Origin of the sequence: Staphylococcus auricularis (assembly GCF_001500315.1) — a bacterium.
Lineage (GTDB): Bacteria > Bacillota > Bacilli > Staphylococcales > Staphylococcaceae > Staphylococcus > Staphylococcus auricularis.
Window position 1 is genome coordinate 230687 of record NZ_LLER01000010.1, and the last position, 57671, is coordinate 288357.

A 57671-nucleotide genomic window follows, 5' to 3' on the forward strand; every position below is an offset into this window, starting at 1 on the left:
GGCTTTGCGGGCTGTGCGATCGCGCTTGTCCATAAAGACCACACAGAAAAATTAGAAAAAGAAGTAACTGAAGCGTATCAAAACAAAATCGGTTACAGTCCATCCTTTTATCATGTGACTATTTCAGATGGTGTGAAATCATTAGATATAGAGCAATAACACAGCAAGCGTACGGGTAAGTTTTAGCAAACATTAGAAAGGAAGTATAACATGTCAGTATTAGTTCTAGGCGGCGCAGGATATATAGGAAGTCATGCAGTAGATGGGTTAATTCATAAGGGCTACGATGTCATTGTAGTGGATAACTTAGGTACAGGTCATCGTGACGCGATTCATCCTGATGCAACTTTCTATCAAGGTGATATAAGAGATAAAGCCTTTTTAACCGATGTATTTGATAATGAGCACATCGAAGGGGTCTTTCACTTTTGTGCTTATTCTCTCGTAGGGGAATCAATGGAAAAACCGCTCTCATATTTTAATAACAACGTTTATGGGTTATTGATCGTGTTAGAGGTCATGTTAGCGCATCACGTTAAAGACATCGTATTTTCATCTACTGCGGCTGTTTATGGAGAGCCCGATCAAGTTCCCATTACAGAAGATGACAGCAAAGCACCTACGAGCCCATATGGAGAAAGTAAACTCATGATGGAAAAAATGATCCACTGGGCGAGTGAAGCACACGGCATCCATTATGCAGCACTTCGATACTTTAATGTTGCAGGTGCGAAAGCGGATGGTTCGATTGGTGAGGACCATAGACCTGAAACGCATCTGATCCCGATCGTGCTACAGGTTGCACTACAACAACGTGACCACTTAACCATATATGGGGATGATTACGATACACCAGACGGCTCTTGTATTCGTGATTACCTTCATGTAGAAGACTTAATCGAAGCGCACATATTAGCTTTCGATTATTTAAAACAAGGCGGCACATCTGGTGCTTTCAATTTAGGTAGCAGCCAAGGTTACTCTGTATATGAAATATTAGAAGCTGCGAGAACAGTCACAGGTAAATCAATCCCCGCTGAAGTAGGGGAGCGCCGATCAGGAGATCCAAGTAAACTCATAGCATCAAGTGATAAAGCGAGACAACAATTGAACTGGAACCCGCAACATGATGATATTAATGATATTATTCGTACAGCGTGGTCATGGCATCAACAACATGAACATGGCTATAACGAAGTGACGGAGGATTAAACATGTTATTAAATCAAAATGAGCTAGATCAATTTATCGAAGCGATTATCTATCACACACAATATGAATATGAAGATGCGATTTACTTACAAAATCAGATCATTCGTATTGTTGGTGCTTCAGGTGTGACGAATGAAGAAGCATTAGAAGCCGAAGCGCATACACCTATCGAACTCGTATTACATTGGATTGAACAAGGTGTAGAAGCTGGAACCATCACGGATACGACAGCAAGTAAAGAAATTGTTGAAGCCCAACTCATGGATTTAATGACGCCACCTCCTTCAGAAGTCAACAATCATTTTAGACAGTTGTATGCGAAGGATCCAGAAGCTGCGACTGATTATTTCTACGCGTTGTCTAAGCGCAGTCATTATGTGAAAGAAGATGCGATTGCACGCAATATTAACTATGAAGTGCCGACGACTTATGGCGATTTAGAAATTACAATTAATTTATCTAAACCTGAAAAAAGTGCGAAAGATATCGAAGCGGCACGAAATGCGACACAGATTGATTATCCTCAATCCGCACTCAGTAAGGAAAATGAAGGGTACGTCGGTTCTGAAACACAAGCTGCGAGAACCAACCACCGCATTATTCGTATTCAATTAGATGGTGAACGTTGGGGCTTCCAATATTCTCCATACGCTTATTTTGAAGAACATAGCATTGTACTTGCTACAGAACATGTACCGATGCAAATCAATCGTCAAACGTTTATCAATTTATTAGATTTTATTGATCAGTTCCCACATTACTTTATAGGGTCAAACTCTGATATTCCTCTTGTAGGGGGCTCTATCATGTCTCACAATCACTATCAAAGCGGACGTCATACATTTCCAATGGATAACGCAAAAGAGCTCGAAACAATTCAGTTAAAAGGATTCTCGGATATTGAAGCGACGCGTTTGTATTGGCCGATGAGTGTCATCCGTTTAAGAAGTAGTGATAAACATCGCCTCATTGATGCGGCGACCTATGTGATGGATTGTTGGAATCAGTATTCAGATCGTACGGTAGATATAAACGCGTACAGTGAGGATGGAGAGCGTCACCACACGATTACGCCGATTACGCGCTTTAGAAATCAACAGTACGAAATTGATATTGTCTTACGTGATAATCAGACATCTGAACAATATCCGGACGGCATTTTCCATCCGCATCAAGATGTACAACACATTAAAAAAGAAAATATAGGCCTCATTGAAGTGATGGGTAGAGCCATACTTCCTGGACGCCTCAAACAAGAATTACAAGACGTAGAACAATACTTGTTAGGACAATATGAGGGTGACTTAGGTAAGCACCAGTCATGGGCTGATGAGATGTTAGACGCATATGACATTACTGAAGAGAATGTAGAACACATTGTACATAAAGAAGTGGGTTATAAATTCACGCGTGTATTAGAGGATGCTGGTGTATTTAAAAATGATGAACAAGGGCAACAAGCCTTTCAACGTTTTATAGCAACACTATAAGAAAAATGAAGTGCTTAACCCTCCTCATCTGCGGAGGGTTTTGCTATGGTGGAATGGATTCATTTTCAGTAGAAAAAAGGTTTGAAGAGGCTAAATATGGCTATATTGTGAAGAAATTTAATGCATTTAGCTCAATACAATTAGAAAGTTATATAAAAGCTTCCTTTTTAGACCAGCACATTATATAATCACTTTAACTGAAAAAGGGGGATTTAACATGAAACCAAAACACATTTTAGCAACTGTACTTGCAGGCTCTTTACTCGTCGCAGGATGTTCAAATGATGAAAAAGCGAAAGATGACAGTGATAGCAAATCATCTTCTGGCGACGGTGACAAAAAACAAGAACTTAAATTATCTGCAGCAGCGAGCTTAACAGACGTATCTAAAGATTTAGAGAAAGCTTTTGAAAAAGAACACAAAGATGTAGACGTGACATTTAATTACGGGGGATCAGGTGCATTAAGACAACAAATTGAAAAAGGTGCACCTGCAGATGTCTTCATGTCTGCAAACACGAAAGATGTTGACATGTTAGAGGATAAAGACAAAGCAGACAATGGCTATGAGTATGCGAAAAACAAACTCGTACTTGTAGGAGATAAAGATAGCGACTATAAATCTGTTAAAGATTTAAAAGGTGATGAAAAGTTAGCTATCGGTGAAATTAAATCTGTACCTGCGGGTAAATATGCTGAACAATACCTTAAAGAAGAAAATCTTTATGACATGGCAAAAGAACACTTTGTATTTGCGAAAGACGTTAAACAAGTGTTGAACTATGTTGAAAAAGGAAATGCGAAATTAGGTTATATATACAAAACGGATTTATATCAAGCTCAGAAAAATGGTGATTCAAACGTGAAAGAAATCGATGACGCAGATTTGAAATCACCAATCATCTATAAAGCAGCAACAACTTCTGATAATAAAGCGGGTAAAGATTTCATCGAATTCTTGAAATCAGACGAAGCGAAAGACATCTTGAAGAAATATCAATTCGACGCGTAAGAATAGGAGGTCTTAGCGATGGCTGATTTTACGCCATTTTGGATATCGATTAAGGTTGCAGTAATCAGTACGTTAATTGTAACTATTCTCGGTATCTTTATATCAAAATGGTTGTATCAAAGAAACGGTGTGATAGGGAGAATTTTAGAGAGCATCATCGTGCTGCCTATCGTGCTACCACCGACCGTGATGGGTTTTATCTTACTCATCGTCTTCTCTCCACGCAGTTTTGTAGGGCAGTTTTTTGCTGAAGTATTACATTTACCGGTTGTTTTCACGCTGACAGGGGCAGTGATTGCTTCTGTCATCGTGAGCTTCCCGCTCATGTATCAGCATACTGTGCAAGGTTTCAGAGGAATCGATAATAAAATGCTGAACACTGCGCGGACGATGGGGGCGAGTGAAGGTAAGATTTTTACTAAGCTCGTATTACCTTTATCAAAAAGAGCCATTTTATCAGGTGTAATGATGAGCTTTGCGCGTGCGATTGGTGAGTTCGGTGCGACATTAATGGTGGCCGGTTATATTCCTAATAAAACCAATACATTACCGCTTGAGATCTATTTCTTAGTTGAACAAGGGAGAGAGCATCAAGCTTGGTTATGGGTGCTTGTCCTCGTCGCATTTGCGGTTACAGTCATCGGTACAATCAATATTCTGAACCATGATCGTTATAAGGAGGTTGATTAGACGATGAAACTTCAGCTGACCCACATGCTTAAAAAGACGCAATTAACGTTAAACATTGAAGATCAAGCTCCAAAGATTTATGCGATCAAAGGCCCTTCAGGCATAGGTAAAACGACGGTATTAAACATGATTGCCGGATTACGTGAACCGGATGATGCCTATATCGAGATCAACGGCCACGTATTAAAAGATTCTCGTAACCATATAGATGTGAAGATTCAACAACGCCATATCGGTTATCTCTTTCAAGATTACCAGTTGTTTCCTAATATGACGGTATATCAAAATATTACATTTATGGCGAAACCGAGTGATCATATTGAAAATTTGTTGAATGAATTAAACATTAAACATTTAACGGAGCAATATCCAGCGACGTTATCAGGTGGGGAATCGCAACGTGTCGCTTTAGCGCGGGCGTTAAGTACAAAGCCGGATATCATTTTATTAGATGAGCCATTTTCAAGTTTGGATGATGCGACGAAAGAAGAAGGCATGACATTGGTGAAACGCATTTTTCACGAGTGGCGCATCCCCATCATTTTTGTGACACATTCAAACTATGAAGCAGAACAACTTGCGGATGAAGTGATTACAATAGGACAGTAAATCGTCTTTAGGCGCAGCGGATATTGACTGTAAGCTGTTAAAAAAGAAAGTGAAGTCGTTACGACGGCTTCACTTTTTTGTGGACTCAGTACTTTCAGGTATAGGGAAGTATTTAAAAATCTCACCAGAATCGACAGCGTCACTTAATGTACCGAGCCATGTGTAATATGTTTTTGAGTGGTCAATTTGTTCCATGACTGACTGAGCTTGTTCTCTAACCGTATCTTCAGTCTCGTCATCGTTTAAAATATCTTGAAGGAGTACCTCTGCTTCTTCTATGGCATCCATGTTAATTTTGATTTCACGTTTCCATTTTTGGGAGAAGAATTTACCGAAAAACGTAAAGAAGTCTTTTTCAGCAGTGAAGTGTTGCTTTCGACTGCCTCTGATAAAGCGTTGTTTGACAGCATCGAATTCTTGGAGTTTCTTCACACTCGTACTCATACTTGGTTTACTCATTTGTAATTCTTCTCGCATTTCATCTAAGGTCATGCTTTTCTTTTCAAACACCATCGTGCCATATAAGTTGCCAACGCTACGATTGATGCCATATAGATCCATTGTTTCCCCTATAGAGTTGATGACGATGTCTTTAGCTTGTTCTAAGCGATTTTCATCATCTGTTGAATGTGGCATGTCTACACCTCCAGTTACTTCTTTAATTATGCGTGCGTAATGAGAGAAATGCAACCCTATGCGATCATTTATATAAAAAAGTGATTTAGATAAAAGTTAAATTTTTAATCATTATGTATAACATAGAAACTTTAATACGTTTGCTTAAATGATGCAAAGCATTCACAACGAGAAAGTGATTGAAGTACTTATTTTAAGTGAACAAATAAAGTTCGTATAGTAGTCAAAGTCATTAGACCAAGGTATCATATAGTGTTATATTTATAAGCAAGTAAAAAGCATGTAATTTGGCGATGTGTGAATGTGTGGCGTGCCTATCATGGACGAGTAGAAATCGGACTTCACTTCATCCAAATGAACAGATTAAGACGAAAGAAAGGAACCTAATTGTGACTCAAGAACGCTATTCTAGACAAATACTATTTAAAGAAATCGGTTCAGACGGCCAAGACAAAATCAATGACAGTCACGTTTGTATTATAGGTATGGGAGCCTTGGGTACACATTTAGCAGAAGGTCTCACACGTGCAGGTGTCAGCGAGCTCACTATAGTCGACCGAGATTATATCGAATATAGTAATCTTCAAAGACAGACTTTATTTACAGAGCAAGATGCAGAGATGGCAACACCTAAAGTCATTGCTGCAAAACGTGCATTGACTGAGATTCGCCATGATTTAACAGTTCGCGCACATATCGCACATGTGGATGCCTATTTTTTAGAACAACATGTTCAAGATGTGGATTTAATTTTAGATGCGACAGATAATTTTGAAACGAGACAGTTGGTCAATGATTTCGCATACCAACAACGTATACCTTGGATCTATGGTGCAGTGGTTGAAAGTACATACGTAGAAGCGGCATTCATTCCAGGACAAACACCGTGCTTTAATTGTTTGATGCCGCAGTTACCAGTGATCAATCGAACGTGTGATACTGTGGGCGTGATTCAACCCGCTGTGACGATGACGACAAGTCTACAATTACGTGATGCCCTTAAAATTTTAACTGGACAACCCGTACAAACTAAAATGACGTACGGCAATTTATGGGAAGGAAGCCATCACACGATTGGGTTTACTAAATTGCAACGTGAGACATGTCAGACGTGCGGGACTCATCCGACTTTCCCTCACTTAGACGAAACGCAACGTCAGTTTGCATCCCTTTGTGGTCGAGATACCGTACAGTACCAAAATGATCATATTTCCCAGGAAATGTTAAAGGAATTTCTCGAGTCGCATCAAATGAACTATCAAAGCAATCCGTATATGATACGTTTCCAATATAAAGGGTATCGTATTGTAAGTTTTAACAGTGGTCGTTTATTGATTCATGGAACCACACGTCCAGCAGAAGCAGTTACATTGATTAACCAATTGTTTGGTTAGAAGGGGGACTTATAAATGTCTATGCATACCAATGTACAGTTAGATCGAGATATTAAATGTGCCGTATTAACGGTTTCAGATACTAGAAATTATGATACGGATAAAGGAGGTCAATTGGTGCAGTCGTTATTATCAGACCTTAATGTATCGATTGATTCATCACATTATCGTATTGTGAAAGATGATAAAGCAGCGATTACGACACAGCTCAAAGCATGGCTCGACACAGATATTGATGTGATCATTACTACAGGTGGTACAGGTATCGCCGCAAGAGACGTCACAATCGAAGCAGTGCAGCCATTATTGACGAAGGAAATTGAAGGTTTTGGTGAACTGTTCAGATATTTAAGCTATACCGAAGATGTCGGCACGAGAGCACTTCTTTCTAGAGCGGTAGGAGGCACAGTGCATGATAAACTGATTTTCAGCTTACCAGGCTCTACGGGTGCTGTAAAATTAGCGCTAGAAAAATTAATTAAACCCGAATTAAATCACCTCGTATTAGAAGTAACAAAATAGAAAGTTGTCGTAGTGGCTAAATACAAAAAGAACATGAATGACAGGGAAATGAGTTCCACGTATCATTCATGTACATCACACATTTAAAGGTTTTTAAGTTATTGATCTTCGTGTGCTGATCGTTGATAGTCTCCTGATTTACCACCCGATTTAGATTCGAGATACGTTTCGCCTATCACCATGCCTTTATCGACGGCTTTAGTCATATCATAAACCGTTAAAGCAACGACAGAAGCTGCAGTGAGCGCCTCCATTTCAACGCCTGTCTTACCTGTCGTAGAGACGGTTGCGGCTATGTTTAATTGATAGGCATCATCGTCTTGTTGTTCCCAGTCAAAGTTTACATCGATACCTGTTAAAGGGAGTGGATGACACATCGGGATGATGGTTGCAGTGTTTTTAGCAGCCATGATTCCGGCAATTTGAGCAGTGTTAAGTACATTCCCTTTTTTAGCAGTATGTTCGATGATTTGATGATAAATTGTATGATTAACGGTAATGCTAGAATGTGCTGTCGCTGTACGTTTAGTAACGTCTTTCATTGAAACATCGACCATTTTAGCGTTACCTTGATCATTGATATGTGTAAAGTCAGACATGTTATACCTCCTGTTTATAGTAGTATAGCATGAATATAAATATGTTAGGAATGATAATCATGCCAGTAGAAAAGAGACATCCTATCCTAGTTACTGAAGCGATTCAAAGAGTAGTTAAACAAGATATTTTCATGGAAAAAACACAAGTCAAACTGAATGACAGTTTAGGCTATGTACTCGCAGAAGATATTGTCGCAACATATGAAATTCCACGTTTTGATAAATCTCCATATGATGGCTTTGCGATTAGAGCGAAAGATTCTGAAGGCGCAAGTGGTGAGCATCGCATCGAATTCAAGGTCATCGATCACATTGGTGCAGGTAGTGTATCAGAGCATGTCGTTGGTGATCACGAAGCGGTTCGTATCATGACGGGAGCAGCGATGCCTGAAGGTGCAGACGCTGTCGTCATGCTAGAACAAACGACAGAAGGGGAAGGGACTTTCACCTTACGAAAAGCATTCGAACCTGGAGATAATGTGTCTAAAAAAGGTGAGGAAACAACGGTAGGCGATGTTGTTTTACAAAAAGGTCAACACATTAATGCAGGTGCGATTGCAGTGTTAGCGGCATATGGTTATACAGATGTCCCTGTATATCAAAAACCGAGCGTGGCAGTCATTGCAACAGGTAGCGAGCTTTTAGATGTAGCAGATGAACTAGAGCCAGGAAAAATACGCAATTCTAATGGTCCCATGGTTCAAGCACTTGCCCAAAAAATCGGTTTAAATGTAGACACGTATAAAATCCAACAAGATGATTTGGAAAGTAGCTTAGCTGTCGTGAAAGAAGCTGCGGAAAGTCATGATATCGTCATTACAACCGGTGGCGTCTCTGTCGGTGATTATGATTACTTACCAGAAATTTATCAACAACTCAATGCGGAAGTACTGTTCAATAAAGTAGCAATGCGACCAGGGAGCGTAACTACTGTAGCCGTTGCGAATGACACGTACTTATTTGGTTTGTCAGGTAATCCTTCAGCTTGTTATACAGGATTTGAACTATTCGTTAAACCCGCGGTGTTCCATATGATGGGAGCAACGCGTATTTATCCTCAAGTCGTACAAGCGACATTGATGGAAGACTTTAAAAAAGCGAATCCATTTACACGTTTCATTCGTGCTACTGTAACCTTTAATGGTAAAGCGATGACAGTCGTGCCTTCTGGCTTTAATAAATCAGGTGCTGTGGTCGCGATTGCCCATAGTAATGCGATGATCATGTTACCTGGGGGTAGCAGAGGTTACCAAGCAGGTTATACCGTCAACGTAATCTTGACAGACTCTTCAGCGTTAGAAGCGGAATTACTCATATGATTTTGCAAATTATAGGTTATAAAAATGCTGGCAAAACAACATTAATGTCACATACGATTGCATTATTGAAGAAACAGCAATTGACTGTAGCGACGTTAAAACATCACGGTCATGAAACAGAAGACATTACGTTACAGGACGACCAAGTCGATCATATGAAACATTTTCAAGCTGGGGCAGATCAAAGCATTGTACAGGGTCAGGCGTATCAACAAACAGTGACGCGTACACGCAAGCAAACGCTTACGGAAATAATTGACAAATCTGTTACAATAGACTTTGACGTACTTCTCATAGAAGGGTTCAAACATGCAGACTATGCCAAGGTGATTGTCTATCAGAACGAAGCAGAATTAGCTCAGTTAAAACAATGCACACACGTCGTGTATGCGATCAATTTAGAAGATGAAGATGCTTTGGCACAATACGACGCATGGATGATGCAACAAGTTAAGGGAATGAAATAGATGAAGCAATTTGCAGTTGTTACTGAACCGATTGATCCAGAGCCATATAGAGATTTTGTGCTCGACGCACATCAAGGTGCAGTCGTCGTGTTTACTGGACATGTGCGAGAGTGGACGAAAGGCGTGAAAACAGAGTATTTGGAATATGAAGCTTATGTTCCGATGGCTGAAAAGAAACTCGCGCAAATTGGTGATGAGATCGCAACGTATTGGCCTGGCACGCGAACAGCGATTGTCCATCGCATCGGTCCATTACAAATTTCTGATATTGCGGTCTGTATCAGCGTTTCTTCACCCCACCGTAAAGATGCATATCGCGCGAATGAATATGCGATTGAACGGATTAAAGAAGTAGTGCCGATATGGAAAAAAGAAATTTGGGAAGATGGTGCAGAATGGCAAGGCGGTCAACGCGGTTCACATGATGATGCAAGTAAAGGAGGACATGAAGCATGAAAGTACTTTACTTTGCAGAACTTAAAGAACTATTACAAATGGAATCTGAGACGATTAATCTCAGTTACGATATAACCGTTGATCAATTTAAAACGGATTTATTTGAGAGACACCCAGAAATTTCACAAAAACACTTTCAAGTGGCAGTGAATGAAGAATTTGTACAAGATAATGATGTGGTTCAATCAGATGATATCATCGCTTTGATACCACCAGTTAGTGGAGGTTGAGAGAAAAATGAAAGTAATTATACTTGCTGGGGGACAATCACAACGCTTTGGCTCACCGAAAGCCTTTGCAGAAATAGAAGGGGAAACGTTTTATAAAAGAATCATAGATGTGTTAAAAGCGACTAATATTTTTAATGAGATTATCATTAGCACGAATGATACACTCGCTTCAAAATTTGACCATGATCATGTCATTGTAGATCAGGCACGTCATAAAAATAAAGGACCTTTAGCAGGTATATATTCCGTTATGGCAGAGTATCCCGAAGAAACGTCATTTTTTGTCGTTTCTGTCGATACCCCAATGATCACTCAAAAAGCGATTAGTCACTTGTACCAATTTATGATTGAACATTTAATCGACGATCAATTGAATATTGCTGGTTTTAAAGAAGGGGATAGAACGTATCCGACGATCGCATTTTACAACCGCAATGTTTTAGAACAAATTGAAACAGTGTTACAGTCAGATGATTTGAGTATCAAACACCTATATCAACTCGTGAATACGGAATGGTTAGATGTGAATACGATAGAAGCACCTAAATATTGGTACAAAAACATCAATTCTCAAGAAGATTTAGATACGTTAAAAGCACAAATAGTCAATAATTAGGGGGCTATATTATGGTAGCACAAATAACTGATAAACTCGGTCGACCTATTAGGGATTTAAGATTGTCAGTTACTGATCGTTGTAATTTCCGTTGTGACTATTGTATGCCGAAAGAAATATTCGGTGATGATTATGTTTTTCTACCTAAAGATGAATTATTAACATTTGATGAAATGGTACGTATCGCTAAAATATATACGGAACTCGGCATGAAGAAAATTCGTATCACAGGCGGGGAACCGTTATTACGTAGAGATTTGCACAAATTAATTTATAAATTGAATCAACTTGACGGCGTAGAAGACATCGGTATGACGACGAATGGTCTTCTGCTGAAAAAGCATGGCCAAAAATTATATGATGCCGGTTTACGTCGCATTAATGTGAGTTTAGATGCTATTGATGACAGTGTGTTCCAAGCGATTAATAATCGAAATATTAAAGCATCCACGATACTGCAACAAATTGATTATGCTGTATCGATTGGCTTCTATGTCAAAATCAATGTGGTGATTCAGAAAGGTGTCAATGATGACCAAATCTTACCGATGATTCAATATTTTAAAGATAGAGATATAGAAGTTCGGTTTATCGAATTTATGGATGTCGGTAATGATAATGGATGGGATTTTTCTAAAGTGGTGACAAAAGATGAAATGTTGACGATGATAGAGTCCCGTTTTGATATTGAACCTGAACCACCGAAATATTATGGAGAGGTTGCGAAATACTATCGACATAAAGATAACGGTGCGCGTTTTGGACTTATCACAAGTGTTTCTCAGTCCTTTTGTTCTTCTTGTACACGGGCGAGATTGTCTTCTGATGGTAAATTCTATGGCTGTTTATTCAGTTCTGTCGAAGGATTTAACGTCAAAGCATTCTTACGTGCAGGGGCAACCGATGATGATTTAAGAGAACAATTTAAAGCATTGTGGCAAATACGTGATGATCGTTATTCAGATGAACGTACAGAAGCCACTGTTGCTAATCGCAAACGACACAAAATCAATATGAATTACATTGGTGGTTAAATAGATACGCGTTATAACAGGTTAATGTTTTATTTCATTCTTTGAGAGAGTGGGATAGAACGTTAACCTGTTTTTTATTCGTTTCATTTTTGAAAATGAGTGGCAAATTAGTTCACGTTAGTGGAACGGTCCCGCGTGGCATTAGGCTAGCACATGTTATATAATACGTTAATAACACACTGGTAAAGTTATCACGAAAAAACAACAAGATGCTGTAGGAGGATACCGACATGAATGACAAATTAAGACAGATTATTACTATTGAACGTACCTTGAGCCAGTTGAGACAAACTTTGAAATTTAATTTTAAAATGACGCTAGAAGAATTTATTTTACTGTACCATGTGTATGAAAATGAAAAATTAAGTGGGAAAGCATTAAGGGATACACTTCATTTTGAGCTCATGTGGGATATGAGTAAAATTGATGTACTGATTCGTAAAGTATACAAAAAAGAATTGGTCGCAAAGATGCGATCTGAAACCGATGAACGTCAAGTTTATTATTATTTTGAACCAGCACAAAAATCATTTTTTGTTGAAGTGGTTGAAAAAATTGAGCAAAACGATGACCACATTTTAGCAGAAATCGTGTGAGAATCGCTTAAACACCCATCAACAGTCCACATTTTAAAAGAATAGTAGCATGAAATCATTCTGCTTAATTAAACATGGATTGAGTCATAAAGGAAAACAACAGCAAAGTTTGATACCATGAAAGTAAGTAGATGAAAAAAGGGAGGCTCGGCGTCATGTTGCCACTGAAATTAGACCACATCATTCACTATGTTCAAAAATTACCTGATTTCAAGTTCCCAGGGAATTTGCTCAAGATTCATCCAGGTGGGAAACACGAACAACTCGGGACGTTTAATCGCTTAGTTTACGTCGAAAATGCATATTTAGAATTGTTAGATGTATATAAAACTGAGCAACTGCAAAAGATTGTCAAAACAGAAGAAGGGCGGGTTACATTCCCATCGCAAATTGTGCAAGATCACTTCCACCAAGGCTTTAAATCAATCGCCTTTCAAACGGATGACATTGATCAAGTGAAAGCAGACTTAGAATCGAGAAATGTCGAAGTCATTGGCCCTGTGAATATGGAACGGGTAAATAAAAAAGGCGAGAAAATTAAATGGAGATTATTATATTTAGCTGATCCAGATTACCGAGTTAAACCGCCCTTTTTTATCCAATGGAACGAACCTAATGACGTGAGAGAGCAACAACTCAGTCAATTAAGACAACCTTTAAAATTCGTATGATTGGTATTAATAGTTCTGAAAGAGCACATACAGTTGCTAAATGGCAAACGTGGTTTGATATGCAAGTGGTTGAAGAAAACGAGCAATATACCGATTTGAAACTGAATAATGACGACATCATTTTCCGCATCTTTGTCGCGGATCATTCAGGTTATCAAACTGTCGTGCTACAAGATACAAGTGCGACTGATCCATATACGATTAATATCCGTGGTGCGCAGTATCGTTTCGAAGTTTGATTTTATATCAATGAAAAAAGATGTTTCAACAGTGGGCGATTGCCGGGTGAATTCCGTTCAGTAAGAAGCGATGTTTCGATTGGAAAGTGAGCCATTTTTCATAGACGTTTCAACGTGAAAGATTGATAATGAGCTTGTATAATATAGATAATGTAATGAAAAAGGAGATACAAATTTTATGGAGAAAATGAATATCACGAACCAAGAGCATGATGCTTTTGTTAAATCTCATCCACAGGGAGATTTATTACAATTAACGAAATGGGCTGAAACAAAGCAACTGACTGGTTGGTATTCAAGACGTGTTGCTGTAGGTGAACATGGAAAAATTAAAGGTGTAGGACAACTACTCTTTAAAAAAGTACCTAAGCTTCCATATACGCTTTGTTACGTATCCAGAGGGTTTGTGACGGATTACTCAGACAAAGAAGCCCTCAAAACGCTATTAGAAGAAACAAAAAAAGTTGCGAAAGCAGAAAAAGCTTATGCGATTAAAATAGATCCATATGTTGAAGTCGAAGAGGGCGGAGAAGCATTAGAACACTTAAATGAATTAGGTTTTAAACACAAAGGGTTTAAAGAAGGACTCTCTAAAGACTACATTCAACCACGTATGGCAATGATTACTCCAATTGATAAACCAGATGATGAAATTATTCAAAGCTTTGAACGTCGTAACCGTTCTAAAGTACGTTCATCATTGAAACGCGGTACAACCGTAGAACGTTCTGATCGCGAAGGACTTAAAACATTCGCCCACTTGATGCAGATTACAGGTGAACGTGACGGTTTCTTAACACGAGACCTAAGCTATTTTGAAACAATCTATGATGCGCTACATCCTGATGGCGATGCTGAATTATTCCTCGTAAAATTAGATCCGAATGAAACACTCGAAACGATTGAAAATGAGATTGCGACGTTAACAGATGAAAGAGCTAGATTAAAAGAGAAAAAAGAAGATAAACGTACAGTCAATAAATTAAACGATAATAAAACTAAATTAGATAAAGCACAACAACGTTACGATGAAATGAAAGAGTTACAACAAAAACAACCCAATGGCATCTATCTTTCAGGTGCATTATTAATGTTCTGTGGTGAAAAAGCCTATTATCTATATGGTGCATCTTCTAATGAATACAGAGATTACTTACCAAACCATCACATGCAATTTCACATGATGCAATATGCGAGAGATAATGGTGCAACGACTTATGATTTCGGTGGTACGGACAACACACCAGACAAAGATTCTGAGCACTATGGTTTATGGGCGTTCAAAAAATCTTGGGGCACATATTTAAGTGAAAAAATTGGTGAATTTGACTATGTGTTAAATCGCCCACTATACATGGCAATTGAGAACGTGAAACCGAAATTGACAAAAGCGAAAATTGCATTATCTAGAAAATTGAAACAACGTCGGAATTAAGGTGTTATATCTTAAAAGAGGCTGAGGCACAACATTGTCTCAGCCTCTTCATTTATGTTTTACACTTTTTAAAATCTTTCACAAATAAAATGGTTATGACTTTCAAAATATATATGCCATTCTTCCGTAAACTATGATAAGTTAAATGAGAACCAAACCTATGAAAGGAGGCGCAAACATTGATAAAGAAACTATTGCAATTTTCACTAGCGAATAAATTCGCCATATTCCTCATGACAGTGTTAATTATCCTCGGTGGTGTGTACGCCAGCGTGAAGATGAAATTGGAACTTTTACCGGACGTAGAACCACCAATGATTACGGTACAAACCACAATGCCGAGTGCAACACCTGAAACCGTGAAAGATGAAATCAGCGACAAAATCGATGATCAAGTAAGGTCGATGGCTAATGTAAGTAGTGTGAATGCGCAATCTGTTCAAAATGCGTCGTTAGTCACAATTGAATATGAAGATAAAACCAACATGGACAAAGCTGAAAACGATCTAAAGAAAGAGTTAGATAAGATTGATTTTAGCGACGATGTACAAGAACCGGAATTAATGCGCAGTTCAATGGATGAATTTCCAATCGTAGCTTATTCTCTCACACATAATGATGGGGATTTAAAAGATACTACGCAAAAAATTAACGATGAACTCATCCCTAAATTGCAGACGATTAAAGGTGTACAAAATGCACAACTCAACGGTCAAACGAACCGAGAAGTCAGTCTGAAATTCGATAAAGCGGCTTTGAGAGAACATGGATTAACTGAAGATGGTGTTCAACAATACATAAAAAATGCTTCTGGCAAAACACCATTAGGCTTATTCCAATTCGATAATACCGAAAAATCTATTATCATCGATGGAGAATTCGAGTCAGTTAACGCCTTGAAAAACATGCAAATCCCACCACAAGCTGCGCAGAGCAGTGCGAGTGCTTCACAACAAGGAGAGAGTGGAGGGTCTGATAGTTCAGATAGTGAGGAAAGCGCATCATCGGGAGGTAGTGATAGTCAATCCGCTGCTTCATCGGCGGCATTGAGTAGTAGTGCAAGTTCAAAACTCGTTAAACTATCTGAAATCGCAGACGTGTCCGTAGGCGATGAACGTGAATCGATTTCTAAAACAAACGGTAAAGACGCTGTCATCGTTCAAATTACCAAAGCCCAAGATGCGAATACTGTACAAGTGGCGAATGATGTAAAAGAGAAAATGAAAGATTTTACAGATGGCCATCCAGAACTTACTCATACGAAAGTCATGGATACAGCGAAACCGATTGAAGACTCACTCTATACTATGGTTGAAAAAGCTATACTCGGAACGATTGTTGCAGTCATTGTCATTCTCTTCTTCTTAAGAAATATTAAAACGACAGCGATTTCTATCGTTTCTATTCCGTTATCACTACTCATAGCAATGGTTGCATTGAAACTGTCAGATGTGTCATTAAACATTCTGACATTAGGTGCACTGACAGTAGCGATTGGTCGTGTGATTGATGACTCAATTGTTGTAGTAGAAAATATTTACCGACGTCTCACAGATAAAAATGAACAGTTGAGCGGAGATAAATTAGTAGTGAGCGCGACAAGTGAAGTATTTAAACCGATTATGTCTTCAACGATTGTAACGATCGTCGTATTCTTACCACTGGCTTTTGTCTCTGGTGCAGTCGGTGAGATGTTCAGACCTTTCGCGTTAGCTATCGCATTTAGTTTACTTGCATCATTACTTGTGTCTATTACTGTCGTACCTAGCTTAGGTGCAACCTTGTTTAAACATGGCGTCAAAGATAACAAAAAAGAAGAAAAACTGGGCGTCGTTGGCAGATCTTACAAATCTATCTTAAATTGGAGTTTAAACCATAAATGGATTGTCATGATTGTTTCAACATTGATTTTAATCGTGAGTATCGGGGTAGGTAGCGATAAAATTGGTACAAGCTTTATCTCTACCGGAGAAGATAAATTCATGGTCTTAACCTACACACCAGAACCAGGAGAAACAGAGCAATCAGTGTTAGACCACGCAGAACAAGTCCAAAACTATTTAAACGACAAGGATAAAGTGAAAACTGTGCAATACTCAGTAGGTGGTGCCTCACCGAATGATCCGACGGGTAGTAGTAATAGTATGGCCATCATGGTTGAATATGATAAGGACACCCCTAATTTTGACGAAGAACCAGATAAAGTCTTAGCTGATCTAGAAGGTTACGATCATCCAGGGGATTGGAATAATCAAGACCTCGGTACAGGATCGTCAAATGACAACGTTGAAGTAAGAGTCACAGGTCCTTCAACGAAAGCCATTAGCGGTACTGTGAAAAAAGTTGAAGATATGATGAAAGAGAAAGACGGCATCGCTAGGGTGAAATCAGATCTATCTCAAACTTATGAGCAATATGATGTAAAAGTAGATCAAGATAAAGCGACTGAAAAAGGAATTTCTGCCGCACAATTAGCACTGGTTTTAAATGAAAATATGCCGGAACAGACGATAACAAAAGTTAAAGACAAGGGAAATTCAATCGATGTTAAAGTGAAACAAGACAAACAAAACGACTGGTCTAAACAAAAATTAGAAAATACATCGTTCCCATCACCAACAGGCGATACAGTTAAATTAGGCGATATCGCGACATTAGAACACACATCAACACCAAATAAAATCGAAACAAAAGCAGGAGATTACACAGCTACTGTCACAGGAAAAGTAACGAATGAAGACGTTGGCGGCACATCACGTGATGTGATTGAAAAAGCGAATGCGATTGAAACTCCGAAAAATGTAAGTGTCAACGTCGGTGGAGCAACAGATGATATAGATGATGCGATTGAGCAACTATCTATTGCGATGCTTGCGGCTGTTATTATCGTCTATCTTGTACTCGTGCTTACATTTAAAGGTGCACTTGCGCCATTTACCATTCTGTTCTCACTACCTTATACGGTAATTGGTGTTATCGCAGCATTACTCATTACTGGAGAAACGGTTTCTGTGCCAACGATGATCGGTATGTTAATGTTAATCGGCATTGTTGTAACGAATGCGATTGTCCTGATTGACCGTGTAGTGAATAAACAACAAGAAGGTTTAGCGATGAAAGAAGCATTATTAGAAGCGGGTGCCACACGTATTAGACCGATCCTTATGACCGCGCTTGCGACAATTGGTGCGTTGCTACCAATGCTCTTTGGACAAGATAATTCTGTATTAATCTCTAAAGGACTCGCTGCGACAGTCATTGGTGGACTCGTATCTAGTACACTGTTAACACTCATCGTAGTGCCTGTGATTTACGAAGTAATCTTTACATTGAAAGATAAAGTCACACGACTATTTTCACGTCAAAAAAACTAAAAGACTAACTAGACTGTCAACAAAGCATTCGACTTTGTTGGCAGTTTTTATACTTTAAGAAGGGGGAATATTTTAGAAGGAAATAAATCGCATGGGGTAACGCCGTTATAAATAAGCATAAAAAAGGGCCTCAGTACGCAAGGAAATTTAAAAATTTAGCGCACTCAAGCCCAATAATTATTTTTAAAACATAGGATTAGTATAATACCAATGTTAAAATAAGATAGATTACAAATATGATTACACTAATCATATTTAAGATATTGACACCTTTTTTGTCTTGTTTGATATATTTGAAATTGGTGATTTCAACATTACCGACTAATAATACTAGAACGACAAATACCCACCAGTTTACAAGAGGGAATGGTAATGTAGAAAGGGCAACTACAAATAATAATAAGACTGACATTATAATACGTAAGATGATCGTAAAGATGGTATTCATCTTAAATATACTAATGTAGCTTACTATGAGATACAAAATAGGCAATAATATAAGATATAATTGCATGAATGACATCCTTTCTCGTACGATTCTAATCTTAGCATTTCACAGATCAACTGACTAGATTATTAGCGCTGCTCTTTTTGTCGAATTTCTGAACGGAGCGCTGCAATCTGCTGCTCAATCGCATCTAGTTGTCGAATGAGTGGGTCCACATCTTGACCCGTAGATTCTCGCTTATCTAAGTCATCTTGTAATCTGACATAATCTTGTTTAAGTTCAATTAACTGTTGTTTTAAATCCATGAACGTCCTCCTTGTCGTCGCGTGGATGAAGCATATTAAATTAGTTGAATTATAACATGATGTGACATTTTCTAAAATAAAAGGTCAAAATCACCTATTGAATAAGATAAATACATAAATAGGAAGAGGGAATCGTTGTGACACAACAGTTTATATTTATTATTTTATTAATCGCTTTAGGTTATTTCTTAAAGAGAATTAATTACTTAAAGGCGTCCGACAGCAAAGTGCTTTCGACGATTGTCTTTAATGTGACACTACCATCACTTATCATAGTAAATTTAAACAGTGCTGAGTTAGATTTATCACTTTCCATCTTACCTATTATGATGATTGTCTATGCCTTAATTACGAAATTCATTGCGATACTTTGCTTTTTAAAATATGACAATCAAATTCGTGGTACGGTAGGGATGATGACAGCATCACTGAACATCGGTTTATTCGCTTATCCACTCGTGGAAGCCATTTGGCCAGAACAAGGGCTCATCTATTTTGGTATGGCTGACGTCGGTGCTTCCATCATGATGTTTGGTGTGACTTACATTATCGGTAGTTACTTTAGTGATGGACCGAAACAGTTAAATTTCAGCGCCATCCTCATGTCTTTAGCGAAATCTGTGCCATTAGTGACTTATATCGTCATGTTTACATTGAATATTAGTCACATTCATTTCCCTGAACCTGTTGAAAATTTCTTTAACATTCTATCTCAAGCGAACATGCCACTCTCTATGATTTTATTAGGTTTAACGCTTAATTTTACACTAGAACGAAAATGGTTACCACTCGTATTAAAATATTTAGGCTTACATTATGGCTTTGCGATCGTCGCTGGTTTGCTCGTCGCATTCTTATTACCAGTAGATGATCCAATGATTAAAACGACGCTCCAAGTGGCTTGGTTATTACCTGTTGGTGTGGCAATTATCCAATATACGATTCAATTTAGATACAAGACATTGCCATTTGTTGCTATGACGACAAACATCTCGATCATGATTAGTATTGTGGCTATTTACTTATATCAAATGTTTTTTGTATAGAAAAAGGACAGCTTCACGATTGACGTGTTGCTGTCCTATTGTATTTGGTTGTTATTATTTAACGCTGTTGTAAATGCGATGCCACATATTTGTATTTATCGTATTTGTGATTCACATGAAAACCTAGTTCGTTGAAACGTTCGACAAGACGATAGTTTTTACTGCGAATTTTAAAGTAGATGGCGTTCAAATCTTCTCGCTCAAAAGCAAAATGAAGTGCATATTTTAAAAGATCAAACGCTATACCTTTGAATCGGTAATCGGTATGCGAAGTGAAGTATTTGATCTCAGCTGTGTGATTCGACGGATGAAACGTTAAATAAACGTAGCCTTTTAATATCCCCTCAGACATAAACATGAATAAATGATGATCCTCATCTAGTGAATCTACAATCTGTTGTGCAGTCAACGCATCATGCTTAAAGGTCTCTTGATGTAACTTGCTAAACATATGAAAATAAGCAGGTCGATACGCAGTTATATTTTGTTTGCGTTCGACAGTGCCGACATCTTGATGAGCCGACAAATGGTAATCTGTAAAATAATACCCGGCTTGAATGGTTTTCATTAAATCCTCGTAACGTTGCTCGTGCTCTTCGAATGAAAAGTTGAAATTTGCGTGGGTCGGCTGGTTTTCAGTCATCGCATGGAAAAGTTGTTTAAAATGATGTGCGTCAAGTTCAAAGTCAGGATGTAGAAACGGACCAATGACTTTATAACGATTGGTGTCGTATTTAAGTGCGAGTATTAAAGCATGAATGTCATTGGATTCATCAACTAATGCAAATACACCTGGATCTTCAGCAGCTCGAGCTATAAACGATTCGATTTGTTGATGCGCTTGTGGCAGTTTGTATAGGTAGGAAGCGGTGTGATACTGTGCCGTGTCTATAAATGATAAGATGTGTTGTGGTTCAGATAATTTTATAATCTCCATAATATCCCCCATCGCCAGTGCTTTATGGTTTAATTATATGGATTTTCCTTCAGAAATGGAAGTTATGTATAAAATATACGTGTTACAATATACTATGAACAAGGAAAGAAAGGACGTAACTATGAAATCATTAATTTTAGCAGAGAAACCTTCTGTGGCTCGTGATATTGCGAATGCATTGAACGTGTCTCAGCAACGACAAGGTTACTTTGAAAATCAACGCTACATCGTAACGTGGGCGTTAGGGCACCTCGTTACCAATGCTACACCAGAACAATATGATAAATCATATCAAACATGGCAGTTATCAGATTTACCCATCATTCCTTCTAAAATGAAAACCGTTGTAATTCCAAAAACAAAAAAGCAATTTAACACAGTAAAATTGTTGATGACGAAATCTGTCGTCAAAGACATTATCATTGCGACGGATGCTGGAAGAGAAGGGGAGCTCGTAGCAAGACTGATTTTAGATAAAGTACATAATCAAAAACCAATCAAGCGTTTATGGATTAGTTCCGTGACACCAAAGGCGATTAAAGAAGGCTTTAAACACTTAAAAGATGGACGTCAGTATCAACACTTGTATCAAGCCGCGCTTGCACGTAGTGAAGCGGATTGGATTGTAGGGATTAATGCGACACGTGCATTGACGACAAAATATGATGCACAACTCTCACTCGGTCGTGTGCAGACCCCGACCATTCAATTGGTTCAAATGAGACAAGATGAAATCAATCAATTTAAACCAGAGACATATTATACCTTTGAAGTTCAAATTCAAGGAGAAACATTCAAATGTGTGACGCCACAATCACATCGTAAACGTGAAACGTTTGAAGAAATGGAACAGCATATAAAAGGGCAAACAGCAACGATTACATCCATCGATAAAAAGCACAAAAAGTCATATCCACAACGCCTGTTTAACTTAACCGATTTACAACAAGAGGCACACCGCCGTTATCACATGGGCACAAAAGAAACACTGAATACGCTTCAAAATTTATACGAACGGCATAAACTCGTCACATATCCACGTACGGATTCCAATTACTTAACTGAAGATATGAAAGATACATTAAAGGATCGTTTACAAGCGATGATGGGAACTTCATTCAAACCACATATTAAGCCATTACTTCAGCAGCCATTGAAAAAACATTACAAATTCATCGACAATCATAAGGTTTCTGACCACCATGCGTTGTTACCTACAGAAGTGAGAGCCGATTTATCATCACTCAGTCAACGTGAAAGTAAAATCTATACCTTGATTGCTGAACGATTTTTAGAAAATATGCTTCCACCACATGAATATGATGCGACGACAGTACATATAAAAGTAGGAGATGATACATTTGTATTTAAAGATCAAATTACAACATCTCCTGGTTATCAAGCGTTACATGAAGATCAGTTGAAGACCACAACTTCTGCACATCAATGGAAACAAGGTGATCAATTTAAGATTCAACAATCTCAGATTAAAGCACACGAAACGACGCCACCACCTTACTTTAATGAAGGTTCACTATTAAAAGCGATGGAGAGTCCACAAAAATTCTTTGACATCGATAATAAAAAACATGCCGAAACATTAAAACAAGCAGGGGGTATAGGAACGGTTGCGACGCGTGCTGATATCATTGATAAACTGTTTAACATCAACGCCATTGAAGCTAGAGACAATAAGATCAAAGTAACCGGTAAAGGTAAGCAAATCTTAGATTTAGCACCTCAAAAACTGACTTCACCATTATTAACAGCTGAATGGGAAGATAAACTCAATCGTATTGAACGTGGAAAATATAATCCAAAACAGTTTATGTCAGAGATGAAACAATTTACGCATGAAATCGTGGATGAAATCAAAGCGAGTGAACAGAAATATAAACATGATAATCTCACGACGACAGAATGTCCGACATGCGGTAAATTCATGATCAAAGTCAAAACCAAAAATGGACAAATGCTCGTCTGTCCTGATCCAACATGTAAGACGAAGAAAAACGAACAGCGTAAGACGAATGCACGTTGTCCAAACTGTCATAAGAAAATGACATTGTTTGGTAGAGGGAAAGAAGCGGTATACTGTTGTGTCTGTGGTCATACAGAAACCCAAGCACAGATGGATGAACGCCATAAAAATAAAAAATCAGGCAAAGTATCCAAGAAAGAAATGAAGAAATACATGAAAGATGATGGATTGGAAAACAATCCATTCAAAGACGCTCTGAAAGATTTGAAATTGTAAATAACCGAACCTATAGCAGATATTTTCGGTTTATGTTCGGATAATCTTGTGTTTTTAAGGAAATAGTATTAAAATGGGAAAGTATTTTTAGAAAAGGAGAACTTGCTGTGAAAAAATATTTCAAATTTGATGAGCATGGGACAAGTTATAAGAGTGAAATCCTAGGTGGGATAACTACATTCTTGTCTATGGCTTACATCTTAGCCGTCAATCCGCAAATCTTGAGTTTAGCAGGCGTGGATGGTGCGACAGATGATATGAAAATGGACCAAGGGGCTGTTTTCGTAGCGACTGCACTCGCAGCATTCGTAGGTTGTTTGTTTATGGGGATCATCGCACGTTATCCAATTGGGTTAGCGCCAGGAATGGGCTTGAATGCGTTCTTCGCCTTTACCGTTGTTCTTACAATGGGTATTCCTTGGCAAGTTGGTTTAACTGGTGTCCTCTTTTCAGGTATCATCTTTACTTTACTTACTGTCACTGGTCTGAGGGAAATTATTATTAACGCAATTCCGCATCAAATGAAGATGGCCGTGTCCGCCGGGATTGGGTTGTTTATTACATTTGTCGGTTTACAAAGTTCAGGCATCATCGTTGAACATAGTGAAACATTAGTCACATTAGGAAAACTGACTGATGGTCCAGTATTATTAGCGATTTTTGGTATTATCATTACTGTGATTTTGTATGCGATTAAAGTGCCAGGTGCCATCTTTATAGGTATGGTGCTCACGGCCATTTCAGGTATGGTCACTGGTTTGATTAACGTACCAAATGGTGTTGTAAGTAAGGCACCAAGTATTGCGCCTACATTTGGGGCAGCCTTTGAAGCTTTCAAAGATCCAGGTCAATTGTTTACGGTTCAGTTTTTAATCGTTATATTAACATTCTTATTTATTGATTTCTTTGATACAGCAGGAACATTGATGGCTGTCGCAAATCAAGCCGGCTTTATGAAAGATAATAAAATGCCTCGAGCAGGCCGTGCATTATTCTCTGACTCACTCGCTACAATTGTGGGTTCCATCTTCGGTACAACAACAACGACGTCATACATAGAATCAAGTTCAGGTGTCGCTGTAGGTGCACGTACAGGTTTTGCGAGTATCGTCACCGGTATCTGTTTCTTACTGGCAGTCTTCTTCAGTCCACTGTTAGAAGTTGTCACAAGTGCAGTAACCACGCCAGCACTCGTTGTCGTTGGGGTACTGATGGCGGCAAACTTTGCTGAGATAGACTGGACGAAATTTGAAGTTGCAGTCCCTTCTTTCATTACTATCATCATGATGCCGTTATCTTATTCAATTGCGACAGGTATTGCTTGCGGATTTATCTTCTATCCAATCACAATGCTCATTACGAAAAAACATAAAGAAGTTCATCCGATTATGTACGCATTAATGATATTATTTATCTTGTATTTCATTTTCGTTCATGGTTGATTTAAAAAGATCGTGATATAAGAAACGCCTTCACATATAGAAATCGTAACTATATGCGAAGGCGTTTTTATTTATGATTGAGTATCTATAGTATGAAACTATTGTTTATCGTGATCATTTTCTTCATTATAAATTGTTTTTGCTTCTGAATTCTGAATATACGTTGGTGCGGCAAATAGTGTAACTGTGAAGAATATTAATAAGAAGAATAATACCCAGTGTACGATCATACCGACAATTGGAATAAACGCAAGTAATGTTCCGATTGCACCAATGATAGGTATGACAATCATGGGACGAATGGTATTTTGACTATCGACAGCAAACATAACAATGAGTACGGCATACAATATAATGTTGATAATGAGTGGCTGCCAGCCAAAGCTGAGTATGATACTGCCACCTAAGAATGGGATGCCATAAATAAATTCACATATTAATAGGACAATGCTAAGGACGATAGCGATTGTTCTCATATTTCGTTTCAAAATTAATTCACCACCTCACCGATTTATATCTAGTATATCGAACTATAGAGGAATAAATAAAGGATTAACTTATGAAGTATTTTAATGTAGAGAAATAAAAATTAAAAAAGTCATAACAAGCTAAACAAAATATTTACAAAGGGGTTGAAGTCAGTCCTCAAATCCATTACAATAATAAAGTATGTGTTAGACAAAGAGGAATTTTATACAAAGACCTTGATTATCCAACGTAAATCATGTAGTATGAATCATGTTGGACTTTACAAACGCGATGAAGCGAAAGGTTACTGACACACCCGGCCGCTTTGCCATGGCGTTGTGTGAGATAGTTTTCGTGGAGAAGTCTATCACTTAAATGTAGACGTATAAGGAGGGAAAATCATGGCAAAACAAAAAATCAGAATCAGATTAAAAGCTTATGATCACAGAGTAATTGATCAATCAGCAGAAAAAATTGTTGACACTGCAAAACGTTCTGGTGCTGAAGTTTCAGGACCAATTCCATTACCAACAGAAAGATCTGTTTATACAATTATTCGAGCAGTGCATAAGTACAAAGATTCACGTGAACAATTCGAACAACGTACACACAAACGTTTAATCGACATTGTAAACCCTACACCTAAAACAGTAGATGCTCTTATGGGCTTAAACTTACCATCTGGTGTAGACATCGAAATTAAATTATAATAGACAAAATTAGGAGGTGGACTTTCGATGACCAAAGGAATCTTAGGAAGAAAAATTGGGATGACTCAAGTATTCGGCGAAAATGGCGAATTAATCCCAGTTACAGTAGTAGAAGCAGGACAAAACGTAGTATTACAAAAGAAAACTGCAGAAGTTGACGGTTACGACGCTATCCAAGTAGGTTTTGAAGACAAACAAGGTTACAGAAAAGGTAGCAAATCAAACAAATATGCAAATAAACCAACTGAAGGTCACGCTAAAAAAGCAGACACAGCACCTAAGCGCTTCATTCGTGAATTCAGAAACGTAAACGTGGATGAATACGAAGTAGGTCAAGAAGTCTCAGTAGATAAATTTGAAACTGGAGATATCATTGATGTAACAGGCGTATCTAAAGGTAAAGGTTTCCAAGGTGCCATTAAACGTCATAACCAAGGACGCGGACCAAGCGCACACGGTTCTCACTTCCACAGAGCTCCCGGTTCTGTAGGTATGGCATCAGATGCATCAAGAGTCTTCAAAGGACAAAAAATGCCTGGCCGTATGGGTGGCAACACAGTAACTGTACAAAACTTAGAAGTTGTTCAAGTCGATACAGACAACAACGTTATTTTAGTAAAAGGTAACGTACCTGGTCCTAAAAAAGGTCTTGTAGAAATTACAACAGCAATTAAACAAGGTAATAAATAATAAGAGATGAAAGGAGGAAAAGCATAATGGCTAATTATGATGTGTTAAAAGTAGACGGAACTAAAGCAGGTTCTGTTGAACTAAGTGATGCAGTATTTGCAATCGAACCAAACAATGATGTACTTTTCGAAGCAATCAACTTACAACGTGCTTCATTACGTCAAGGTACTCACTCTGTTAAAAACCGTTCAGCAGTAAGAGGCGGTGGACGTAAACCATGGAGACAAAAAGGTACAGGACGTGCACGTCAAGGTACAATCCGTGCGCCACAATGGCGTGGTGGTGGTGCTGTATTCGGACCAACACCAAGAAGTTACGCATACAAAATGCCTAAGAAAATGCGTCGTTTAGCTTTACGCTCAGCACTATCATTTAAAGTACAAGAAAATGGCTTTAAAGTAGTAGACAGCTTAGCTCTTGAAGCTCCAAAAACAAAAGAATTCAAAACAATCCTTACTAATTTAGAACAACCTAAAAAAGTATTAGTTGTTACAGAATCAGAAGACGTTAACGTTGCGTTATCAGCACGTAACATTCCTGGCGTACAAGTAACAACAGCTCAAGGATTAAACGTATTAGATATCACAAGCGCTGATAGTGTCGTAATCACTGAAGCAGCTGCTAAAAAAGTTGAGGAGGTGCTCGGATAATGGATGCAAGAGATATTCTTAAGCGCCCCGTAATCACTGAAAAATCATCTGCAGCAATGGCAGAAGACAAATACACATTCGATGTAGATACTCGTGCGAACAAAACACAAGTTAAAATCGCAGTAGAAAAAATCTTTGATGTCAAAGTTGATAGTGTGAACATCATCAACTATAAACCTAAGAAAAAACGCATGGGTCGTTACCAAGGTTATACAAACAAACGCCGCGTAGCAATCGTGACATTAAAAGAAGGTCAAATTGACTTATTTAACTAATTAAAACATTACCAATAAGGAGGTAAGCGACAATGGCTCTTAAAAAATACAAGCCATATACAAATGGTCGTCGTAATATGACTACATTAGATTTCGCAGAAATTACGAAATCTACACCTGAAAAGTCATTATTACAACCGCTACCGAAAAAAGCGGGACGTAACAACCAAGGTAAATTGACAGTACGCCATCACGGTGGCGGACACAAACGTCAATACCGTACAATTGATTTTAAACGTAATAAAGATGGAATCACTGCAAAAGTTGATTCAATTCAATACGATCCAAACCGTTCAGCAAACATCGCATTGTTAGTATATGCAGACGGTGAAAAACGTTATATCATCGCTCCTAGAGAATTAAAAGTAGGACAAGAAGTTGAAAGCGGTGAAAACGCAGATATTAAAGTAGGTAACGCATTACCACTTCAATTCATCCCAGTAGGTACTGTTATCCATAATATCGAACTTAAACCTGGTAAAGGTGGACAACTTGCTCGTTCAGCAGGTGCAAGTGCACAAGTACTTGGTAAAGAAGGTAAATACGTATTAGTAAGATTAAGATCTGGCGAAGTTCGTATGATCCTTTCAACTTGCCGTGCTACAGTAGGCCAAGTTGGTAACTTACAACATGAACTTGTCAATGTTGGTAAAGCCGGACGTTCAAGATGGCAAGGCATCCGTCCAACAGTTCGTGGTTCTGTAATGAACCCTAACGATCACCCTCACGGTGGTGGTGAAGGACGTGCACCAATCGGTAGACCATCTCCAATGTCACCATGGGGCAAACCTACACTTGGTAAGAAAACACGCCGCGGTAAAAAATCATCTGATAAATTTATCGTTCGTGGACGTAAGAAAAAATAAATCTAATAACTTATTTGGGTGTGCGGCTTAAACGCTGCACGCACACAATAAGAAGGGAGGCGCCACTATGGCTCGTAGTATTAAAAAAGGACCTTTCGTCGATGATCACTTAATGAAAAAAGTGGAAGCGCAAAGCGATAGCGAGAAAAAACAAGTAATCAAAACTTGGTCTCGTCGTTCAACAATCTTCCCTAACTTCATCGGCAATACTTTTGCAGTGTATGATGGCCGTAAACATGTACCTGTTTATGTAACTGAAGATATGGTAGGTCATAAATTAGGTGAATTTGCACCAACTCGTACTTTCAAAGGTCACGCAGCAGATGACAAAAAAACAAGAAGATAAATAAATTCTAACAAGTAGAGGAGGAAATCCTAATGGAAGCAAAAGCGGTTGCTAAAACAATAAGAATCGCACCTCGTAAAGTTAGATTAGTATTAGATCTAATAAGAGGAAAAAACGCTGGAGAAGCGATTGCTATCTTAAAATTAACTAACAAAGCTTCATCACCAGTTGTTGAGAAATTATTAATGTCCGCTTTAGCAAATGCTGAACATAACTACGACATGAACACAGATGAATTAGTAGTTAAAGAAGCTTATGCTAACGAAGGACCAACATTAAAACGTTTCCGTCCACGTGCACAAGGTCGTGCAAGTGCGATCAACAAACGTACAAGCCACATTACAATCGTCGTTAGTGACGGCAATGAAGAAGAAGCTCAAGAAGCTTAATAACATTTTAAGGAGGGAACACTGTGGGTCAAAAAATTAATCCGATCGGACTTCGTGTTGGTGTAATCCGCGATTGGGAAGCTAAATGGTATGCAGATAAAGACTTCGCATCATTACTACACGAAGATTTAAGAATCCGTAAATTTATTGATAACGCATTAAAAGAAGCATCAGTTTCTCACGTAGACATCGAACGTGCTGCTAACCGTATCAATATCGCAATTCATACTGGTAAACCTGGTATGGTCATTGGTAAAGGCGGTTCAGAAATTGAAAAACTTCGTAACCAATTAAACTCATTAACTAGCAAAAAAGTACACATCAACGTTGTCGAAATCAAAAAAATCGATTTAGATGCTCGTCTCGTTGCTGAAAATATCGCACGTCAATTAGAAAACCGTGCTTCATTCCGTCGTGTACAAAAACAAGCCATTTCAAGAGCAATGAAACAAGGTGCTAAAGGTATTAAAACACAAGTATCAGGTCGTCTAGGCGGTGCTGATATCGCTCGTGCAGAACAATACTCTGAAGGAACTGTTCCACTTCATACACTTCGTGCAGACATCGGTTATGCACATGCTGAAGCAGACACTACTTACGGTAAACTTGGTGTCAAAGTATGGATCTACCGTGGAGAAGTTCTTCCTACTAAAGATTCTGGTAAAGGAGGAAAATAATAATGTTACTACCAAAACGTGTAAAATATCGTCGTCAACATCGTCCAAAAACAACTGGTCGTTCTAAAGGCGGTAACTACGTAACATTTGGTGATTATGGTTTACAAGCAACTACAACTTCTTGGATCACATCTCGTCAAATCGAATCAGCTCGTATTGCAATGACACGTTACATGAAACGTGGCGGGAAAGTTTGGATTAAAATCTTCCCTCATACACCTTATACTAAAAAACCTTTAGAAGTACGTATGGGTGCTGGTAAAGGTGCAGTAGAAGGCTGGATTGCAGTTGCAAAACCAGGTAGAATTTTATTCGAAGTCGCAGGCGTAAGCGAAGAAGTAGCTCGTGAAGCATTACGTTTAGCAAGTCATAAACTTCCAGTTAAAACGAAATTTGTAAGACGTGAAGAATTGGGTGGTGAATCAAATGAAAGCTAAGGAAATCAGAGACTTAACCACTTCAGAAATCGAAGAACAAATCAAATCTTCAAAAGAAGAACTTTTTAACCTACGCTTTCAGTTAGCTACAGGTCAATTAGAAGAAACTGCACGTATCCGCACAGTAAGAAAAACAATTGCACGTTTGAAAACTGTAGTTCGTGAAAGAGAAATTGAACAAGAAAAGGCTAATCAATAATTAAATGAAAGAGGAGGTTACAAAAGTGAGCGAAAGAAATGATCGTAAAGTTTATGTAGGTAGAGTCGTTTCAGATAAAATGGATAAAACTGTAACAGTACTTGTTGAAACTTATAAAACACACAAATTATATGGTAAACGAGTAAAATACTCTAAAAAATACAAAACTCATGATGAAAACAACTCAGCTAAATTAGGAGACATTGTTAAAATCCAAGAAACACGTCCTTTATCAGCATCAAAACGTTTCCGTTTAGTTGAAATTGTTGAAGAATCTGTAATTATTTAACAAACAAAAGATAAAGGAGGTTTAATCCATGATTCAACAAGAAACACGATTAAAAGTAGCAGATAACTCTGGTGCTCGTGAAGTTCTTACTATTAAAGTATTAGGTGGATCTGGTCGTAAAATAGCTAATATCGGCGATGTAATTGTTGCTACTGTTAAAAATGCTACACCTGGTGGCGTTGTTAAGAAAGGCGAAGTCGTTAAAGCTGTTGTCGTACGTACGAAATCAGGTGTACGTCGTAATGACGGATCTTACATCAAATTTGATGAAAATGCATGTGTAATTATTCGTGACGATAAAGGCCCACGTGGTACACGTATCTTTGGACCAGTTGCACGTGAGTTACGTGAAGGTAACTTCATGAAAATTGTATCGTTAGCTCCAGAAGTATTATAATAACTGATTAAATCTTATTGTTTAAGGAGGTGCCACACATGCATATTAAAAAAGGTGACAACGTAAAAGTTATCGCAGGAAAAGACAAAGGTAAAGAAGGTAAAGTACTCGAAACTCAACCTAAACTTGACCGTGTCATTGTTGAAGGTGTTAACGTAATGAAAAAACACCAAAAACCAACACAATTTAATCCTGAAGGTGGAATCTTAGAAACAGAGGCAGCCATCCATGTTTCTAATGTACAATTATTAGATCCAAAAACTAACGAACCTACTCGTGTAGGACACAAAATCGTTGATGGTAAAAAAGTTCGTATCGCTAAAAAATCTGGCGAAGAATTCAAATCTAATAACTAATAACTATTGAAAGGAGGATCCACTGTGAACCGTTTAAAAGAGAAATACAACTCTGAGATTACTGAAAGCCTTGTTAAAAACTTTAACTACAGTTCAGTAATGGAAGTACCTAAAATTGAAAAAATCGTTGTGAATATGGGTGTTGGTGATGCTGTTCAAAACTCAAAAGTACTAGACAATGCTGTTGAGGAATTACAAGCTATCACTGGTCAAAAACCATTAGTAACAAAAGCTAAAAAATCTGTCGCTACATTCCGTTTACGTGAAGGTATGCCAATCGGTGCAAAAGTTACACTTCGCGGTGAAAGAATGTACGAATTCTTAGACAAACTTATCGCTGTATCATTACCACGTGTACGTGACTTCCGCGGTGTTTCTAAAAAAGCATTCGACGGTAGAGGTAACTACACTCTAGGTATTAAAGAACAGTTAATTTTCCCAGAAATCGACTATGATCAAGTAAGTAAAGTAAGAGGAATGGATATCGTTATTGTTACTTCAGCTAACACAGACGAAGAAGCTCGCGAATTACTAAGTCAATTCGGTATGCCATTTCAAAAATAATCTCTAAAGGAGTGACTAATTAAGTGGCTAAAAGTTCAATGGTTGCTAAACAGCAACAAAACAAAAAGTTTAAAGTTCGTGAATATACTCGCTGTGAACGTTGTGGCCGTCCACATTCCGTATATCGTAAATTCAAATTATGCCGTATTTGTTTTAGAGAATTAGCTTATAAAGGACAAATTCCTGGCGTACGTAAAGCTAGCTGGTAAGACAAAGATACTGAAAGGAGGCAAAATTCAATGACAATGACAGATCCAATTGCAGATATGCTGACTCGCGTGAGAAACGCAAACATGGTTCGTCACGAAAGATTAGAATTACCTGCATCAAATATTAAAAAAGAAATCGCTGAAATCTTAAAAAATGAAGGTTTCATTAAAAATGTTGAATACGTAGAAGATGACAAACAAGGTGTTATCCGTTTATTCCTTAAATATGGTCAAAATAACGAACGCGTTATTACAGGCTTAAAACGTATTTCAAAACCAGGACTACGTGTTTACGCAAAAGCAAACGAAGTACCTAAAGTACTTAACGGTTTAGGTATTGCATTAGTATCAACATCTGAAGGTGTTATCACTGACAAAGAAGCTAGAAAACGCAATGTCGGCGGAGAAATCCTAGCATACGTTTGGTAATAATATAAAAGGAGGTGCGATAACATGAGTCGTGTTGGTAAAAAATTGATTGACATCCCTAGCGACGTAACAGTAACAGTTGATGGAAACACAGTTTCTGTTAAAGGTCCTAAAGGTGAATTAAGCAAAACATTAAATGATAGAATGACTTACAAACAAGGTGAAAATACTTTAGAAGTTGTACGTCCTACTGACGAAAAAGAAGATAGAACAGAACATGGTACAACTCGTGCGTTAATTAACAACATGGTTATCGGTGTTTCAAAAGGCTTTGAAAAATCACTAGAACTTGTTGGTGTTGGTTACCGTGCTCAAATGCAAGGTGAAAACTTAGTACTTAACGTTGGTTATTCACACCCAGTTGAAATCAAAGCAGAAGATGGCATTAGCTTTTCTGTAGAGAAAAACACTACCGTTACAGTTTCTGGTATTTCTAAAGAATTAGTAGGTGCTTATGCTTCTAATATTCGTGCGGTAAGACCTCCAGAACCATATAAAGGTAAAGGTATCCGTTATCAAGGTGAATACGTTCGCCGTAAAGAAGGTAAAACTGGTAAATAATAAATAACACTCTATAGAAAGGAGTATGACAATGATCAGCAAAATCGATAAAAACAAAGTACGTCTTAAAAGACATGCACGTGTTCGTTCTAAATTATCTGGTACAGCTGAAAAACCTCGTCTAAACGTTTATCGTTCCAACAAACACATCTATGCACAAATCATTGATGATGTTAAAGGCGAAACTTTAGCACAGGCTTCAACTAAAGATAGCGAACTTGCAAATGAATCAGGTTCTAAAGTAGAATTATCTACAAAAGTAGGCGAAGTATTAGCTAACAGAGCAAAAGACAAAGGCATTACAGCGATCGTATTCGACCGCGGAGGTTATTTATACCATGGCCGTGTGAAAGCTTTAGCTGATGCAGCTCGCGAAAACGGATTAGAATTTTAATTTAAAGGAGGGACAAATTACATGGCTCGTAGAGATGAAGAAACGAAAGAATTCGAAGAACGCGTTGTTACAATTAATCGTGTTGCAAAAGTTGTAAAAGGTGGACGTCGTTTCCGTTTCACTGCACTTGTTGTCGTAGGAGATAAAAATGGACGTGTCGGTTTCGGTACAGGTAAAGCACAAGAGGTACCAGAAGCTATCAAAAAAGCTGTAGAAGTAGCTAAAAAAGATTTAGTAGTCGTTCCACGTGTTGAAGGAACAACACCTCATATGATCACAGGTCAATATGGTTCAGGAAGCGTACTATTAAAACCAGCTGCACCAGGTACTGGTGTTATCGCAGGTGGTCCAGTTCGTGCCGTATTAGAATTAGCAGGTATCACTGATATCTTAAGTAAATCTTTAGGTTCAAATACACCAATCAATATGGTTCGTGCAACTATCAATGGTTTACAAAATCTAAAAAATGCTGAAGATGTTGCGAAATTACGTGGCGTTTCAGTAGAAGAATTATATAATTAAGGAGGGAAAATAAGTTATGGCTAAATTACAAATTACCCTCACTCGTAGTGTTATTGGTCGTCCTGAAACACAACGCAAAACAGTAGAAGCTTTAGGTTTGAAAAAAACTAACGCTTCAGTTGTAGTTGAAGATAACCCAGCAATTCGTGGGCAAATCAACAAAGTAAGTCATTTAGTGACTGTTGAAGAAAAATAATTAAGGAGGTGCCGAATTAAAATGAAATTACATGAGTTAAAACCAGCTGAAGGTTCTCGTAAAGAACGCAACCGCGTAGGTCGTGGTGCTGCTACAGGTAACGGTAAAACAAGTGGACGTGGTCAAAAAGGTCAAAAAGCACGTTCAGGTGGCAACATCAAACCAGGTTTCGAAGGTGGTCAATTACCATTATTCCGTCGTTTACCAAAACGTGGTTTCACTAACATTAACCGTAAAGATTATGCTATTGTTAACTTAGACCAACTCAATAAATTTGAAGATGGTACTGAAGTAACTCCAGCTTTATTAGTAGAATCTGGTGTAGTGAAAAACGAGAAATCTGGTGTTAAAATTTTAGGTAATGGTTCACTAGAAAGAAAATTAACAGTAAAAGCTCATAAATTCTCTGCATCTGCAGCAGAAGCTATTGATGCCAAAGGCGGAGTACACGAGGTGATCTAATGATTCAAACGCTTGTGGGCTTCTTTAAAACAAAAGAAGTTCGTAACAAGATCTTTTTTACTCTCGCAATGTTAGTTATTTACAAAATCGGTACTTATATCCCAGCGCCTGGGGTAAATCCAGCCGTCTTTGACCAGAATCAAGGTTCTCAAGGTGTCACTGACTTATTAAACACATTCGGTGGCGGAGCCTTGAAGAACTTTTCGATTTTTGCTATGGGTATAATGCCTTACATTACGGCATCGATCGTAATGCAATTATTGCAAATGGATATTGTTCCTAAGTTCACTGAATGGGCGAAACAAGGTGAAACAGGTAGAAAAAAACTAAATAACGTCACACGTTATTTTGCAATCATTCTCGCTTTTATCCAATCTATTGGGATGTCATTCCAGTTTAACAACTACTTTAAAGGACAATTGATTGAAGATAAATCAGTTGCAAGTTATATCCTTATCGCGGTTGTTTTAACAACTGGTACAGCATTCTTAATGTGGTTGGGTGAACAAATCACACAATTTGGTGTAGGTAATGGTATATCAATAATTATCTTTGCCGGTATCTTATCATCACTTCCATCATCACTCGTACAATTCTTCCAACAAACATTCGTTGGACAAGATGATACGACATTAGCATGGTTGAAAGTAGCAGCGTTAGCAGTTGGATTAATTCTTCTTATCATTGGTGCAACATACGTACTACAAGCCGTACGTAAAATCCCAATTCAATATGCGAAGAAACAATCTGCACAACGTTTAGGTACACGCGCAACTTACTTACCATTGAAAGTTAACTCAGCAGGGGTTATTCCAGTAATCTTTGCGATGGCATTTTTCTTATTGCCTAGAACATTAACTTTATTCTTCCCTGATCAGGAATGGGCTCAGACAGTCGCAGATGCTGCCAACCCTTCAAATACGTATGGTATGATTGTTTATGTTATCTTGATCATTGCATTTACGTATTTCTATGCGTTCGTTCAAGTTAATCCTGAAAAGATGTCAGACAACCTTAAGAAACAAGGTAGTTATGTTCCAGGTATTCGTCCTGGTGAACAAACCAAAAAATATATTACTAAAGTACTTTATAGATTGACATTTGTGGGTTCAATCTTCTTAGCAGTGATTGCGATTTTACCTATCATTGCGACTAAAGTAATGAACTTACCTCAATCTCTACAAATTGGTGGTACAAGCTTACTTATCGTAATTGGTGTTGCAATTGAAACGATGAAGAGTCTAGAAGCACAAGTGAATCAAAAAGAATATAAAGGCTTTGGGAATAGATAAATCTTAGGAGGATACTTATGAATATCATTTTAATGGGATTACCTGGTGCTGGTAAAGGTACACAAGCAGCAGAAATTGTTAAGCAATTTCCTATACCACACATTTCAACTGGTGATATGTTCAGAAAAGCGATTAAAGATCAAACTGAGTTAGGTAAAATTGCAGAATCTTATACTGATCGTGGAGAATTAGTTCCAGATGAAGTAACAGTAGGCATTGTAAAAGAAAGAATTTCTGAAGACGATGCTAAAAAAGGATTCTTATTAGACGGATTTCCTCGTACAATAGAACAAGCTGAAGCACTTAAGGACATCATGCAAGAGCTTGATCGTGATATTGATGCAGTCATCAATATTGAGGTGCCTGAAGAAGAGTTAATGAATCGTTTAACTGGCCGTAGAATTTGCGAAATCTGTGGAACAACATATCATCTTGTATTTAATCCTCCAAAAGTTGATGGTATTTGTGATCTTGACGGTGGTAAATTATACCAACGTGAAGACGACAATCCAGAAACAGTTGCGAATCGTTTGAACGTCAATGTAAAACAATCTAAACCTATCTTAGAGTTTTACGAAAAAGAAGGTATTTTGAAAAACATTGACGGCGCTAAAGATATTAATGAAGTCTCTGAAGATGTCATTAATATCTTGAATAACTTAGACTAATTATTATGATTTATAATCATACTGTTGAAATGCTATGATAATTGTATAATAATGGATAAACCTTAGACGATATACAACGGTATAAAAGGAGGAAAAAAGATGGCTAAACAAGATGTTATCGAATTAGAAGGTACTGTATTAGATACTTTACCGAATGCAATGTTTAAAGTAGAATTAGAAAATGATCATGAAATTTTAGCACATGTAAGTGGTAAAATTAGAATGAATTATATTCGTATTTTACCTGGCGACAAAGTAACTGTTGAGATGTCACCATATGATCTAACACGCGGCAGAATCACATACCGTTATAAATAATTTGTCGTAGATTAGTTAGGGAGGTATAAATAATGAAAGTAAGACCATCAGTAAAACCTGTTTGCGAAAAATGTAAAGTGATTAAACGTAAAGGTAAAGTAATGGTAATTTGTGACAATCCTAAACACAAACAAAAACAAGGATAATAAAAGAGAGGTGTAAACAATTATGGCACGTATTGCAGGAATTGATATTCCACGTGAAAAACGCGTTGTTATTTCATTAACATACGTTTACGGTATCGGTACTTCTACAGCTCAAAAAATTGTTGAAGAAGCTAACGTATCTCCAGATACACGTGTAAAAGATTTAACTGATGACGAATTAGGTCGCATCCGTGAAATCGTTGACGGTTTCAAAGTTGAAGGTGACTTACGTCGTGAACAAAACTTAAACATCAAACGTTTAATGGAAATTTCTTCATACAGAGGTATGCGTCATCGTCGTGGATTACCAGTACGCGGACAAAAAACTAAAAACAATGCCCGTACACGTAAAGGCCCAGTTAAAACTGTAGCTAATAAGAAAAAATAATAGGTAAAGGAGGCAAAATATAAATGGCACGTAAACAAGTAGCACGTAAACGTAAAGCGAAAAAACACATTGAAAACGGTGTGGCTCACATCCGTTCAACATTCAATAATACAATCGTAACTATCACTGATGAATTTGGTAATGCTTTATCATGGTCATCAGCAGGAGCACTTGGTTTCAAAGGATCTAAAAAATCTACACCATTTGCAGCACAAATGGCTTCTGAAACTGCATCTAAATCAGCAATGGAACATGGTTTGAAAACTGTAGAAGTAACAGTTAAAGGACCTGGACCAGGTCGTGAATCAGCAATCCGCGCATTACAATCTGCTGGATTAGAAGTAACTGCTATCCGTGACGTTACTCCTGTCCCACACAACGGTTGTCGTCCACCAAAACGTCGTCGTGTATAATAACGAATAGAGCAATCATTGTAATTAATCATTGCAAGTAACAGTTTGATTAAGTCGACGTATCTAAGGAGGATATTAACAAATGATAGAAATTGAAAAACCTAGAATTGAAACAATTGAAATTAGTGACGATGCTAAATTCGGTAAGTTCGTTGTTGAACCACTAGAACGTGGCTACGGTACTACACTAGGAAACTCCTTACGTCGTATCCTACTATCTTCATTACCAGGTGCAGCCGTTAAATATATCGAAATCGAAGGCGTACTACACGAATTCTCAGCTATTGATAATGTGGTTGAAGATGTTTCAACAATTATTATGAACATTAAAAACTTAGCATTAAAAATCTATGCTGAAGAAGACAAAACATTAGAAATCGATGTAAAAGATGAAGGCGAAGTAACTGCAAGTGACATCACACATGACAGTGATGTAGAAATTTTAAATCCTGAACTTAAAATTGCAACTGTAGCTAAAAACGGTCATCTTAAAATCCGTCTCGTTGCAAACAAGGGTAGAGGTTACGCATTAGCAGAAAAAAATAACACTAGTGATTTACCTATTGGTGTAATTCCTGTAGATTCACTTTATTCACCGGTTGAACGTGTAAACTATACAGTTGAAAACACACGTGTAGGTCAAAGTAGTGATTTTGATAAATTAACATTAGATGTTTGGACAGATGGTTCTATTACACCACAAGAGTCAGTTTCATTAGCTGCAAAAATAATGACTGAACACTTGAACATCTTTGTGGGATTAACTGATGAAGCACAAAATGCGGAAATCATGATCGAAAAAGAAGAAGATCAAAAAGAAAAAGTACTAGAAATGTCTATCGAAGAACTAGACTTATCTGTACGTTCTTATAATTGCTTGAAACGCGCTGGTATTAATTCTGTACAAGAATTAGCTGATAAATCTGAAGCAGATATGATGAAAGTGCGTAATTTAGGTCGTAAATCTTTAGAAGAAGTTAAATACAAACTCGAAGATTTAGGTTTAGGCTTAAGAAAAGAAGATTAATACAAAAAAGGAGGTTCACTCATGGGTTACAGAAAATTAGGCCGTACTTCTGATCAGCGTAAAGCGATGTTACGCGAATTAGCTACTGCACTTATCGTAAGTGAACGCATTGAAACTACAGAAGCACGTGCAAAAGAAGTTCGTAGTGTTGTTGAAAAATTAATCACTTTAGGTAAAAAAGGCGACTTAGCTTCTCGTCGTAATGCTGCTAAAACATTACGTCACGTAGAAATCTTAAATGAAGATGAATCTACACAATCAGCACTTCAAAAATTATTCGGTGAAATTGCTGAACGTTACACAGAACGTCAAGGTGGTTACACTCGTATCCTTAAAACAGGTCCACGTCGCGGTGATGGAGCTGAATCAGTAATTATCGAATTAGTATAATGATATAAATACACTAACTACTATTTATAAAGCAAATGAGTGCAACGATAATGTTTGCCACATACAAATATTGTCTAGCTCAGAGTGCCCCATCCAATTTAATATTTAATAAGCGTGAACTCTAAGGATGGGGTGCGCGCTTTTTTATTTAAGCTGTAGTGTATCGCTATGGCTTTTTTGTATGTAATAAATGTTAACCTTTCTAAATAAAGAATTTACAATTCCGTTAACTTTGAAGCTAACCAGATATACATCATATTAAAAATCGTGTAAAATAAGGAGTAACGAAAAATTACGGAGGGTCACTTATGTCTACAGCAACGTCCATGATTGCGTTGGAAGATGTTACATTTAAATATAAGTCTGATCAGTTACCTGCGTTAGACCAGGTATCTTTTTCAATTCCTAAAGGTCAGTGGACATGTATCGTAGGACATAATGGTTCAGGCAAATCAACGATAGCGAAATTAATGGTCGGTATCGAGCGCCCCACAGAAGGCTATATCACATTAAACGGTGAACGTATTAACGATGATCAACTCTCGACATTAAACGATCATATTGGTATTGTTTTTCAGAATCCTGAAAATCAATTTGTCGGTTCAACTGTAGAAAATGATGTGGCTTTTGGTTTAGAAAATCGGGCAGTACCTTATGAAGATATGCACGAGATTGTCTGGCAAGCACTTGAGCAAGTCGGAATGACCGCATATATTTCTCACGAACCTTCTGCGCTATCTGGTGGACAAAAGCAACGCGTCGCTATTGCAGGCGTGCTCGCTTTAAATACAGATGTGATTATTCTCGATGAAGCAACATCGATGTTAGATCCAGAAGGGCGCAACGCTTTATTACAGTTGATTCGTGAGTTAAATCGTGAAAAAGAGGTAACAATCATATCCATTACCCATGATTTAAGTGAAGCACTTGAGGCGGATCACTTAGTCGTTTTAGATCAAGGGCACGTGTTCAAAACAGGCACACCTGAAACCATCTTTGAAGATGCGGCTGCCTTGGCTGACATTGGACTCGATCTTCCATTCAGTATGCGTATGCATCAAATGCTTGGCTATTCTAACACATACATCACGTATGAAGGGCTGATTCAAGAGTTATGATTATATCATTTAACCAAGTGGATTACGTTTATCAACAAGGAACCCCTTATGAGTACCAAGCGCTCAACGAAGTGGTCACATCCTTTGAAGCAGGTAAATATTATGCGATTATTGGACAAACAGGATCAGGTAAATCCACACTCATCCAACATATGAATGGGTTGTTGAAACCTACTAATGGCACGATGGAAGTACTTGATGTCACAGTGACATCTAAAACAAAAGATAAAGCAATGCGTGATTTACGTAAGCGGATCGGTATGGTCTTCCAATTCCCAGAAGCACAGCTATTTGAAGATAGTGTGGAACAAGAAATACTCTTTGGGCCGAAAAATTTCCAGATGGATCTGGATCGGGTTAAAGCACGTGCGCTAGACATGTTAATACATTTTGGTTTTTCGCGTGATGTGATGCAGCAATCCCCATTTCAAATGTCAGGCGGACATATGAGAAAAATTGCGCTCACATCCATATTAGCGATGGATCCAGATGTGATTATTTTAGACGAACCGACTGCAGGTCTTGACCCTCAAAGTAAACAGCAAGTGATGTCTTTTATTAAACATCTTCAACAGGACGAAGAGAAAACGATTATACTCATTACACACGAAATGAATGATGTAGCAGCCTATGCTGATGAAGTGAAAGTCATGAAGGCAGGCAAAGTGGTCAATGCGTTATCTCCAGTGGAATTGTTTAGCGACAGTCGCTATTTGGATGAACTGCACTTAGCAAAACCAGATGTCGTTCAGTTACAACGTGATGTTGAAGACAAGCACGGGATGAGACTACCACAGCTCGCTTTAACAGAAGAAGCATTTGTGGAGATGTATAAGGAGTGGCGCCAACATGAAAGATAAATTTATAATTGGACGTTATCTTCCTTTGGATTCCATCATCCATCGTTTAGATCCACGTGCGAAATTGATTTTTGTATTTTTCTTTATCATTATTATCTTTTTTGCGCATTCCGTTGCAACTTATGCGTGGCTATTTCTTTTAATCATGATCTTTTTGAAACTTTCTCGAATCAAATTGTGGTTTTTAGTAAAAGGGCTCACGCCAATATGGTTTTTTATGATTTTTACATTTATTATGCATTTATTTTTGACTAAAGGTGGTACGACCTTAGTCGATTTCCGTTTGTTTACGATTGATTCAAACGGTGTGATAGAAGGGATTTACATTGTATTGAGATTGGCCTTTATCGTCATGATCTCTACTATTATGACGCTGTCAACGAGCCCAATCCAATTGACCGATGCGCTTGAGCGCTTGCTCTCGCCATTGAAAGTCGTTAAGCTGCCGGTGCATCAATTGAGTTTAATGATGTCTATTGCCTTGCGTTTTATTCCGACATTGATGGAAGAGTTAGATAAAATTATTCTCTCACAAAAATCAAGAGGTTCTGAAATCAGTTCAGGTTCAATTCCTAATCGTGTGAAAGCATTTGTACCTTTATTGATTCCGCTATTTATCTCTGCCTTTCAACGTGCAGAAGATTTAGCAATCGCCATGGAAGTGAGAGGTTATAATCCAGATACAGAACGGACGAGCTATCGTCGTTTACAATTTAAAGCACAAGACATATGGACGTTAGTGTTACTCGTTCCCATCGCTGTCGTTTTATTCGGGTTAAAATATTTAGGAGTGTAATCACAGATGCGAATTTTAGTGAAAATGTCCTACCTAGGGACACATTTTCTAGGCTTTCAAATCCAACAACAAGGCCGAACCGTTCAACAACAACTTGAAAAAGTGTTAAAACGAATGCATAAAACCCATGTGCGTATTCATCCAACCAGTCGTACAGATCGCGGCGTGCATGCTTTAGAGCAGTATTTTCATTTTGATACACCGTTAAATATTTCTACGGATCAATGGCAATATGCGTTAAACAGCGCCTTGCCGGATGATATTTATATACATGGTGTCAGCGTCGTGGATGAAGATTTTCACTGTCGATATGACTGTGTAGGTAAACGCTACCGTTACCGTGTGTATCAAGGTACACATCGTGATCCTTTCCAATATGGATTGAAGGCGTATGAGCCACGTACATTAGATTATGAACGCATGAATGAAGCGGCCCACCATTTTATCGGTACGCATGATTTTACGGGGTTCTGTTCACAAAAAGCAGAAGTCGTAAGCAAGGTAAGAACGTTATACCAAAGCGAGATTGTACCGACTGACGAAGGGTTCGACTACGTGGTTACCGGTTCAGGTTTCTTATACAACATGGTCCGTGTCCTCGTCGCATTTCTAATAGAAGTGGGGAGAGGCAAACGTCAACCCGAAGATGTACCACGGTTATTAGAAGCGAAGGATCGAAAAGAAGTGCCGTTTACAGCACCTGCCGAAGGACTCTATTTAGAAAAAGTATATCTGTCACCTGAAGCATTAACCTCTGACTTTGGGGAAGGCATTAAAATTCATCGAAAAAAATCGTTGGAAAATGATTAAATTACATTGACAAAAAGGCTTATAAATTATACGATTATAAACGGTATTGTTTTATATCACCCCACGATAAGCCCCGGAAACTTATTGTGTTACAAGATATAGAAGCAGGTAGAACTACAAAGTTAATGAATAAATGAAATCGAAGCTTTAAATCGTAACAACATTTAATATAAGAACCATTTATTTACTAGGAGGACAATAACTATGCGTCAAACATTTATGGCTAATGAATCAAACATTGAGCGCAAATGGTACGTTATTGATGCTGAAGGTCAAACACTTGGTCGTTTATCATCAGAAGTAGCTGCTATTTTACGCGGTAAAAATAAAGTAACTTACACTCCACACGTTGATACAGGTGACTATGTCATCATCATTAATGCAAACAAAATCGAATTTACCGGTACAAAAGAATTAAACAAAAAATACTACCACCACTCAAATCACCCAGGTGGTATCAAATCAATCTCAGCTGGCGAATTAAGAGATAAAAATCCAAGACGCTTATTAGAAACTTCAATTAAAGGTATGTTACCAAGCACACGTTTAGGCGAAAAACAAGGTAAAAAATTATTCGTATATGGCGGCGCTGAACATCCACACGCTGCACAACAACCAGAAAACTACGAGTTACGTGGTTAATTAGAAGGAGGAAATTACATTGGCACAAGTTGAATATAAAGGCACAGGCCGTCGTAAAAACTCAGTAGCACGTGTACGTTTAGTACCAGGTGAAGGTAACATCACAGTTAACGACCGTGACGTGCGTGACTACTTACCATTTGAATCATTAATTTTAGATATTAACCAACCATTCGATCTTACTGAAACTAAAGGTAACTACGATGTATTAGTTAACGTACATGGTGGTGGCTTCACTGGACAAGCACAAGCGATCCGTCATGGTATCTCTCGTGCATTATTAGAAGCAGACCCTGAATACAGAAGTTCTTTAAAACGTGCTGGCATGCTTACACGTGACCCACGTATGAAAGAACGTAAAAAACCAGGTCTTAAAAAAGCACGTCGTTCACCACAATTCTCAAAACGTTAATCAATTTCAAATCAGATGTACGATACAGTACAAACAAAAGCACGCTCCAATGGAGCGTGCTTTTTTGCGTTTATATAGATGGTTGATTTGCATCTGCCAGTAACTCAATTAATTGTTGTCTGTTTGTTTCACCATATACATGTGGTAATATCATAACTTCATCAATCGGATATTGCTTGATGAGCGCTTGAAGTCTTGCGATGACGTTTTCAGGTAATCCAGTGATCACACGTTTTTTATTTTGGTCGACCTTTTGTTGTTCACGTTCAGAAAAGCCACGTTCCTTTGCAAATTCGATAGAAGGATAGCTTTTGGGCTGATTAGCATAGCGTATGCGCAGCAACCACAAATGGAATGCATGTGTTAAATCATCCACGTGTGATTGTGTCGGTGCTGTGATTACAAATGTAGACATCATAATATAAGGTTGACGATCTGGATGTTTTTTTCAAATAACGTTCTATAGCGGTTAGTCAATTGAGTTAACGTGTGGGCATCTTGGCCTACATATGGAAAGACGAAAGGTAATCTCTTTTTAGCCGCTAACGTCGCACTTCTCATACTTGATCCAAGTATGAACATGTGGGGTTGTGTTTGAATTTGAGGTGTCGCAATTAACTGATGAAAGCGATGCGAAGGTGTAGCTGCATCATTAAAGTACAGTTCTAGATCATCAAGTTGTGTTTCAAAATCAGGTTGGGTTGTCTTATATTCATTTAGTGCTTGCTTCACATTTTTAAAGCTTGGTGAACGTCCCAAACCAAGATCTACGCGATTGGGATGTCTCGCTTCCATCACTCTAAAGAGTTCTGCCACTTTGTAACTGCTATAGTGCGGTAACATCACGCCACCGCTTCCTACACGTAGATGTGACGTTTGTTCTAATATAGACATCATGAGCATCTCAGGTGCACTTGATGCGACGGACAACACTTGATGATGTTCAGCAACCCAATAGCGATGATAGTTAAGTCGATCAGCGGATTGAGCGAGTGAAATCGTATGTGAGAGTGCGTCCGTGGCATTGCGTCCTTCAAATATCGGTGCGTAATCTAATATGCTTAATTTCATCATCTAACAACCTTCTTTTACGATATCTCTTTAAAATTAGCTTATCACGTTCCTGTATAGGGTGCGATTGGCTTGCTTAAAGTAAGAAAAAGAAGTGTTTTAGCGCAATTTTTAAAAATAAGAGCAAGGTTTATACCTAATTAATCACTGTTAGGAATAGTTTGAAAAATAAAATCTATGTTTGATATGTATGATTAAGTGAATATAAAGTGTGTAGATATTGAATATATTAAAATGAAACTTAATATATTTGAATTATGAGGAGGAATCGACATGGAAACAGAACAAATTGTTTTAGCCGAACGTCCAGAAGGTGTGCCTTCAGATGAGACGTTTCGTACAGAAACTGTAGAATTGTCAGATCCACAAGCAAATGAATTACAAGTACAACCGTTATATATTTCAGTGGACCCATATTTAAGAGGGCGCATGAACGATACGAAATCTTATGTAGAGCCCTTTAAATTAGACGAACCATTGACAAGTCACATCGTGGCTAAAGTCGTTCAATCTAATGCAGACGACTATAGTGAAGGTGACATGGTCGTTGGTCAAATGCCTTGGATGAAAATGATTAATATCGCTGCAGATAAAGTAAATAAAATTACGAATACAGATGTACCACTTTATCTTTATTTAAGTGTCTTAGGTATGCCAGGGCAAACGGGTTATCAAGGTTTATTAAATATTGGTAAACCACAAGAAGGCGAAACCGTAGTTGTATCAGCCGCTTCTGGTGCAGTGGGTTCAGTCGTTGGACAAATTGCGAAAATTAAAGGTGCTAAAGTTGTTGGCATTGCAGGTGGTCCTGAAAAAGTGAACTACCTTACTGAAGAACTTAATTTTGATGAAGGTGTCGATTATAAAGCAGACGATTTTGCGCAACAATTAGAAAATGCAGTACCTGATGGTGTCGATGTTTATTATGAAAACGTCGGAGGCCCAGTTTCTGATGAAGTATTTAAACATTTAAATACATTCGCACGTATCCCTGTATGTGGTACGATCTCTAACTATAATGATAAAGAACAAGATCAAGGCCCACGTCTTCAATCTACATTGATTAAAAGCCAAGCACTCATGCAAGGTTTCGTCGTAGCGCAATTTAGTGATCATTTTGAAGAAGGAACAAAACAACTTGCACAATGGGTTCAAGAAGATAAAATTAAAACAAAAACATCCGTAGTAGACGGCTTTGAAAATATTCCTGAAGCATTCCGTCAGTTATTCACTGGTGATAATTTTGGTAAACAAGTCGTTAAAAATACGGAAGCATTTTAATAAGACGAAAGGTGATAATATGAAAGCGATTGGTGCAGATAAAGCATTTAGTTTAGAAGATGGAAATCAATTTTACGAAGTTGAAAAAGAAACACCTCAACCAGGTGAAAGAGAATTACTCGTCAATGTGAAATCAATCAGTGTAAACCCTGTAGATACAAAATTGAGACAATCACCTGTATCTGATGCGCCACGTATCCTAGGCTTCGATGCAGTAGGTACCGTTGAAGCGGTTGGGGAAGGTGTTGAATTCTTCTCTGAAGGTGATGAAGTTTATTACTCAGGTACACCTGATAACGATGGTTCTAATGCGACAGACCAACTTGTTGATGAACGTATGGTAGGACGTAAGCCAGCAAACATATCTAATAACGAAGCTGCAAGTTTACCACTTACTGCGATTACAGCATCAGAAGTATTATTCGACGTATTTAATATTTCTCATGAACCAGAAGATAATAAAGGTAAATCACTATTAATCATCAACGGTGCTGGTGGTGTTGGTAGTATCGCCACACAAATTGCGAAATACTATGGTCTTAAAGTAATCACAACAGCATCTCGTTCTGAAACAACAGAATGGTCAGAAAAAATGGGTGCCGATGTCGTACTCAACCACAAAAATGATTTAGCTGATGAATTTGAAGCACACGGCATTCAAGATGTCGACTTCATCTTATGTACGTTCAGTACAGATATGTACTATGAAAAAATGGTTGAACTTGTAAGACCAAGAGGTCATATCGCACCACTTGTTGAATTAGATAACAATCAAGATTTAAACGCCTTAAAAGATAAAAGTATTACATTTACACATGAATTTATGTATACACGTCCAATCTGTGACATGGATAACTTACAACGTCATCACGACTACCTTACAGATGTGACAGAAAAAATGGAAGCAGGTCATTATCAAACTACATTATCTGAAACGATCAAAGGTTTAACACCTGACACATTATTTGAAGCACATCAAAAATTAGAAGCGCATCAAATGATTGGTAAACTCGTCATTGAATTAGACGAACAATAAATATGAAAGCATTGAAATAAATATAATGCGGATATAGTAGGGCTAAGTTCACACACGAATAAGGTGGCGAACTTAGTTCTTTTCTTTTGTTATCAAATAGATATTGTATAAAATTAATTAAATATACCAAAGTTGTGCACTGTTAAATTGTGGAAGTACAAAAAGTAAGTATATATGATTGATAATACTTAGATAGGGTATGTGTTTTATATCAATTTACAGGGGGTGTATTTTGACATGCGGAAAAATAAATTAACAGTCGTATTTTGGACTGCATTAATTATTTGTACGCTGTTCGTTGTTTATGGGGCACTCTTTCCAAAACAACTTGAAGCGGTTACAACAGAAGTAACCTCATTTATCGCCGTACATTTCGGCTGGTATTATTTATTACTTGTTTTAGTTATTTTAATCGTTTGTGTCTATTTATTATTTTCTAGATATTCATCCATCACGTTAGGTAAAGAAGGAGAAGATCCTGAATTCTCTTTACCCTCATGGTTCGCGATGTTATTTAGTGCAGGTATGGGGATCGGATTAGTATTTTGGACCACTGCAGAACCGATAAGTCATGCATTTACGCAGACACCTATACATAAAGCAGGTACACAAACAGCCATCAATGAAGCCATGCAGTTCTCTTTCTTCCATTGGGGTGTGCATGCATGGGCTGTGTATGGCATTGTTGCACTCGTATTTGCTTATTTCAGTTTCCATAAAGGTTACAAAGGTCTAGTGAGTGCGACCCTTGTTCCTATTTTTGGGAAAAAAGCAATGGCTGGCCCAATCGGTGGCGCGATCGATGTACTCGCAATTATTGCGACGGTAACTGGTGTGGCAGCGACATTAGGCTTTGGTGCATTACAAATTAATGAAGGATTGAACTTCTTATTCAATGTACCTTCTAACTTTGGTGTACAAGTCATCATTATTATTATCGCTACAGCACTGTTCACTTGGTCAGCATGGTCTGGTATCAATAATGGGATTAAGAATTTAAGTAACATTAATATGGTCCTTGCATTCTTAGTACTTATTGCACTCTTCTTTGTAGGACCTACACTTGAAATCTTAAATACATTTACAAACAGTTTAGGTAGTTATATCACAAACTTCTTTGATATGAGTTTACGTATTCCACACGATGACGATAAATTCCAATGGCTCCAAGACTGGACGATATTCTACTGGGCTTGGTGGATTTCTTGGGCACCATTCGTAGGTATCTTTATCGCACGTGTATCACGTGGTAGAACGATCAAAGAATTTATCCTAGGGGTATTATTCGTACCCGCGCTCGTATGTTTCTTCTTCTTCGCAGTATTTGGTGCATCAGCTATTTTCTTACAACAAAACGGTATAGCTGACATTGCAAAAGAAGCGACAGAAACCGCGACATTTGCGACATTAGAACATTTCCCATTTGGCACTGTATTGAGCATTATTACACTCGTTGTCATCATGATTTTCTTCGTAACGTCTGCAGACTCAGCGACTTATGTATTAGGTATGTTGAGTTCCAAAGGTGACATCAACCCACGTTCATTTGTGAAAGTGAGCTGGGGTATTATCCTCGCATTATTTGCGATGATCATGATATACACAGGTGGTACGCAATCCATACAAAACTTATTGATTATTGCGGCTCTGCCATTCTCAGTCGTCATTATTCTGATGATCTGGGCGCTCTTCAAAGCACTTGGTTTTGAAAAACCACGTTACAAGCAGAAAAAGCGCAAGAGCGAACCAATCAATGATAATCACTCGGAATAAAAATGATAACTGAGTAGTATAACGAAATGAGTTTAGTAGTGGCTTAATGAATTTAAAAGAATATTTTAAAAAATTGAATGAATCATGTTTCTACAAATTTGATGTGGGGTATGTACAAATGTGAAAACATTATTATTTAAGCGCATAGGAGGTGTTGTACGAGGTGAAACGACTTAAAAACTTAATCCTAGGTTTATTAATAGTTGCGATTGTTGGATTCCTATTGTTCATGTACATTGACGATTCACGAATCTCTCAATACCAAGATTACTTCTTGCAATTCAACTGGTTTGAACCATTATTAATCGGTTTATCTATACTATTAATACTCATAGGAATTATATTAGTATTGAGCTTGTTTAAACCTACGTATCGCAAACCTGGACTTTATAAAGATTTTGATGATGGACATATTTACGTTTCACGTAAAGCAGTTGAAAAAGCAGCATACGACACAGTGGCTAAATATGACAACATCAGACAACCGAATGTGGTTGCAAAACTTTATAACAAGAAAAAGAACTCTTCCATCTCATTGAAAGTCGATTTCTTTGTTCCTGGTGATGTACAAATCAAATCGTTAACGGAACAAATCCGTAACGATGTGAAACAAAATGTTGAGTACTTTGCAGAAATTCCAGTGAAAAAACTAGAGGTTAATGTTAGAGATCAAAAAGCCTCAGGTCAACGCGTGTTGTAAGGGAGGGTAATTATGGCTAACAATAATAACCAAAACGAACAAGATAACACTCAAGAATTGGTAGAAATGTTAAAAGATTATAAATGGCGTATTATTGGATTTCTAGCGTTTCTTATTATCGCTATTTTATTCTTTACATTAGGATTCTGGAAAACAATCTTACTTATTGTTTTATGTTTAATCGGTATAGGTATCGGGTATACTAAAGACCGGAAACAAGATTTCTTAAACTTCTTGAATCGATGGAGTTAGTAAGTAGTAAGATTTCAAAATAAAAATTGATTAAAAAGGAGAATGTATTATGGCAGTAGATAACAACAAAGCAAAACAAGATTACAATAACCAAACTGGAGTTAATGAACAAGAAAAACAAGAAAGAAAAGAACAACAACAAGAACAACAAGAAAATCAATTCGACAGCAAATTAACTTTCTCTGACGAAGTTGTAGAAAAAATTGCTGGTATTGCAGCTCGCGAAGTTAAAGGTATCTTAGAAATGAAAGGCGGCTTTGTCGACAGCATTTCTAATTCATTTAGCTCAGGCAACAACGTAACACAAGGTGTTAGCGTTGAAGTTGGCGAAAAACAAGCAGCTGTAGACTTAAAAGTCATCTTAGAATATGGCGAATCTGCACCTAAAATTTTCCGTAAAGTAAAAGATATTGTTAAAGAACAAGTTAAATACATCACTGGCTTAGAAGTTGTTGAAGTTAACATGCAAGTCGAAGATGTAATGACTAAAAAAGAATGGGCTCAAAAAAATGAAAAAAACTCAAACGATAACCAAGACAACTCAAACAAAAACTTACAATAATTGAGTGAATCTTGAATACGTTTGATTCAAAAATAAAAGGAGTTGATTGGAATCATGAAGGTTTCAATCGACTCCTTTTATTATACATATTAAAGAAGACGAGAGCATAAAGCACGCTCTCGTCTTTTACATTATCAACTCATCAGTAATCTCTAATAAGATGAATCATGTAATGGATTGTTGACTTTGATATACGTATAAACGTCCGCTTCATCAATCAGACGCATCGTTGTCACGCATTTGTAGTCGATATGTTCTGCAAACATTGTACGTTCAATTTCATCTAGACGTGCTTCTTGTGTCGGCATGGTTTCACGTATGTCTTTAAGTTGTGTCACCATCACGTCTTTAATTGTATTCCAAATGCTATCTTCTAAGCCGTCTATATCAAAGGCTTTTGCTGCTGTTAAGACGAGCTCACCTAAGTGGTTTTGGACGGTAGAGTAGAATGCTTTGTTGAATACAGTATGTGATGATTGCGTTAGGATCAATGATTTTTCATGGAAGGTACTTGTATCATAACCCATTTGATTAAGTTGTGGGGCTTCGATCCGTAAACCTTCAAAATCACGAGTGTACATATGGTTAAATCGTCCATCATTTTTGACGGTCATGATGGAATTTTGTAAATGTGCTTCCATTGCGATGCCATATTTTACAAATAATGGCACGACAAGACCGAGTAACGCTTCGGCGTAATCTTTAAACCATGTCGTAATCGCTTGGGTTGGATTTTCAAAGTCATTTTGAGCCATAAATGTTTTTAAAATCGTAAAGATAGGGGCCTCATCATTGAACGGATAACGTGCCACTAAACTAGATGGGATCATTGGAATATCATCATCTTCAATTAAACGATAGATGTTATCCCGATAGAGTGTGCCTAATTGTTCGCTGCGTTGAACTTGTGTTTCAGCTGAATCACTGTCATTGTAAAAATGAGCCCCTGCACGTTCATCAATGGTGCTCGCACTCAAATGTTGGAATAGTGTATCGTTCGCTAATATATCATTTAAGATACGTGTCACTTGTGGTCCATTATATGTGGTTTGCTCAGATAGTGTACGTATTTCTCCTGTAATATGGACATTTGTCGAAAGTTTAATATGTGGGGTACGTTTAGGATACTTAGGCATTAACGTTCTAAATGATAACCCTGCAAAGTAATCGAGTTGATAACTTAAAGGCACAATTGACCCGTCATTTAACTCTGTCTGATATTCATTTAATAAAATGTGATCGTATTGCCAAGGATGTACGATCATCACAATATAATCATTGATATGTGATGAGTCTACTGCTTTTTCAGCTGCTTCTTCAAGCCCCTCAAAAAGGTCATAGACAATCGTATTATAGTCTTCATTTAATCCTTGGAGACGTGTTAAGTCACGACGTACGAGGATAAATTGCATCTGGATAGGTTGAGCAGACTCTGAAGAGTAAGCAATCACGGTATCGGGCGACATGCCTTTACGTAACTTAGCACCCGGATGAAGCGGATGGCCTTCGACGACTGCTTGTTCTGAACGTAAATAGCTGTCTTCTGCTTGCTTGATCAATTGCCATAGTGGTGCAGATTCATCTTTCATGGTTAACGTTTGATAACTCAATGCAAGCGCTAAGTTCGCGATACTATTATCCATGTCTTCACTAAATTGCTGACTCGCTGCGTTATCTAATTCTGGATCAGCTTTAAGAATAAAATTTAATACTTGATTCGGGTGTAATAACCGTTCTGTTTGTTGCTCAGATGAAATAAAGAATGGCCCTTCAACATCGATGCGATCGAAAGCATGTTGACCTGTGATAGGTGCATAAAGGGTAACCGCACTGTGAGGAAATTCAATCGTTAAAACATTTCGATGTTCTGTATCTATACGTTGAGGCAGTGCATCATGAGTCACGATTTGACTATGATCACGACTTCCTACGAGATTTTCTCTATGTATAGATGTAATTAAACGCTGTGAAATCTTGTCTCGACTCGCTAAAATCTGTTGTTTAAAATGATCAGCCCACGCGGAGTGGTGTTGTGTTAAATAATCAAGTGCTGCCTGTTCTTCAGGGGTTAACTCGAGTGAAAAGTCATTTATATTTATTTGGTTACTCATATAACACCTCGGATAATTATTTTACAAAAAGATATAATATTTGTATAATCTATAATAACGTTATTGATAATGGTTATCAATAGGTGCATAGGAGGATTAAAATGGCAAAATATTTTTTTCCAAGTTCATTTTTATTATTTCTTGGAAATTGGATTGGCCAAATTACATTAAATTGGTATGTGTTTACCCTTTACCATAATGCGGTTCACTTAGCATTAATTAATTTTTTTCGGTTAATACCAATTTTATTCATCAGTGTGTGGGCAGGGAAAATAACTGATAAGTATAATAGAGGGACACTCTTACGGACTACGATTACTTCTTCCTTTTCCCTTACTGCGATCTTAACAGTATTAATCTTCAGTTTTGGTAAACTTCCTATCGCCGTCTTTGTCGTTTATTCTCTTGGACGTGGGATACTTAGTGCGGTGGAAACACCGGTTAGACAAGCTGTGCTTCCAGATATTTCCGATAAACTGTCGATTGCTCAAGCAGTCTCATACCATTCATTTATCATCAATATCTGTCGTTCAATAGGGCCTGCTGTTGCTGGATTTGTCATTGCGTCATTTAGCTCCAAATATGGATTTTTACTTCAAAGTATTTGTTATGGGATTTCTATCTTATTCTGTCTCAAGTTAGTGTTTGAACATCAAACTCCAGATAATGAAGACGACGATGATAATAGCAAATTTACGCTTAAAGTTGTTTTGGATTATCTAAGATCTAATACGAATAGTAGACGTATCGTCATTACTTCCTTTGTCATTATGGCAACAGGATTTTGTTACACTACATTACTACCCGTTCTGACAGATTACAATTTCCCTGATCAGGCACAAATATTTGGTATTGCCATGACATTTAGTGCAGTAGGAGGTATTTTAGCAACACTAATCATTCCACATGTACTTAAACATTTTTCTGTAACTGCGACGTACTACTTGAGTTCGTTACTTTTTGGTGTGGCATTAATCGGCACCATCATCGCAAACTCAATTATGTTGTTTATTGTATTATTCTTTATTGGCTTATTTAGTCAGTGGTCAAGAACGACAAATCGTATTTATTTCCAATATGATGTCGATCCGAAAAACAGAGGTAAAATCCTCAGTGTCATCATGATGGATAGAGGGATGATTCCGTTAGGTGCGATGGTACTTAGTGTGCTCTCAGAAACAGTTGGTATTGTTTATACATTCGTAACGATGGGACTCATCACATTGATTGTATCCATTGTGTTTGGACTATTAAGTAGAAAGACAAATGACGGAGGTCGTAGCTATGAATCATAAGATAGGGCAGCTTGCAGATCGTAATCAACAATATCGCATTTTAAATGCAGTGCTCAAAGAGCGATTATACGATGAAGGCACCATCGTAAGTGATGAAGCAGATTACTGTGCCTTACAATATCACGCACATTACTTAACGGTTAACGTGGCACGTAAATCACCCATGGCGAGATATGTATTTTCTGGGCCAATTCAATATGAATATCGACAACAGACCTCAGAGGTTGACTCTGTAGAGCAGTTACTCGATATCTTAAACAATCAATTTAACATCCCGATTTCTGCACGTTTACGTGAGGAATTGCTGGCAGGGCGTGATGGATTTAAATTGAGCTACGAACAGTTTGAAACGCGTAGTGAAAACATTCAAGAAAGCATGAAATTCTCGCGTATGCCCGTTGCGTTGAATTTTTTTACATGGCTTACACACATGGGAGAAACAGGACAACAAGACCCGTTACTTTATTCTGAAAGCTTAGTAACAGAAGGTCATCCGACCCATCCTTTATCTAAGACGAAGTTGCCTTTAACTGAAGCGGAAATCCGTGCTTATGCACCTGAGTTTGAACAAATCATTCCGCTCAAGGTGATGCTCATTCACAAACAAGCTGCACATGTCACATCAATTACAGGCGATGAACAGTTTCTCATCAATGAAGTGATACCAGAGTACCGTCACAAGTTACGTGCATACTTGGAACCTTTAGGTCTCAAATTAAAAGATTACTATGCGATACTCGTTCACCCTTGGCAATATGAACATACAATCACAACCATGTATCAAACGTGGATTGAAGAACGAAAATTGCTTCCTACACCTTTTACAGTTGATGCACATGCGACATTATCATTTAGAACGATGGATCTCATCAGAAAACCATTCCATGTGAAATTACCCGTGAATGTTCAAGCGACGAGTGCTATTCGCACAGTCGGACCAGTTACGACGGTTGATGGGCCGAATTTAAGCTATACATTACAAGATATTTTAGCGCAAAGTAATGATGTGCAAGTCGCGCAAGAACCTTACGGCATATATGCAGAAGCGGACGAAGAAGAAGCAAAGCACTTATCTAATATCGTTCGAGAAAAACCTGTGATACGGGCACATGGTATGTCGATCGTCACTGCAAGTTTAGTGAATCGTAATCCAGTGGATAAACGCACCATTGTTGATAGTTACTTGGAATGGACAGGCGGCGGTGTAACAAGCAAGACGATTAAACATTTCATACGCGCATATGCCACAGCGCTCATACCACCTTTAATCGATTATATCCAAACATGTGGGATTGCGTTAGAAGCACATATGCAAAATACCATCGTCAATTTAGATCAGAACTTCGACATGAAATTTATGGTTAGAGATTTAGGTGGTGCCCGTATTGATTTATCAACCTTACGACAACGCCGTTCTGGTATCGAAGTAACGAACCAAAGCTTATTAGCCTCAGACATTGATGCTGTGATTCAAAAATTCCAACACGCAGTCATACAAAACCAATTTGCTGAACTCATTCATCACTTTGGCCAGTATGATGAGGTCACTGAAGAAAACTTATACGATATCGTCAAACAGGTGATTGAAGATAGCATCGACGATACGAAACCACATGCAGATGCATTGAGACGTATTTTATTTGGACCTACGATTACGGTAAAAGCATTGATGCGAATGAGAATGGAAAGTAAAGTTAAACAATATTTAATGATTGTATTAGATAATCCAATCAGAGAGGTGTGAAAATTTGGCACATATTCATATCAATTTGTCCAAAATACAATATAATGCCAATGTGTTAAGACAATTGTTAGCGACGCATCACATTCAATTCACGCCTGTGATTAAATGCATTGCGGGTGATCCTGAAATTATACGTGCGTTGAACCAATTAGGCTTCACACACTTTGCAGAAGCGCGTTTAGAAAATATAGAAAAAGCAAAAGAAGTTGAAGCGGCCAATACGTTTACATTAATTCGTGCACCACACCTTCAAGAGTTAAAACAAGTCGTGTTAAATACGACGATGAGTATTCAAACTGAATTGACGACCATACGTCAATTAAATGACGTAGCAAAATCTCTCAACCTGAAACACCCAATCATGTTAATGGTTGATTGGAAAAACGCTAGAGAAGGTGTACTGACATATGATATTGTAGAGTATGTTCAGGAAATTTTGCATCTCAGTCATATCTGTTTGAGAAGTATTGCATTTAACTTTATGTGCTTTAATGAGATTCCGCCGTCAGAATCAGATATTGAGATGATTAACCGTTTTGTGACATCAGTTGAAAAAGAAACAAGCTATCGCTTTGGCATCTTTTCAGGTGGCAATTCGAGCATGCTACCGCAAATGATGTATAACGACTTAGGACGTGTGAACGACTTACGTATCGGAGAGTCGTTATTCCGTGGGGTAGATACCACTTCTAACGTACCGATACCTTCACTCTATCAAGATGCGATTACGTTAGAAACGCGTATTATTGAAATTAAACCACGTATCGAAGTGAATAGTGGCAGACAATATTTGCAAGCAATCGTGGATATTGGCAAGTTGGATACTGAGGTAAAAGATATTTATCCATTAGGTCATGATGTCGATGTGTTAGGTGCAACGAGTGATCATTTGATGCTTGATTTGAAAAATCACGACCAGTATCAAGTGGGCGATACCATCACCTTTAGACTGGGCTACAATGCACTTGCACAAACGATGTATATTAATCAGATGGAGAAAATATATCAAAACGATAAAGCCATCGATTTACTCAATAAACATTTTAATGTATGTGAACTCAATAAAGCTCGAAAATAATATAATATTCTAATTGACAATGATATTCATTATCGCTATACTTATCATGAAAGCGATACATATTAAGGAGTGAAGGTTATGAAGAAAAATTTAAAATTTTTCGGTATTTTGCTTTTAGCCTTATCATTAGTACTTGTAACTGCATGTGGTAATGGTAATGACAATAAATCATCAGATTCTGATAATGATAAAGAATCTAAAGATACAGTAACAATTAAGACAAAAGATGGTACAACAGAAGTTAAGAAAAACCCTAAACGTGTTGTAGCACTTGAGTTCTCATTTGTAGATTCATTAGCAGCATTAGGTATTAAACCAGTCGGTGTTGCAGATGATGACGATAAATCTCGTATCTTAGAACCAATC

At 37.8% G+C, this 57671-nt stretch carries 72 protein-coding genes and 2 pseudogenes (2 of these 74 running past the window's edge); 66 read left to right on the top strand and 8 right to left on the bottom strand.

Going from position 1 to position 57671, the window contains the following annotated elements; all coding sequences use genetic code 11:
* From APS80_RS06890 to APS80_RS06915, 6 genes are all read left to right on the top strand, one after another.
* On the top strand, positions 1–159 hold the 3' end of the coding sequence (locus APS80_RS06890) for a galactokinase (RefSeq protein WP_059107539.1). Its footprint begins 1014 nt before the window's first position; the window shows 159 of its 1173 coding nt (coding positions 1015–1173); its start codon lies off the left edge, out of view; it ends in the stop codon at positions 157–159.
* 51 nt (positions 160–210) lie between these two features.
* Positions 211–1212 carry a UDP-glucose 4-epimerase GalE gene (gene galE, locus APS80_RS06895; protein WP_059107540.1) on the top strand — a complete coding sequence of 334 codons (1002 nt, stop codon included), beginning with the start codon at positions 211–213 and terminating at the stop codon, positions 1210–1212.
* 2 nt (positions 1213–1214) lie between these two features.
* The gene (gene galT / locus APS80_RS06900; RefSeq protein ID WP_059107541.1) at positions 1215–2702 is read left to right on the top strand and encodes a UDP-glucose--hexose-1-phosphate uridylyltransferase; all 1488 of its coding nucleotides are present in this window, start codon (positions 1215–1217) and stop codon (positions 2700–2702) included.
* A gap of 217 nt (positions 2703–2919) precedes the next feature.
* On the top strand, positions 2920–3714 hold the full coding sequence (modA, locus tag APS80_RS06905) for a molybdate ABC transporter substrate-binding protein (RefSeq protein ID WP_059107542.1): 795 nt from the start codon (positions 2920–2922) through the stop codon (positions 3712–3714).
* Positions 3715–3732: 18 nt separating this feature from the next.
* Positions 3733–4404 carry a molybdate ABC transporter permease subunit gene (gene modB, locus APS80_RS06910; protein WP_059107543.1) on the top strand — a complete coding sequence of 224 codons (672 nt, stop codon included), beginning with the start codon at positions 3733–3735 and terminating at the stop codon, positions 4402–4404.
* 3 nt (positions 4405–4407) lie between these two features.
* The gene (locus APS80_RS06915; protein WP_059107544.1) at positions 4408–5013 is read left to right on the top strand and encodes an ATP-binding cassette domain-containing protein; all 606 of its coding nucleotides are present in this window, start codon (positions 4408–4410) and stop codon (positions 5011–5013) included.
* Between the two features lie 69 nt (positions 5014–5082).
* Here the strand turns inward: APS80_RS06915 and cudC are convergent, their stop codons facing one another.
* Positions 5083–5649 carry a choline uptake/conversion transcriptional regulator CudC gene (gene cudC, locus APS80_RS06920; RefSeq protein WP_059107545.1) on the bottom strand — a complete coding sequence of 189 codons (567 nt, stop codon included), beginning with the start codon at positions 5647–5649 and terminating at the stop codon, positions 5083–5085.
* Positions 5650–6038: 389 nt separating this feature from the next.
* Between cudC and APS80_RS06925 the strand changes: the two genes are divergently transcribed.
* Together APS80_RS06925 and APS80_RS06930 are read left to right on the top strand one after the other, a co-directional pair.
* Positions 6039–7043, top strand: coding sequence for a ThiF family adenylyltransferase (locus APS80_RS06925; RefSeq protein WP_059107546.1), 1005 nt, complete (start codon positions 6039–6041; stop codon positions 7041–7043).
* 15 nt (positions 7044–7058) lie between these two features.
* Positions 7059–7565: a MogA/MoaB family molybdenum cofactor biosynthesis protein gene (locus tag APS80_RS06930; RefSeq protein ID WP_103170796.1), complete on the top strand. Its 507-nt coding sequence runs from the start codon at positions 7059–7061 to the stop codon at positions 7563–7565.
* Between the two features lie 98 nt (positions 7566–7663).
* Here APS80_RS06930 and moaC read toward each other — a convergent pair whose 3' ends face one another.
* Positions 7664–8164, bottom strand: a complete 501-nt coding sequence (gene moaC / locus APS80_RS06935; RefSeq protein ID WP_059107547.1) for a cyclic pyranopterin monophosphate synthase MoaC — start codon at positions 8162–8164, stop codon at positions 7664–7666.
* 59 nt (positions 8165–8223) lie between these two features.
* Here moaC and APS80_RS06940 point away from each other — a divergent pair, with 59 nt between their 5' ends.
* The 10 genes and pseudogenes from APS80_RS06940 to APS80_RS06985 all read left to right on the top strand — a co-directional run bounded on the left by APS80_RS06940 (position 8224) and on the right by APS80_RS06985 (position 18601).
* Positions 8224–9483: a molybdopterin molybdotransferase MoeA gene (locus APS80_RS06940; protein ID WP_059107548.1), complete on the top strand. Its 1260-nt coding sequence runs from the start codon at positions 8224–8226 to the stop codon at positions 9481–9483.
* Positions 9480–9950 carry a molybdopterin-guanine dinucleotide biosynthesis protein B gene (gene mobB / locus APS80_RS06945; RefSeq protein WP_059107549.1) on the top strand — a complete coding sequence of 157 codons (471 nt, stop codon included), beginning with the start codon at positions 9480–9482 and terminating at the stop codon, positions 9948–9950. The genes APS80_RS06940 and mobB overlap by 4 nt, the downstream gene beginning before the upstream one ends.
* Positions 9951–10406, top strand: a complete 456-nt coding sequence (locus APS80_RS06950) for a molybdenum cofactor biosynthesis protein MoaE (protein WP_059107550.1) — start codon at positions 9951–9953, stop codon at positions 10404–10406.
* Positions 10403–10636 (top strand): molybdopterin converting factor subunit 1, encoded by a 234-nt coding sequence (gene moaD, locus APS80_RS06955; RefSeq protein ID WP_059107551.1) that lies wholly within the window; start codon positions 10403–10405, stop codon positions 10634–10636. The genes APS80_RS06950 and moaD overlap by 4 nt, the downstream gene beginning before the upstream one ends.
* A 7-nt stretch (positions 10637–10643) precedes the next feature.
* The gene (gene mobA / locus APS80_RS06960) at positions 10644–11252 is read left to right on the top strand and encodes a molybdenum cofactor guanylyltransferase MobA (protein ID WP_059107552.1); all 609 of its coding nucleotides are present in this window, start codon (positions 10644–10646) and stop codon (positions 11250–11252) included.
* Between the two features lie 11 nt (positions 11253–11263).
* Positions 11264–12286, top strand: coding sequence for a GTP 3',8-cyclase MoaA (gene moaA, locus APS80_RS06965; protein ID WP_059107553.1), 1023 nt, complete (start codon positions 11264–11266; stop codon positions 12284–12286).
* A 230-nt stretch (positions 12287–12516) separates the two neighbouring features.
* Complete coding sequence (locus APS80_RS06970; protein WP_059107554.1) at positions 12517–12882, top strand: transcriptional regulator, SarA/Rot family; 366 nt, start codon at positions 12517–12519, stop codon at positions 12880–12882.
* 158 nt (positions 12883–13040) lie between these two features.
* Positions 13041–13792, top strand: a pseudogene (locus tag APS80_RS06975) (VOC family protein).
* Between the two features lie 178 nt (positions 13793–13970).
* On the top strand, positions 13971–15227 hold the full coding sequence (locus APS80_RS06980; protein ID WP_059107555.1) for a lipid II:glycine glycyltransferase FemX: 1257 nt from the start codon (positions 13971–13973) through the stop codon (positions 15225–15227).
* Between the two features lie 179 nt (positions 15228–15406).
* Complete coding sequence (locus APS80_RS06985) at positions 15407–18601, top strand: efflux RND transporter permease subunit (protein ID WP_059107556.1); 3195 nt, start codon at positions 15407–15409, stop codon at positions 18599–18601.
* Between the two features lie 196 nt (positions 18602–18797).
* On the opposite strand, the gene mspA is transcribed toward APS80_RS06985, so the two are convergent.
* The gene (mspA, locus tag APS80_RS06990; RefSeq protein WP_059107557.1) at positions 18798–19115 is read right to left on the bottom strand and encodes a membrane stabilizing protein MspA; all 318 of its coding nucleotides are present in this window, start codon (positions 19113–19115) and stop codon (positions 18798–18800) included.
* Between the two features lie 62 nt (positions 19116–19177).
* Complete coding sequence (locus APS80_RS10855) at positions 19178–19354, bottom strand: SE1832 family protein (RefSeq protein WP_169791257.1); 177 nt, start codon at positions 19352–19354, stop codon at positions 19178–19180.
* A gap of 137 nt (positions 19355–19491) precedes the next feature.
* Between APS80_RS10855 and APS80_RS06995 the strand changes: the two genes are divergently transcribed.
* On the top strand, positions 19492–20400 hold the full coding sequence (locus APS80_RS06995) for an AEC family transporter (RefSeq protein ID WP_059107558.1): 909 nt from the start codon (positions 19492–19494) through the stop codon (positions 20398–20400).
* 58 nt (positions 20401–20458) lie between these two features.
* On the opposite strand, the gene APS80_RS07000 is transcribed toward APS80_RS06995, so the two are convergent.
* Positions 20459–21337, bottom strand: coding sequence for a GNAT family N-acetyltransferase (locus APS80_RS07000; RefSeq protein ID WP_059107559.1), 879 nt, complete (start codon positions 21335–21337; stop codon positions 20459–20461).
* A 121-nt stretch (positions 21338–21458) separates the two neighbouring features.
* Between APS80_RS07000 and APS80_RS07005 the strand changes: the two genes are divergently transcribed.
* Both APS80_RS07005 and APS80_RS07010 read left to right on the top strand, forming a co-directional pair.
* On the top strand, positions 21459–23594 hold the full coding sequence (locus tag APS80_RS07005) for a DNA topoisomerase III (RefSeq protein WP_059107560.1): 2136 nt from the start codon (positions 21459–21461) through the stop codon (positions 23592–23594).
* A gap of 107 nt (positions 23595–23701) precedes the next feature.
* A complete protein-coding gene (locus tag APS80_RS07010) occupies positions 23702–25036 on the top strand; it encodes an NCS2 family permease (RefSeq protein ID WP_059107561.1) in 1335 nt (444 codons plus the stop codon).
* A gap of 98 nt (positions 25037–25134) precedes the next feature.
* On the opposite strand, the gene APS80_RS07015 is transcribed toward APS80_RS07010, so the two are convergent.
* Positions 25135–25524 (bottom strand): hypothetical protein, encoded by a 390-nt coding sequence (locus APS80_RS07015; RefSeq protein ID WP_059107562.1) that lies wholly within the window; start codon positions 25522–25524, stop codon positions 25135–25137.
* A gap of 381 nt (positions 25525–25905) precedes the next feature.
* Here APS80_RS07015 and rpsJ point away from each other — a divergent pair, with 381 nt between their 5' ends.
* The 35 genes from rpsJ to rpsI all read left to right on the top strand — a co-directional run bounded on the left by rpsJ (position 25906) and on the right by rpsI (position 44402).
* Positions 25906–26214, top strand: coding sequence for a 30S ribosomal protein S10 (gene rpsJ, locus APS80_RS07020; protein WP_059107563.1), 309 nt, complete (start codon positions 25906–25908; stop codon positions 26212–26214).
* A 27-nt stretch (positions 26215–26241) separates the two neighbouring features.
* Positions 26242–26904, top strand: a complete 663-nt coding sequence (gene rplC / locus APS80_RS07025) for a 50S ribosomal protein L3 (protein WP_059107564.1) — start codon at positions 26242–26244, stop codon at positions 26902–26904.
* Positions 26905–26930: 26 nt separating this feature from the next.
* Positions 26931–27554, top strand: coding sequence for a 50S ribosomal protein L4 (rplD, locus tag APS80_RS07030; RefSeq protein WP_059107565.1), 624 nt, complete (start codon positions 26931–26933; stop codon positions 27552–27554).
* On the top strand, positions 27554–27829 hold the full coding sequence (gene rplW, locus APS80_RS07035; protein ID WP_059107566.1) for a 50S ribosomal protein L23: 276 nt from the start codon (positions 27554–27556) through the stop codon (positions 27827–27829). The genes rplD and rplW overlap by 1 nt, the downstream gene beginning before the upstream one ends.
* Positions 27830–27861: 32 nt before the next feature.
* Positions 27862–28695, top strand: coding sequence for a 50S ribosomal protein L2 (gene rplB, locus APS80_RS07040; protein WP_059107567.1), 834 nt, complete (start codon positions 27862–27864; stop codon positions 28693–28695).
* Between the two features lie 67 nt (positions 28696–28762).
* The gene (gene rpsS, locus APS80_RS07045; RefSeq protein ID WP_059107568.1) at positions 28763–29041 is read left to right on the top strand and encodes a 30S ribosomal protein S19; all 279 of its coding nucleotides are present in this window, start codon (positions 28763–28765) and stop codon (positions 29039–29041) included.
* A gap of 32 nt (positions 29042–29073) precedes the next feature.
* Complete coding sequence (rplV, locus tag APS80_RS07050) at positions 29074–29430, top strand: 50S ribosomal protein L22 (RefSeq protein ID WP_059107569.1); 357 nt, start codon at positions 29074–29076, stop codon at positions 29428–29430.
* A 23-nt stretch (positions 29431–29453) separates the two neighbouring features.
* Positions 29454–30107, top strand: coding sequence for a 30S ribosomal protein S3 (gene rpsC / locus APS80_RS07055; RefSeq protein WP_059107570.1), 654 nt, complete (start codon positions 29454–29456; stop codon positions 30105–30107).
* 2 nt (positions 30108–30109) lie between these two features.
* Positions 30110–30544, top strand: coding sequence for a 50S ribosomal protein L16 (rplP, locus tag APS80_RS07060; protein WP_059107571.1), 435 nt, complete (start codon positions 30110–30112; stop codon positions 30542–30544).
* A complete protein-coding gene (rpmC, locus tag APS80_RS07065; protein ID WP_059107572.1) occupies positions 30534–30743 on the top strand; it encodes a 50S ribosomal protein L29 in 210 nt (69 codons plus the stop codon). Before rplP ends, rpmC begins: the two co-directional genes overlap by 11 nt.
* Positions 30744–30768: 25 nt before the next feature.
* A complete protein-coding gene (gene rpsQ, locus APS80_RS07070; protein ID WP_002509268.1) occupies positions 30769–31032 on the top strand; it encodes a 30S ribosomal protein S17 in 264 nt (87 codons plus the stop codon).
* A 28-nt stretch (positions 31033–31060) separates the two neighbouring features.
* Positions 31061–31429, top strand: coding sequence for a 50S ribosomal protein L14 (gene rplN, locus APS80_RS07075; RefSeq protein ID WP_059107573.1), 369 nt, complete (start codon positions 31061–31063; stop codon positions 31427–31429).
* Between the two features lie 38 nt (positions 31430–31467).
* The gene (gene rplX / locus APS80_RS07080) at positions 31468–31785 is read left to right on the top strand and encodes a 50S ribosomal protein L24 (RefSeq protein ID WP_059107574.1); all 318 of its coding nucleotides are present in this window, start codon (positions 31468–31470) and stop codon (positions 31783–31785) included.
* Between the two features lie 24 nt (positions 31786–31809).
* Positions 31810–32349 carry a 50S ribosomal protein L5 gene (gene rplE, locus APS80_RS07085; protein ID WP_059107575.1) on the top strand — a complete coding sequence of 180 codons (540 nt, stop codon included), beginning with the start codon at positions 31810–31812 and terminating at the stop codon, positions 32347–32349.
* Between the two features lie 23 nt (positions 32350–32372).
* The gene (locus tag APS80_RS07090; RefSeq protein ID WP_059107576.1) at positions 32373–32558 is read left to right on the top strand and encodes a type Z 30S ribosomal protein S14; all 186 of its coding nucleotides are present in this window, start codon (positions 32373–32375) and stop codon (positions 32556–32558) included.
* A gap of 30 nt (positions 32559–32588) precedes the next feature.
* Positions 32589–32987 carry a 30S ribosomal protein S8 gene (rpsH, locus tag APS80_RS07095; protein WP_059107577.1) on the top strand — a complete coding sequence of 133 codons (399 nt, stop codon included), beginning with the start codon at positions 32589–32591 and terminating at the stop codon, positions 32985–32987.
* A gap of 24 nt (positions 32988–33011) precedes the next feature.
* Complete coding sequence (gene rplF / locus APS80_RS07100) at positions 33012–33548, top strand: 50S ribosomal protein L6 (RefSeq protein WP_059107578.1); 537 nt, start codon at positions 33012–33014, stop codon at positions 33546–33548.
* Between the two features lie 31 nt (positions 33549–33579).
* On the top strand, positions 33580–33942 hold the full coding sequence (gene rplR, locus APS80_RS07105; protein ID WP_059107579.1) for a 50S ribosomal protein L18: 363 nt from the start codon (positions 33580–33582) through the stop codon (positions 33940–33942).
* A 21-nt stretch (positions 33943–33963) separates the two neighbouring features.
* On the top strand, positions 33964–34464 hold the full coding sequence (rpsE, locus tag APS80_RS07110) for a 30S ribosomal protein S5 (RefSeq protein ID WP_059107580.1): 501 nt from the start codon (positions 33964–33966) through the stop codon (positions 34462–34464).
* A gap of 16 nt (positions 34465–34480) precedes the next feature.
* Positions 34481–34660: a 50S ribosomal protein L30 gene (rpmD, locus tag APS80_RS07115; protein ID WP_059107581.1), complete on the top strand. Its 180-nt coding sequence runs from the start codon at positions 34481–34483 to the stop codon at positions 34658–34660.
* Positions 34661–34681: 21 nt separating this feature from the next.
* The gene (gene rplO, locus APS80_RS07120; RefSeq protein WP_059107582.1) at positions 34682–35122 is read left to right on the top strand and encodes a 50S ribosomal protein L15; all 441 of its coding nucleotides are present in this window, start codon (positions 34682–34684) and stop codon (positions 35120–35122) included.
* Complete coding sequence (gene secY / locus APS80_RS07125; protein ID WP_059107583.1) at positions 35122–36414, top strand: preprotein translocase subunit SecY; 1293 nt, start codon at positions 35122–35124, stop codon at positions 36412–36414. Before rplO ends, secY begins: the two co-directional genes overlap by 1 nt.
* A gap of 17 nt (positions 36415–36431) precedes the next feature.
* The gene (locus APS80_RS07130) at positions 36432–37082 is read left to right on the top strand and encodes an adenylate kinase (RefSeq protein WP_059107584.1); all 651 of its coding nucleotides are present in this window, start codon (positions 36432–36434) and stop codon (positions 37080–37082) included.
* 99 nt (positions 37083–37181) lie between these two features.
* On the top strand, positions 37182–37400 hold the full coding sequence (infA, locus tag APS80_RS07135; RefSeq protein ID WP_059107585.1) for a translation initiation factor IF-1: 219 nt from the start codon (positions 37182–37184) through the stop codon (positions 37398–37400).
* A gap of 32 nt (positions 37401–37432) precedes the next feature.
* The gene (gene rpmJ / locus APS80_RS07140) at positions 37433–37546 is read left to right on the top strand and encodes a 50S ribosomal protein L36 (protein ID WP_059107586.1); all 114 of its coding nucleotides are present in this window, start codon (positions 37433–37435) and stop codon (positions 37544–37546) included.
* Positions 37547–37568: 22 nt separating this feature from the next.
* Entirely contained in the window at positions 37569–37934 is a 366-nt protein-coding gene (gene rpsM / locus APS80_RS07145; protein ID WP_059107587.1) for a 30S ribosomal protein S13, read from the top strand.
* A gap of 23 nt (positions 37935–37957) precedes the next feature.
* A complete protein-coding gene (gene rpsK / locus APS80_RS07150) occupies positions 37958–38347 on the top strand; it encodes a 30S ribosomal protein S11 (RefSeq protein ID WP_059107588.1) in 390 nt (129 codons plus the stop codon).
* Positions 38348–38429: 82 nt separating this feature from the next.
* Positions 38430–39374, top strand: a complete 945-nt coding sequence (locus APS80_RS07155; protein ID WP_059107589.1) for a DNA-directed RNA polymerase subunit alpha — start codon at positions 38430–38432, stop codon at positions 39372–39374.
* A gap of 21 nt (positions 39375–39395) precedes the next feature.
* Positions 39396–39764, top strand: a complete 369-nt coding sequence (gene rplQ / locus APS80_RS07160) for a 50S ribosomal protein L17 (protein ID WP_059107590.1) — start codon at positions 39396–39398, stop codon at positions 39762–39764.
* A 308-nt stretch (positions 39765–40072) separates the two neighbouring features.
* Positions 40073–40882, top strand: a complete 810-nt coding sequence (locus APS80_RS07165) for an energy-coupling factor transporter ATPase (RefSeq protein WP_059107591.1) — start codon at positions 40073–40075, stop codon at positions 40880–40882.
* Positions 40879–41742, top strand: coding sequence for an energy-coupling factor transporter ATPase (locus tag APS80_RS07170; RefSeq protein ID WP_059107592.1), 864 nt, complete (start codon positions 40879–40881; stop codon positions 41740–41742). Before APS80_RS07165 ends, APS80_RS07170 begins: the two co-directional genes overlap by 4 nt.
* On the top strand, positions 41732–42538 hold the full coding sequence (locus tag APS80_RS07175; protein ID WP_059107593.1) for an energy-coupling factor transporter transmembrane component T family protein: 807 nt from the start codon (positions 41732–41734) through the stop codon (positions 42536–42538). The genes APS80_RS07170 and APS80_RS07175 overlap by 11 nt, the downstream gene beginning before the upstream one ends.
* 6 nt (positions 42539–42544) lie before the next feature.
* Positions 42545–43348 carry a tRNA pseudouridine(38-40) synthase TruA gene (truA, locus tag APS80_RS07180; protein ID WP_059107594.1) on the top strand — a complete coding sequence of 268 codons (804 nt, stop codon included), beginning with the start codon at positions 42545–42547 and terminating at the stop codon, positions 43346–43348.
* A 204-nt stretch (positions 43349–43552) separates the two neighbouring features.
* Entirely contained in the window at positions 43553–43990 is a 438-nt protein-coding gene (rplM, locus tag APS80_RS07185) for a 50S ribosomal protein L13 (RefSeq protein WP_059107595.1), read from the top strand.
* Between the two features lie 19 nt (positions 43991–44009).
* On the top strand, positions 44010–44402 hold the full coding sequence (gene rpsI, locus APS80_RS07190; protein WP_059107596.1) for a 30S ribosomal protein S9: 393 nt from the start codon (positions 44010–44012) through the stop codon (positions 44400–44402).
* Between the two features lie 70 nt (positions 44403–44472).
* Here the strand turns inward: rpsI and APS80_RS07195 are convergent.
* Positions 44473–45473 (bottom strand): annotated as a pseudogene (locus APS80_RS07195) (LLM class flavin-dependent oxidoreductase).
* A 273-nt stretch (positions 45474–45746) separates the two neighbouring features.
* Between APS80_RS07195 and APS80_RS07200 the strand changes: the two are divergent.
* From APS80_RS07200 to APS80_RS07225, 6 genes are all read left to right on the top strand, one after another.
* Entirely contained in the window at positions 45747–46754 is a 1008-nt protein-coding gene (locus tag APS80_RS07200; RefSeq protein ID WP_059107597.1) for an NADP-dependent oxidoreductase, read from the top strand.
* A gap of 19 nt (positions 46755–46773) precedes the next feature.
* Positions 46774–47790: a zinc-binding alcohol dehydrogenase family protein gene (locus tag APS80_RS07205; protein WP_059107598.1), complete on the top strand. Its 1017-nt coding sequence runs from the start codon at positions 46774–46776 to the stop codon at positions 47788–47790.
* Positions 47791–48027: 237 nt separating this feature from the next.
* Positions 48028–49563: a BCCT family transporter gene (locus APS80_RS07210; RefSeq protein WP_059107599.1), complete on the top strand. Its 1536-nt coding sequence runs from the start codon at positions 48028–48030 to the stop codon at positions 49561–49563.
* A 163-nt stretch (positions 49564–49726) separates the two neighbouring features.
* On the top strand, positions 49727–50263 hold the full coding sequence (amaP, locus tag APS80_RS07215) for an alkaline shock response membrane anchor protein AmaP (protein WP_059107600.1): 537 nt from the start codon (positions 49727–49729) through the stop codon (positions 50261–50263).
* Between the two features lie 12 nt (positions 50264–50275).
* Positions 50276–50515, top strand: coding sequence for a DUF2273 domain-containing protein (locus APS80_RS07220; RefSeq protein WP_059107601.1), 240 nt, complete (start codon positions 50276–50278; stop codon positions 50513–50515).
* Between the two features lie 49 nt (positions 50516–50564).
* Entirely contained in the window at positions 50565–51077 is a 513-nt protein-coding gene (locus tag APS80_RS07225) for an Asp23/Gls24 family envelope stress response protein (RefSeq protein ID WP_059107602.1), read from the top strand.
* A gap of 152 nt (positions 51078–51229) precedes the next feature.
* Here APS80_RS07225 and APS80_RS07230 read toward each other — a convergent pair whose 3' ends face one another.
* Positions 51230–53188: an IucA/IucC family protein gene (locus APS80_RS07230; protein WP_059107603.1), complete on the bottom strand. Its 1959-nt coding sequence runs from the start codon at positions 53186–53188 to the stop codon at positions 51230–51232.
* 101 nt (positions 53189–53289) lie between these two features.
* Here APS80_RS07230 and APS80_RS07235 point away from each other — a divergent pair, with 101 nt between their 5' ends.
* The 4 genes from APS80_RS07235 to APS80_RS07250 all read left to right on the top strand — a co-directional run.
* Positions 53290–54483 (top strand): MFS transporter, encoded by a 1194-nt coding sequence (locus APS80_RS07235; protein WP_059107604.1) that lies wholly within the window; start codon positions 53290–53292, stop codon positions 54481–54483.
* Complete coding sequence (locus APS80_RS07240) at positions 54473–56227, top strand: IucA/IucC family protein (protein WP_059107605.1); 1755 nt, start codon at positions 54473–54475, stop codon at positions 56225–56227. The genes APS80_RS07235 and APS80_RS07240 overlap by 11 nt, the downstream gene beginning before the upstream one ends.
* Before the next feature lie 4 nt (positions 56228–56231).
* Positions 56232–57305, top strand: a complete 1074-nt coding sequence (locus APS80_RS07245; RefSeq protein ID WP_059107606.1) for an alanine racemase — start codon at positions 56232–56234, stop codon at positions 57303–57305.
* 78 nt (positions 57306–57383) lie between these two features.
* Positions 57384–57671: the start of an ABC transporter substrate-binding protein gene (locus APS80_RS07250; protein ID WP_059107607.1), read on the top strand. Its footprint extends 726 nt past the window's final position; the window shows 288 of its 1014 coding nt (coding positions 1–288); it begins with the start codon at positions 57384–57386; its stop codon lies off the right edge, out of view.

Bases quoted from the DNA above. Each gene is read 5' to 3' on its own strand.
- galE (WP_059107540.1), top strand. From the start codon at position 211: ATGTCAGTATTAGTTCTAGGCGGCGCAGGATATATAGGAAGTCATGCA.
- galT (WP_059107541.1), top strand. From the start codon at position 1,215: ATGTTATTAAATCAAAATGAGCTAGATCAATTTATCGAAGCGATTATC.
- modA (WP_059107542.1), top strand. From the start codon at position 2,920: ATGAAACCAAAACACATTTTAGCAACTGTACTTGCAGGCTCTTTACTC.
- modB (WP_059107543.1), top strand. From the start codon at position 3,733: ATGGCTGATTTTACGCCATTTTGGATATCGATTAAGGTTGCAGTAATC.
- APS80_RS06915 (WP_059107544.1), top strand. From the start codon at position 4,408: ATGAAACTTCAGCTGACCCACATGCTTAAAAAGACGCAATTAACGTTA.
- cudC (WP_059107545.1), bottom strand. From the start codon at position 5,649: ATGCCACATTCAACAGATGATGAAAATCGCTTAGAACAAGCTAAAGAC.
- APS80_RS06930 (WP_103170796.1), top strand. From the start codon at position 7,059: ATGTCTATGCATACCAATGTACAGTTAGATCGAGATATTAAATGTGCC.
- moaC (WP_059107547.1), bottom strand. From the start codon at position 8,164: ATGTCTGACTTTACACATATCAATGATCAAGGTAACGCTAAAATGGTC.
- APS80_RS06940 (WP_059107548.1), top strand. From the start codon at position 8,224: ATGCCAGTAGAAAAGAGACATCCTATCCTAGTTACTGAAGCGATTCAA.
- mobB (WP_059107549.1), top strand. From the start codon at position 9,480: ATGATTTTGCAAATTATAGGTTATAAAAATGCTGGCAAAACAACATTA.
- APS80_RS06950 (WP_059107550.1), top strand. From the start codon at position 9,951: ATGAAGCAATTTGCAGTTGTTACTGAACCGATTGATCCAGAGCCATAT.
- moaD (WP_059107551.1), top strand. From the start codon at position 10,403: ATGAAAGTACTTTACTTTGCAGAACTTAAAGAACTATTACAAATGGAA.
- mobA (WP_059107552.1), top strand. From the start codon at position 10,644: ATGAAAGTAATTATACTTGCTGGGGGACAATCACAACGCTTTGGCTCA.
- moaA (WP_059107553.1), top strand. From the start codon at position 11,264: ATGGTAGCACAAATAACTGATAAACTCGGTCGACCTATTAGGGATTTA.
- APS80_RS06970 (WP_059107554.1), top strand. From the start codon at position 12,517: ATGAATGACAAATTAAGACAGATTATTACTATTGAACGTACCTTGAGC.
- APS80_RS06980 (WP_059107555.1), top strand. From the start codon at position 13,971: ATGGAGAAAATGAATATCACGAACCAAGAGCATGATGCTTTTGTTAAA.
- mspA (WP_059107557.1), bottom strand. From the start codon at position 19,115: ATGCAATTATATCTTATATTATTGCCTATTTTGTATCTCATAGTAAGC.
- APS80_RS10855 (WP_169791257.1), bottom strand. From the start codon at position 19,354: ATGGATTTAAAACAACAGTTAATTGAACTTAAACAAGATTATGTCAGA.
- APS80_RS07000 (WP_059107559.1), bottom strand. From the start codon at position 21,337: ATGGAGATTATAAAATTATCTGAACCACAACACATCTTATCATTTATA.
- APS80_RS07005 (WP_059107560.1), top strand. From the start codon at position 21,459: ATGAAATCATTAATTTTAGCAGAGAAACCTTCTGTGGCTCGTGATATT.
- rpsJ (WP_059107563.1), top strand. From the start codon at position 25,906: ATGGCAAAACAAAAAATCAGAATCAGATTAAAAGCTTATGATCACAGA.
- rplC (WP_059107564.1), top strand. From the start codon at position 26,242: ATGACCAAAGGAATCTTAGGAAGAAAAATTGGGATGACTCAAGTATTC.
- rplD (WP_059107565.1), top strand. From the start codon at position 26,931: ATGGCTAATTATGATGTGTTAAAAGTAGACGGAACTAAAGCAGGTTCT.
- rplW (WP_059107566.1), top strand. From the start codon at position 27,554: ATGGATGCAAGAGATATTCTTAAGCGCCCCGTAATCACTGAAAAATCA.
- rplB (WP_059107567.1), top strand. From the start codon at position 27,862: ATGGCTCTTAAAAAATACAAGCCATATACAAATGGTCGTCGTAATATG.
- rpsS (WP_059107568.1), top strand. From the start codon at position 28,763: ATGGCTCGTAGTATTAAAAAAGGACCTTTCGTCGATGATCACTTAATG.
- rplV (WP_059107569.1), top strand. From the start codon at position 29,074: ATGGAAGCAAAAGCGGTTGCTAAAACAATAAGAATCGCACCTCGTAAA.
- rplP (WP_059107571.1), top strand. From the start codon at position 30,110: ATGTTACTACCAAAACGTGTAAAATATCGTCGTCAACATCGTCCAAAA.
- rpmC (WP_059107572.1), top strand. From the start codon at position 30,534: ATGAAAGCTAAGGAAATCAGAGACTTAACCACTTCAGAAATCGAAGAA.
- rplN (WP_059107573.1), top strand. From the start codon at position 31,061: ATGATTCAACAAGAAACACGATTAAAAGTAGCAGATAACTCTGGTGCT.
- rplX (WP_059107574.1), top strand. From the start codon at position 31,468: ATGCATATTAAAAAAGGTGACAACGTAAAAGTTATCGCAGGAAAAGAC.
- rpsH (WP_059107577.1), top strand. From the start codon at position 32,589: ATGACAATGACAGATCCAATTGCAGATATGCTGACTCGCGTGAGAAAC.
- rplF (WP_059107578.1), top strand. From the start codon at position 33,012: ATGAGTCGTGTTGGTAAAAAATTGATTGACATCCCTAGCGACGTAACA.
- rplR (WP_059107579.1), top strand. From the start codon at position 33,580: ATGATCAGCAAAATCGATAAAAACAAAGTACGTCTTAAAAGACATGCA.
- rpsE (WP_059107580.1), top strand. From the start codon at position 33,964: ATGGCTCGTAGAGATGAAGAAACGAAAGAATTCGAAGAACGCGTTGTT.
- rpmD (WP_059107581.1), top strand. From the start codon at position 34,481: ATGGCTAAATTACAAATTACCCTCACTCGTAGTGTTATTGGTCGTCCT.
- rplO (WP_059107582.1), top strand. From the start codon at position 34,682: ATGAAATTACATGAGTTAAAACCAGCTGAAGGTTCTCGTAAAGAACGC.
- secY (WP_059107583.1), top strand. From the start codon at position 35,122: ATGATTCAAACGCTTGTGGGCTTCTTTAAAACAAAAGAAGTTCGTAAC.
- APS80_RS07130 (WP_059107584.1), top strand. From the start codon at position 36,432: ATGAATATCATTTTAATGGGATTACCTGGTGCTGGTAAAGGTACACAA.
- infA (WP_059107585.1), top strand. From the start codon at position 37,182: ATGGCTAAACAAGATGTTATCGAATTAGAAGGTACTGTATTAGATACT.
- rpmJ (WP_059107586.1), top strand. From the start codon at position 37,433: ATGAAAGTAAGACCATCAGTAAAACCTGTTTGCGAAAAATGTAAAGTG.
- rpsM (WP_059107587.1), top strand. From the start codon at position 37,569: ATGGCACGTATTGCAGGAATTGATATTCCACGTGAAAAACGCGTTGTT.
- rpsK (WP_059107588.1), top strand. From the start codon at position 37,958: ATGGCACGTAAACAAGTAGCACGTAAACGTAAAGCGAAAAAACACATT.
- APS80_RS07155 (WP_059107589.1), top strand. From the start codon at position 38,430: ATGATAGAAATTGAAAAACCTAGAATTGAAACAATTGAAATTAGTGAC.
- rplQ (WP_059107590.1), top strand. From the start codon at position 39,396: ATGGGTTACAGAAAATTAGGCCGTACTTCTGATCAGCGTAAAGCGATG.
- APS80_RS07165 (WP_059107591.1), top strand. From the start codon at position 40,073: ATGTCTACAGCAACGTCCATGATTGCGTTGGAAGATGTTACATTTAAA.
- APS80_RS07170 (WP_059107592.1), top strand. From the start codon at position 40,879: ATGATTATATCATTTAACCAAGTGGATTACGTTTATCAACAAGGAACC.
- APS80_RS07175 (WP_059107593.1), top strand. From the start codon at position 41,732: ATGAAAGATAAATTTATAATTGGACGTTATCTTCCTTTGGATTCCATC.
- truA (WP_059107594.1), top strand. From the start codon at position 42,545: ATGCGAATTTTAGTGAAAATGTCCTACCTAGGGACACATTTTCTAGGC.
- rplM (WP_059107595.1), top strand. From the start codon at position 43,553: ATGCGTCAAACATTTATGGCTAATGAATCAAACATTGAGCGCAAATGG.
- APS80_RS07200 (WP_059107597.1), top strand. From the start codon at position 45,747: ATGGAAACAGAACAAATTGTTTTAGCCGAACGTCCAGAAGGTGTGCCT.
- APS80_RS07205 (WP_059107598.1), top strand. From the start codon at position 46,774: ATGAAAGCGATTGGTGCAGATAAAGCATTTAGTTTAGAAGATGGAAAT.
- APS80_RS07210 (WP_059107599.1), top strand. From the start codon at position 48,028: ATGCGGAAAAATAAATTAACAGTCGTATTTTGGACTGCATTAATTATT.
- APS80_RS07220 (WP_059107601.1), top strand. From the start codon at position 50,276: ATGGCTAACAATAATAACCAAAACGAACAAGATAACACTCAAGAATTG.
- APS80_RS07225 (WP_059107602.1), top strand. From the start codon at position 50,565: ATGGCAGTAGATAACAACAAAGCAAAACAAGATTACAATAACCAAACT.
- APS80_RS07230 (WP_059107603.1), bottom strand. From the start codon at position 53,188: ATGAGTAACCAAATAAATATAAATGACTTTTCACTCGAGTTAACCCCT.
- APS80_RS07235 (WP_059107604.1), top strand. From the start codon at position 53,290: ATGGCAAAATATTTTTTTCCAAGTTCATTTTTATTATTTCTTGGAAAT.
- APS80_RS07240 (WP_059107605.1), top strand. From the start codon at position 54,473: ATGAATCATAAGATAGGGCAGCTTGCAGATCGTAATCAACAATATCGC.